Source organism: Bacillus sp. FSL K6-1106 (assembly GCF_038005245.1).
Taxonomy (GTDB): Bacteria; Bacillota; Bacilli; order Bacillales; family Bacillaceae; genus Bacillus; species Bacillus altitudinis.
The window spans coordinates 2,593,330-2,651,000 of record NZ_JBBOSV010000001.1 but is presented as its reverse complement, the minus strand read 5'-3'; the positions used below and the strand labels follow the sequence as shown (position 1 = coordinate 2,651,000).

The 57,671-nt window shown below is 43.7% G+C and carries 44 protein-coding genes, 9 tRNA genes, 6 rRNA genes, 1 pseudogene and 2 other annotated features (2 of these 62 only partly in view); all 60 genes and pseudogenes read right to left on the bottom strand.

Annotated features, from left to right (window positions below; genetic code table 11):
- Positions 1–2,628 carry the 5' portion of a DNA-directed RNA polymerase subunit beta' gene (rpoC, locus tag MHI20_RS13800; RefSeq protein ID WP_007496298.1) on the bottom strand. It extends 972 nt beyond the left edge of the window, so 2,628 of the gene's 3,600 nt are visible here — the first part of the coding sequence; it begins with the start codon at positions 2,626–2,628; the stop codon falls past the left edge of the window.
- 61 nt (positions 2,629–2,689) lie between these two features.
- A complete protein-coding gene (rpoB, locus tag MHI20_RS13795; protein WP_024425866.1) occupies positions 2,690–6,271 on the bottom strand; it encodes a DNA-directed RNA polymerase subunit beta in 3,582 nt (1,193 codons plus the stop codon).
- 255 nt (positions 6,272–6,526) lie between these two features.
- Positions 6,527–7,132, bottom strand: coding sequence for a class I SAM-dependent methyltransferase (locus tag MHI20_RS13790; protein ID WP_340938969.1), 606 nt, complete (start codon positions 7,130–7,132; stop codon positions 6,527–6,529).
- Positions 7,133–7,228: 96 nt separating this feature from the next.
- The gene (gene rplL, locus MHI20_RS13785; protein ID WP_008345418.1) at positions 7,229–7,594 is read right to left on the bottom strand and encodes a 50S ribosomal protein L7/L12; all 366 of its coding nucleotides are present in this window, start codon (positions 7,592–7,594) and stop codon (positions 7,229–7,231) included.
- A gap of 42 nt (positions 7,595–7,636) precedes the next feature.
- Positions 7,637–8,137 carry a 50S ribosomal protein L10 gene (gene rplJ, locus MHI20_RS13780; protein ID WP_003217048.1) on the bottom strand — a complete coding sequence of 167 codons (501 nt, stop codon included), beginning with the start codon at positions 8,135–8,137 and terminating at the stop codon, positions 7,637–7,639.
- A gap of 70 nt (positions 8,138–8,207) precedes the next feature.
- Positions 8,208–8,348 (bottom strand) — a sequence feature (ribosomal protein L10 leader region).
- Between the two features lie 46 nt (positions 8,349–8,394).
- Entirely contained in the window at positions 8,395–9,093 is a 699-nt protein-coding gene (rplA, locus tag MHI20_RS13775; RefSeq protein WP_017359164.1) for a 50S ribosomal protein L1, read from the bottom strand.
- A 99-nt stretch (positions 9,094–9,192) separates the two neighbouring features.
- Positions 9,193–9,618 carry a 50S ribosomal protein L11 gene (gene rplK / locus MHI20_RS13770; protein WP_003216956.1) on the bottom strand — a complete coding sequence of 142 codons (426 nt, stop codon included), beginning with the start codon at positions 9,616–9,618 and terminating at the stop codon, positions 9,193–9,195.
- A 171-nt stretch (positions 9,619–9,789) separates the two neighbouring features.
- On the bottom strand, positions 9,790–10,323 hold the full coding sequence (nusG, locus tag MHI20_RS13765; RefSeq protein ID WP_003217197.1) for a transcription termination/antitermination protein NusG: 534 nt from the start codon (positions 10,321–10,323) through the stop codon (positions 9,790–9,792).
- A 171-nt stretch (positions 10,324–10,494) separates the two neighbouring features.
- The gene (secE, locus tag MHI20_RS13760) at positions 10,495–10,671 is read right to left on the bottom strand and encodes a preprotein translocase subunit SecE (protein WP_008345422.1); all 177 of its coding nucleotides are present in this window, start codon (positions 10,669–10,671) and stop codon (positions 10,495–10,497) included.
- Positions 10,672–10,705: 34 nt separating this feature from the next.
- Positions 10,706–10,855 (bottom strand): 50S ribosomal protein L33, encoded by a 150-nt coding sequence (gene rpmG, locus MHI20_RS13755; protein ID WP_008356502.1) that lies wholly within the window; start codon positions 10,853–10,855, stop codon positions 10,706–10,708.
- Positions 10,856–10,931: 76 nt separating this feature from the next.
- The gene (gene sigH, locus MHI20_RS13750) at positions 10,932–11,588 is read right to left on the bottom strand and encodes an RNA polymerase sporulation sigma factor SigH (protein ID WP_008345424.1); all 657 of its coding nucleotides are present in this window, start codon (positions 11,586–11,588) and stop codon (positions 10,932–10,934) included.
- A 63-nt stretch (positions 11,589–11,651) separates the two neighbouring features.
- A complete protein-coding gene (rae1, locus tag MHI20_RS13745; RefSeq protein ID WP_007496285.1) occupies positions 11,652–12,164 on the bottom strand; it encodes a ribosome-dependent mRNA decay endonuclease Rae1/YacP in 513 nt (170 codons plus the stop codon).
- A 2-nt stretch (positions 12,165–12,166) separates the two neighbouring features.
- Positions 12,167–12,916, bottom strand: a complete 750-nt coding sequence (gene rlmB, locus MHI20_RS13740; protein WP_017359163.1) for a 23S rRNA (guanosine(2251)-2'-O)-methyltransferase RlmB — start codon at positions 12,914–12,916, stop codon at positions 12,167–12,169.
- Positions 12,900–13,331 (bottom strand): Mini-ribonuclease 3, encoded by a 432-nt coding sequence (locus tag MHI20_RS13735; RefSeq protein WP_008345428.1) that lies wholly within the window; start codon positions 13,329–13,331, stop codon positions 12,900–12,902. Before MHI20_RS13735 ends, rlmB begins: the two co-directional genes overlap by 17 nt.
- Positions 13,332–13,334: 3 nt before the next feature.
- The gene (gene cysS, locus MHI20_RS13730) at positions 13,335–14,735 is read right to left on the bottom strand and encodes a cysteine--tRNA ligase (protein ID WP_008345429.1); all 1,401 of its coding nucleotides are present in this window, start codon (positions 14,733–14,735) and stop codon (positions 13,335–13,337) included.
- A complete protein-coding gene (gene cysE / locus MHI20_RS13725; RefSeq protein WP_017366453.1) occupies positions 14,732–15,385 on the bottom strand; it encodes a serine O-acetyltransferase in 654 nt (217 codons plus the stop codon). The genes cysS and cysE overlap by 4 nt, the downstream gene beginning before the upstream one ends.
- Before the next feature lie 81 nt (positions 15,386–15,466).
- Positions 15,467–15,696 (bottom strand) — a binding site (T-box leader).
- Entirely contained in the window at positions 15,697–17,148 is a 1,452-nt protein-coding gene (gene gltX / locus MHI20_RS13720; RefSeq protein WP_039169429.1) for a glutamate--tRNA ligase, read from the bottom strand.
- Positions 17,149–17,242: 94 nt separating this feature from the next.
- Positions 17,243–17,719: a 2-C-methyl-D-erythritol 2,4-cyclodiphosphate synthase gene (gene ispF / locus MHI20_RS13715; RefSeq protein ID WP_007496273.1), complete on the bottom strand. Its 477-nt coding sequence runs from the start codon at positions 17,717–17,719 to the stop codon at positions 17,243–17,245.
- Between the two features lie 3 nt (positions 17,720–17,722).
- Positions 17,723–18,412, bottom strand: coding sequence for a 2-C-methyl-D-erythritol 4-phosphate cytidylyltransferase (gene ispD, locus MHI20_RS13710; RefSeq protein WP_008345432.1), 690 nt, complete (start codon positions 18,410–18,412; stop codon positions 17,723–17,725).
- Positions 18,413–18,425: 13 nt separating this feature from the next.
- Positions 18,426–19,526, bottom strand: coding sequence for a PIN/TRAM domain-containing protein (locus MHI20_RS13705; protein ID WP_047946821.1), 1,101 nt, complete (start codon positions 19,524–19,526; stop codon positions 18,426–18,428).
- Positions 19,527–19,679: 153 nt separating this feature from the next.
- A complete protein-coding gene (gene disA / locus MHI20_RS13700) occupies positions 19,680–20,759 on the bottom strand; it encodes a DNA integrity scanning diadenylate cyclase DisA (protein ID WP_007496267.1) in 1,080 nt (359 codons plus the stop codon).
- Positions 20,760–20,761: 2 nt separating this feature from the next.
- Positions 20,762–22,141 carry a DNA repair protein RadA gene (gene radA, locus MHI20_RS13695; RefSeq protein WP_017359160.1) on the bottom strand — a complete coding sequence of 460 codons (1,380 nt, stop codon included), beginning with the start codon at positions 22,139–22,141 and terminating at the stop codon, positions 20,762–20,764.
- Positions 22,142–22,234: 93 nt separating this feature from the next.
- Positions 22,235–24,670, bottom strand: coding sequence for an ATP-dependent protease ATP-binding subunit ClpC (gene clpC, locus MHI20_RS13690; protein WP_007496263.1), 2,436 nt, complete (start codon positions 24,668–24,670; stop codon positions 22,235–22,237).
- Positions 24,667–25,758: a protein arginine kinase gene (locus MHI20_RS13685; protein ID WP_340938961.1), complete on the bottom strand. Its 1,092-nt coding sequence runs from the start codon at positions 25,756–25,758 to the stop codon at positions 24,667–24,669. Before MHI20_RS13685 ends, clpC begins: the two co-directional genes overlap by 4 nt.
- 4 nt (positions 25,759–25,762) lie before the next feature.
- Positions 25,763–26,320: a UvrB/UvrC motif-containing protein gene (locus tag MHI20_RS13680; protein ID WP_007496258.1), complete on the bottom strand. Its 558-nt coding sequence runs from the start codon at positions 26,318–26,320 to the stop codon at positions 25,763–25,765.
- 14 nt (positions 26,321–26,334) lie between these two features.
- Positions 26,335–26,799, bottom strand: coding sequence for a CtsR family transcriptional regulator (locus MHI20_RS13675; RefSeq protein WP_003217184.1), 465 nt, complete (start codon positions 26,797–26,799; stop codon positions 26,335–26,337).
- A gap of 177 nt (positions 26,800–26,976) precedes the next feature.
- Positions 26,977–27,092, bottom strand: a 5S ribosomal RNA gene (rrf, locus tag MHI20_RS13670).
- A gap of 61 nt (positions 27,093–27,153) precedes the next feature.
- A 23S ribosomal RNA gene (locus MHI20_RS13665) occupies positions 27,154–30,084 on the bottom strand.
- 182 nt (positions 30,085–30,266) lie between these two features.
- Positions 30,267–31,815, bottom strand: a 16S ribosomal RNA gene (locus MHI20_RS13660).
- A 125-nt stretch (positions 31,816–31,940) separates the two neighbouring features.
- A tRNA-Ala gene (locus tag MHI20_RS13655) sits at positions 31,941–32,016 on the bottom strand.
- A gap of 8 nt (positions 32,017–32,024) precedes the next feature.
- Positions 32,025–32,101 (bottom strand) — tRNA-Pro (locus MHI20_RS13650).
- A gap of 7 nt (positions 32,102–32,108) precedes the next feature.
- Positions 32,109–32,185 (bottom strand) — tRNA-Arg (locus MHI20_RS13645).
- Between the two features lie 11 nt (positions 32,186–32,196).
- Positions 32,197–32,282 (bottom strand) — tRNA-Leu (locus MHI20_RS13640).
- A gap of 12 nt (positions 32,283–32,294) precedes the next feature.
- A tRNA-Gly gene (locus MHI20_RS13635) sits at positions 32,295–32,366 on the bottom strand.
- 30 nt (positions 32,367–32,396) lie between these two features.
- Positions 32,397–32,479 (bottom strand) — tRNA-Leu (locus tag MHI20_RS13630).
- Between the two features lie 7 nt (positions 32,480–32,486).
- A tRNA-Lys gene (locus MHI20_RS13625) sits at positions 32,487–32,562 on the bottom strand.
- A gap of 37 nt (positions 32,563–32,599) precedes the next feature.
- Positions 32,600–32,675 (bottom strand) — tRNA-Thr (locus MHI20_RS13620).
- 33 nt (positions 32,676–32,708) lie between these two features.
- Positions 32,709–32,784: transfer RNA gene (locus MHI20_RS13615), tRNA-Val, on the bottom strand.
- Positions 32,785–33,566: 782 nt separating this feature from the next.
- A 5S ribosomal RNA gene (rrf, locus tag MHI20_RS13610) occupies positions 33,567–33,682 on the bottom strand.
- Positions 33,683–33,743: 61 nt separating this feature from the next.
- A 23S ribosomal RNA gene (locus tag MHI20_RS13605) occupies positions 33,744–36,674 on the bottom strand.
- Between the two features lie 182 nt (positions 36,675–36,856).
- Positions 36,857–38,405: ribosomal RNA gene (locus tag MHI20_RS13600) — 16S ribosomal RNA — on the bottom strand.
- The 16S, 23S and 5S rRNA genes sit together here with 9 tRNA genes alongside, the layout of an rRNA operon.
- 341 nt (positions 38,406–38,746) lie before the next feature.
- A complete protein-coding gene (lysS, locus tag MHI20_RS13595; protein ID WP_024719373.1) occupies positions 38,747–40,246 on the bottom strand; it encodes a lysine--tRNA ligase in 1,500 nt (499 codons plus the stop codon).
- 90 nt (positions 40,247–40,336) lie between these two features.
- Positions 40,337–41,338 carry a tRNA dihydrouridine synthase DusB gene (dusB, locus tag MHI20_RS13590; protein ID WP_340938958.1) on the bottom strand — a complete coding sequence of 334 codons (1,002 nt, stop codon included), beginning with the start codon at positions 41,336–41,338 and terminating at the stop codon, positions 40,337–40,339.
- Positions 41,331–41,564 carry a helix-turn-helix domain-containing protein gene (locus MHI20_RS13585; RefSeq protein ID WP_008341798.1) on the bottom strand — a complete coding sequence of 78 codons (234 nt, stop codon included), beginning with the start codon at positions 41,562–41,564 and terminating at the stop codon, positions 41,331–41,333. Before MHI20_RS13585 ends, dusB begins: the two co-directional genes overlap by 8 nt.
- Positions 41,516–42,019, bottom strand: coding sequence for a 2-amino-4-hydroxy-6-hydroxymethyldihydropteridine diphosphokinase (gene folK / locus MHI20_RS13580; protein WP_135009434.1), 504 nt, complete (start codon positions 42,017–42,019; stop codon positions 41,516–41,518). Before folK ends, MHI20_RS13585 begins: the two co-directional genes overlap by 49 nt.
- On the bottom strand, positions 42,016–42,378 hold the full coding sequence (folB, locus tag MHI20_RS13575; RefSeq protein ID WP_024719372.1) for a dihydroneopterin aldolase: 363 nt from the start codon (positions 42,376–42,378) through the stop codon (positions 42,016–42,018). Before folB ends, folK begins: the two co-directional genes overlap by 4 nt.
- A complete protein-coding gene (gene folP / locus MHI20_RS13570) occupies positions 42,371–43,228 on the bottom strand; it encodes a dihydropteroate synthase (RefSeq protein WP_024719371.1) in 858 nt (285 codons plus the stop codon). The genes folB and folP overlap by 8 nt, the downstream gene beginning before the upstream one ends.
- Before the next feature lie 9 nt (positions 43,229–43,237).
- On the bottom strand, positions 43,238–44,086 hold the full coding sequence (gene pabC, locus MHI20_RS13565) for an aminodeoxychorismate lyase (protein ID WP_061417642.1): 849 nt from the start codon (positions 44,084–44,086) through the stop codon (positions 43,238–43,240).
- Positions 44,083–44,676 carry an aminodeoxychorismate/anthranilate synthase component II gene (gene pabA, locus MHI20_RS13560; protein ID WP_008341810.1) on the bottom strand — a complete coding sequence of 198 codons (594 nt, stop codon included), beginning with the start codon at positions 44,674–44,676 and terminating at the stop codon, positions 44,083–44,085. The genes pabC and pabA overlap by 4 nt, the downstream gene beginning before the upstream one ends.
- Positions 44,677–44,689: 13 nt before the next feature.
- Positions 44,690–46,108 carry an anthranilate synthase component I family protein gene (locus MHI20_RS13555; protein WP_048002274.1) on the bottom strand — a complete coding sequence of 473 codons (1,419 nt, stop codon included), beginning with the start codon at positions 46,106–46,108 and terminating at the stop codon, positions 44,690–44,692.
- A gap of 124 nt (positions 46,109–46,232) precedes the next feature.
- Positions 46,233–47,156, bottom strand: coding sequence for a cysteine synthase A (gene cysK / locus MHI20_RS13550; protein WP_144668520.1), 924 nt, complete (start codon positions 47,154–47,156; stop codon positions 46,233–46,235).
- A 77-nt stretch (positions 47,157–47,233) separates the two neighbouring features.
- On the bottom strand, positions 47,234–48,142 hold the full coding sequence (locus MHI20_RS13545; RefSeq protein WP_035391546.1) for a peptidyl-prolyl cis-trans isomerase: 909 nt from the start codon (positions 48,140–48,142) through the stop codon (positions 47,234–47,236).
- A 46-nt stretch (positions 48,143–48,188) separates the two neighbouring features.
- Positions 48,189–49,064, bottom strand: a complete 876-nt coding sequence (gene hslO, locus MHI20_RS13540; RefSeq protein ID WP_007496169.1) for an Hsp33 family molecular chaperone HslO — start codon at positions 49,062–49,064, stop codon at positions 48,189–48,191.
- 15 nt (positions 49,065–49,079) lie between these two features.
- A complete protein-coding gene (locus tag MHI20_RS13535) occupies positions 49,080–49,856 on the bottom strand; it encodes a type III pantothenate kinase (protein ID WP_008341820.1) in 777 nt (258 codons plus the stop codon).
- A 163-nt stretch (positions 49,857–50,019) separates the two neighbouring features.
- A complete protein-coding gene (gene ftsH, locus MHI20_RS13530; protein ID WP_144668522.1) occupies positions 50,020–51,924 on the bottom strand; it encodes an ATP-dependent zinc metalloprotease FtsH in 1,905 nt (634 codons plus the stop codon).
- Positions 51,925–52,019: 95 nt separating this feature from the next.
- Positions 52,020–52,559: a hypoxanthine phosphoribosyltransferase gene (gene hpt, locus MHI20_RS13525; protein ID WP_007496175.1), complete on the bottom strand. Its 540-nt coding sequence runs from the start codon at positions 52,557–52,559 to the stop codon at positions 52,020–52,022.
- Positions 52,556–53,978: pseudogene (tilS, locus tag MHI20_RS13520) on the bottom strand (tRNA lysidine(34) synthetase TilS). The gene hpt and the pseudogene tilS overlap by 4 nt, the downstream one beginning before the upstream one ends.
- 96 nt (positions 53,979–54,074) lie before the next feature.
- Entirely contained in the window at positions 54,075–55,085 is a 1,011-nt protein-coding gene (locus MHI20_RS13515) for a protein kinase domain-containing protein (RefSeq protein WP_340938944.1), read from the bottom strand.
- Positions 55,069–55,803, bottom strand: coding sequence for a vWA domain-containing protein (locus MHI20_RS13510; RefSeq protein WP_008341829.1), 735 nt, complete (start codon positions 55,801–55,803; stop codon positions 55,069–55,071). The genes MHI20_RS13515 and MHI20_RS13510 overlap by 17 nt, the downstream gene beginning before the upstream one ends.
- 76 nt (positions 55,804–55,879) lie before the next feature.
- Positions 55,880–57,671, bottom strand: the 3' portion of a protein-coding gene (gene spoIIE, locus MHI20_RS13505; RefSeq protein WP_024719363.1) for a stage II sporulation protein E. 692 nt of this gene lie beyond the right edge of the window; only the last 1,792 of its 2,484 coding nucleotides appear in the window; the start codon falls outside the window, past its right edge — the gene reads right to left on this strand; its stop codon occupies positions 55,880–55,882.

Genomic DNA, 57,671 nt, shown 5'->3' with positions numbered 1-57,671 from the left:
TACTTCAAGTGCTTTATCTTCATCAATTAGTTCGTTTTCGCCAACAATGACTTCGCCCGTTTCAGGATGAACAATTGGTTTTCTTGCAAAACGTCCGATAAGACGTTCTTCAAGTTTCTCAATAATTTCATTTCCTTCTTTAATGGACTTCGCCAAGATTCCACGGTCTGTACCGCAATCTGTTTCACGGATGATAACATCCTGCGCAACGTCAACGAGACGACGCGTGAGGTAACCAGAGTCAGCTGTTTTAAGAGCTGTATCGGCAAGACCTTTACGCGCTCCGTGAGTGGAAATAAAGTATTCCAATACGGTTAAACCTTCACGGAAACTAGATTTAATCGGAAGTTCAATGATACGTCCAGCCGGGTTGGCCATCAGACCACGCATACCAGCCAGCTGAGTGAAGTTAGATGCGTTACCACGCGCTCCAGAGTCACTCATCATGTAGATAGGGTTGACTTCATCAAGGGACTTCATCAGTTTACCTTGGATGACATCTTTAGAAGAACTCCAGATCGAAATGACTCTCTCGTAACGCTCTTCTTCAGTAATCAAACCACGTCTGAATTGCTTCATGACGTTATCTACTTTTGCTTGCGCTTCTTCGAGGATCTTCTGTTTATCATCTAATACGACGATATCAGACACCCCAACCGTAATACCCGCTTTAGTAGAGTATTTGAAACCAAGATTTTTCATGCGGTCAAGCATTTTAGATGTCTCAGTGATATGGAATCTCTTAAAGATTTCCGCAATGATTTTACCTAAAATACCTTTTTTGAACGGCGCATTGATTTCTTGTTTCTCGATCGCAGCTTTGACATCTTCACCTTTTTCAAGGAAGAAGCGGTCAGGCGTTTTTTCTTCAATATTGCTCTTTGTCGGCTCATTCATGTAAGGGAATGATTCCGGTAAGATTTCGTTAAAGATTAGTTTTCCAACTGTTGTAATCAACAATTTAGAACGCTGTTCATCAGTGAATGTCACATTCTTCAACGAGTTAGCTGCAACAGCTACACGTGTATGAAGATGCACATACCCATTTTGATAAGCTAGAAGGGCTTCGTTCGTATCTTTGAAGACCATACCTTCTCCGATAGCACCTTTACGCTCAAGTGTAAGGTAGTAGTTACCTAGCACCATATCCTGAGATGGCGTAACAACAGGTTTTCCATCTTTCGGGTTCAAAATGTTTTGAGCAGCAAGCATTAAGATACGAGCTTCAGCTTGAGCTTCAGCAGATAATGGTACGTGAACCGCCATTTGGTCACCATCAAAGTCAGCGTTGTAGGCAGTACATACAAGTGGATGCAGACGAATTGCGCGTCCTTCCACAAGTGTAGGTTCAAACGCTTGAATACCAAGTCTGTGAAGAGTTGGTGCACGGTTTAGTAAGACTGGATGCTCACGAATCACTGATTCTAAAACATCCCAAACTTCCGGCTGCACGCGCTCAATCTTACGTTTCGCGCTCTTAATGTTGTGAGCTAATCCTTTTTCAACAAGCTCCTTCATCACGAATGGTTTGAATAGTTCAAGAGCCATTTCTTTCGGAAGTCCACACTGATACATTTTCAAATGTGGTCCAACGACGATAACGGAACGTCCAGAATAGTCAACACGTTTACCAAGCAAGTTTTGACGGAAACGTCCTTGTTTCCCTTTCAGCATGTGAGAAAGAGATTTCAATGGTCTATTTCCTGGTCCTGTTACTGGTCGGCCTCTACGTCCATTATCAATCAAGGCATCGACAGCTTCTTGAAGCATACGCTTCTCGTTCTGAACGATGATGCTTGGCGCGCCAAGATCTAATAAACGTTTCAGACGATTGTTACGGTTGATGACACGACGATAAAGGTCGTTCAAGTCAGAAGTAGCAAAACGTCCACCATCAAGCTGAACCATTGGACGTAATTCTGGTGGAATAACCGGAAGTACATCAAGGATCATCCAAGACGGTTTGTTTCCTGAGTTACGGAAAGCTTCCAACACTTCAAGGCGTTTGATCGCACGTGTACGACGCTGTCCTTGAGCTGTTTTCAGCTCTTCTTTGAGTGTATCTACTTCTTTCACAAGATCGATATCTTGAAGAAGTTTGTTAATTGCTTCTGCACCCATAGCTGCTTGGAAGGTGTTACCGTATTTATCTAAATAAGCACGGAATTCTTTCTCAGAAAGAAGTTGTTTCTTCTCAAGCGGTGTGTTGCCCGGATCAGTCACGACGTAAGAAGCGAAGTAAATCACTTCTTCTAACGCACGTGGTGACATATCTAGAACAAGACCCATACGGCTTGGGATACCTTTGAAATACCAAATGTGGGAAACTGGGGCAGCCAGTTCGATATGCCCCATTCTCTCACGACGGACTTTTGCCCGTGTTACTTCTACACCACAACGGTCACATACAACACCCTTATAACGAACGCGTTTATACTTTCCACAATGACATTCCCAGTCTTTTTGCGGTCCGAAGATACGTTCACAAAAGAGACCATCTTTTTCCGGTTTCAGTGTACGATAGTTAATCGTTTCAGGCTTTTTCACTTCACCAAAAGACCAAGAACGGATTTTATCAGGTGATGCGAGACCGATGTTCATATACTCAAAATTGTTCACATCTAGCAAGGGGCCTACCTCCCTTTTAATCTTCGGGTTATACCCTAGTCACTTGCTCTAATCGTTTCTGCTATTCTTTTGTGACTGCGTCACGTTCAAGATCGACAGGTGCGAGGTCTGCAGCATCTTCGTCATTAGATAACGCTAATCCGTCTGCTTTCTTCGTTTCCTCATCGTCTTCTAAATCTCTCATTTCTATCTCTTCTTCATCGCCAGATAGGATTTTCACATCCATACCTAAACTTTGAAGTTCTTTAATTAATACTTTGAATGATTCAGGGACACCTGGTTCAGGTACGTTATCCCCTTTGACGATGGCTTCGTATGTTTTCACACGACCCACAACGTCATCCGATTTAACTGTTAAGATCTCTTGAAGTGTATATGCTGCACCGTAAGCTTCAAGTGCCCATACTTCCATCTCTCCGAAACGCTGTCCACCAAACTGTGCTTTACCGCCCAGTGGCTGCTGCGTAACAAGTGAGTATGGTCCAGTTGAACGAGCGTGAAGTTTATCGTCAACCATGTGAGCCAGTTTGATCATGTACATGATTCCGACTGATACACGGTTATCGAATGGTTCACCAGTTCGACCGTCATAAAGGACTGTTTTCGCATCACGGGACATACCTGCTTCTTCAAGCGTTTCCCAAACATCTTCCTCACGCGCACCATCAAATACTGGTGACGCAATGTGGATCCCTAAGTAACGTGCAGCCATACCCATATGAAGCTCAAGTACCTGACCGATATTCATACGAGATGGTACCCCTAGAGGGTTTAACATGATATCAATCGGTGTTCCATCTGGAAGATACGGCATATCTTCTTCTGGAAGGATTTTGGAGATAACCCCTTTGTTACCATGTCGTCCGGCCATTTTGTCACCTTCAGAAATTTTACGCTTCTGAACGATGTATACACGGACTAACTGGTTAACACCTGGTGGTAATTCATCTCCATCTTCACGGTTAAAGACTTTGACATCGTGGATGATTCCGCCGCCGCCGTGTGGTACACGTAGAGACGTATCACGTACTTCACGAGCCTTTTCACCGAAGATTGCATGTAATAGACGTTCTTCAGCTGTTAGTTCTGTTACACCTTTAGGCGTTACTTTCCCGACAAGAAGGTCTCCGTCTTTTACTTCTGCACCAATACGGATGATTCCACGCTCGTCAAGGTTGCGTAAAGCATCTTCCCCAACGTTTGGAATATCACGCGTAATTTCTTCTGGTCCAAGCTTTGTATCACGAGCTTCTGATTCATATTCTTCAATATGAATAGAAGTGTAGACGTCATCTTTTACAAGGCGCTCACTCATAATGATCGCATCCTCATAGTTGTAACCGTCCCAAGTCATGAAGCCGACCATGACGTTACGTCCTAGAGCCAATTCACCTTTTTCCATAGAAGGACCGTCTGCAAGGATTTCTCCTTTGACGACTTCATCTCCAACACTTACAATTGGGCGCTGGTTGTAGCAAGTCCCTTGGTTAGAGCGGACAAATTTCAGCAAGCTGTATTTGTCTAGGTTTCCTTTGACTTGTTGTCCGTCAACGTCTTCATAACGGCGAACCCAAATATTCTTCGCTTCAACACGTTCTACAACACCTGGGTAACGACAGATCACAGCAGCACCAGAGTCTTTACCTGATACATACTCCATACCTGTACCAACAATCGGTGATTCCGGCTGCATCAAAGGCACAGCCTGACGTTGCATGTTCGCTCCCATTAGAGCACGGTTAGAGTCATCGTTTTCTAAGAATGGGATACATGCTGTCGCTGCAGAAACAACCTGCTTCGGCGAAACGTCCATGTAGTCAACGCGGTTTCGAGGAACAACGGTGTTTTCCCCTCTGAAACGAGCGATAATGTTATCATCGATAAACGAACCATCATCAGCTAGCTGAGCGTTCGCTTGTGCTACAACGTAGTTATCCTCTTCATCAGCGGTTAAGTAATCGATTCTCGGCGTCACTTTACCTGTTTCAGGATCAACCCGACGGTAAGGTGTTTCGATAAATCCGAAGCGGTTCACTTTCGCAAATGAAGATAGAGAGTTGATCAAACCAATGTTTGGACCCTCTGGTGTTTCAATCGGACACATACGACCATAGTGAGAATAGTGAACGTCACGAACTTCCATTCCTGCACGCTCACGTGTCAAACCACCCGGTCCAAGCGCTGATAGACGACGTTTGTGTGTCAATTCAGCAAGCGGGTTTGTTTGATCCATGAACTGAGAAAGCTGAGAGCTACCAAAGAACTCTTTGATAGAAGCGATCACAGGACGGATGTTGATCAGCTGCTGAGGTGTGATCGTGTTCGTGTCTTGAATCGACATTCTTTCACGAACCACACGCTCCATTCTGCTTAAACCAATACGGAATTGGTTTTGCAGAAGTTCACCTACAGAACGCAGACGACGGTTACCAAGGTGATCGATATCATCTGTGTCACCTACTCCATGAAGCAGGTTAAAGAAGTAACTGATTGAAGCAATGATGTCAGAAGGCGTGATGTTCTTCACAGCTTCCTCTACATATGCATTACCAATCACGTTGATCACTTGCTCGCCTTCTTGATCAGTTGGTGCATAAATCTTGATAGATTGAAGTTCTACTTCATCCTCTACTACGCCACCGTTTGGATAAAGCTTTCTAAATCCGATGCCGTTTTCTAAGTATGGAAGAACTTTATCAAGCACTCTTCTATCTAAAATTTGACCTTTTTCTGCTAGGATTTCACCTGTTTCAGGATCAACTAGCGTTTCAGCCAATTTTTGATTGAATAGTCTATTTTTAATGTGAAGCTTCTTATTAATCTTGTAGCGTCCAACATTTGCTAGGTCATATCTCTTCGGATCAAAGAAGCGAGAGTCTAGCAAGCTTTTCGCATTTTCAACAGTTGGCGGCTCTCCGGGACGAAGACGCTCGTAGATTTCGAGAAGTGCTTTATCAGCATTCTCTGTATTGTCTTTTTCCAACGTGTTGCGTAAGTATTCATTCTCGCCAATGAGGTCAAGAATCTCTTGATCAGAGCTGAAGCCGAGAGCACGCAAAAGAACCGTAACCGGCAACTTACGTGTGCGATCGATGCGTACATAGACTACATCCTTCGCATCAGTTTCGTATTCTAACCATGCGCCACGGTTTGGAATGACAGTCGCAGTAAAACCTTTTTTACCGTTTTTGTCTACTTTACCACTGAAATATACACTTGGAGAACGTACTAACTGAGAAACGATTACACGTTCCGCACCATTAATGATAAAAGTACCTGTGTCTGTCATGATTGGGAAATCACCCATAAACACATCTTGGTCTTTTACTTCTCCAGTTTCTTTGTTAATTAAACGAACTTTTACTCTTAGTGGAGCAGAGTAAGTTACATCACGTTCTTTTGATTCTGCTACAGGATACTTAGGATCCCCTAGGCTGTAATCAATGAATTCAAGAGAAAGGTTACCAGTAAAATCCTCAATTGGGGATATATCTTGAAACATCTCTCTAAGACCCTCATCAAGAAACCACTGATAAGAAGAGGTTTGAATTTCAATGAGATTTGGTAATTCTAACACTTCGCTTATGCGTGCGTAGCTTCTGCGCTGGCGGTGTCGTCCATACTGAACTAGTTGACCTGTCAACTGATTCACCCCTCAAATCATGCGTATTATATGTGTAAAAAGTATTTCTGTCTTTCAAATGTCAGTAAAGAAATACTTTTACAAGACAAAAGAAAAAAGGGTTTCTAAAATAAGAAAACCACATCCAAAAACAAATACCGATTTTATTAGTTTTCCCAAGTATGCATAATTTATACAAAATAGTTGTTTTTTAAGCCTATCAAGCAAAATATACACATTGGCATTTTATAATGTTAACACAGCTAGGAAACTGCGTCAAACTTTTTTAGCTTTGATAATATAGTAGCCCTTTTTTTTCATAACGACCGTCACTTCTCCAAAAAGTTGCTCTAATTTCTCAATCGCAGATGGTCCACCTTGTTTTTTCTGAATAACCACCCACAACTCGCCTTCCGGCAATAAATGATCAGCACTTTTTTCAAAGATCGCATGTACCACTTTCTTCCCTGCCCGTATTGGGGGATTGGTCAGTATAGAGGCAAAAGCAGCTGATGAATGAACATTCGAGAACACATCACTTTGATAGATGCGGACATTATCAATGCGATTATGCTTAGCGTTTTCCTTTGAAAGTTCGACTGCTCTTTCGTTCACATCAATCATATGAATGGTGCGGCCTGTCATTTCGTTTGCTAACGATAAGCCGATCGGTCCATAACCGCAACCGACATCTAAGACGTCGCCATCCAAGTCAGGTTCTTCAAAAGCTTCAATTAAAAGCCTCGAACCATAGTCGACTTCTTTCTTAGAAAACACTCCACTGTCACTTGTAAAAGTAAAGCTACGGTTTCTCAAGGTGAAGTCCCATGTCTGTTTATTGCTTTTCACTGATGGCTTTTCCGTATAATAGTGGTCACTCATGGTGAATGGACCTCCTCTGGATTCAATCGTTTCAGGAGATAAGAAAAGAAAAAGCCCGCCAGTAAAAGCGAGCTTTCCCAAAAGATTAGGCGAAGATTACTTAACTTCTACAGAAGCGCCAACTTCTTCAAGCTTAGCTTTAAGTTCTTCAGCTTCTTCTTTAGCAATACCTTCTTTAAGTGGTTTTGGAGTGTTGTCAACAAGTTCTTTAGCTTCTTTCAAGCCAAGACCAGTGATTTCACGAACCACTTTGATAACTTTGATTTTTTGGTCTCCAGCACCAGCAAGTACTAGATCAAAATCAGTTTTTTCTTCAGCAGCAGCACCGCCACCAGCAGCTACAGCTACAGGAGCAGCAGCAGTTACGCCAAATTCTTCTTCGATTGCTTTTACTAAGTCGTTTAACTCAAGTACAGTTGCTTCTTTAACTGAAGCAATGATTTCTTCGATATTTAAAGCCATTTGTAATTCCTCCATTTTAAGTTTTTTTACGTCAAGTACGCATTAAGCGCCTTGTTCTTCTTTTTGATCTGCAACTGCTTTAGTAGCAAGAGCAAGGTTACGAACTGGAGCTTGAAGAACGCTAAGCAACATAGAAAGTAAGCCTTCGCGAGACGGAAGTTCCGCAAGAGCCTTCACTTCTTCTACAGTCGCTACGTTTCCTTCGATAACACCAGCTTTGATTTCTAAAGCTTCGTGGCTTTTCGCAAATTCGTTGATGATTTTCGCAGGTGCGATAACATCTTCGTTACTGAATGCGATAGCGTTTGGACCTGTTAAGAAATCGTTTAAACCCGTTAGTTCAACTTGTTCAACTGCACGGCGAGTCAAAGTATTTTTGTAAACTTTGAATTCTACGCCAGCATCACGAAGCTGTTTACGAAGTTCAGTCACTTCAGAAACTGAAAGACCGCGGTAATCTACGATTACAGTAGACATACTGTCTTTAAATTTAGAAGTAATTTCATCAACGACAACTTTTTTAGTATCGATTGCATTGCTCATGGTTACACCTCCTGTACAATTCTTTGTGTAACACTTATACCGATCAGGCCATCACGTTCCTAACGAACGGTTCTCCATATAAAAAGCCTCCATTAAGACATGGAGGCTGTATATACAAGCATACGTTAACGTAAGACTGTGACATATACACCTCGGCGGGTTAATTAAGCCATAAGGCCCCTGCTGTCTACGGTATAAATGATTATTCTATTTTACAACATTTTGATATTATCAAAACGATTGTGATAAGTCAAGAATTATTTTGCAGAGAAAGAAGATGGATCCACTTTCACGCCAGGGCCCATAGTAGATGTAACAGAAACGTTTTTCACGTATACACCTTTAGCCGCTGCAGGTTTTGCTTTAAGGATTGTGTCATAGATTGTTGCAAAGTTCTCAACAAGCTTTTCGTCCTCGAAAGAAACCTTTCCGATTGGCGCGTGGATGTTACCAGCTTTATCAACGCGGTATTCTACTTTACCAGCTTTGATTTCATTGATTGCTTTTTCTACTTCGAAAGTTACAGTTCCTGTTTTAGGGTTTGGCATAAGACCTTTTGGTCCAAGTACACGACCGATCTTACCAACTTCACCCATCATGTCAGGTGTCGCAACGATTACATCGAATTCGAACCAGCCTTGTTGGATTTTAGTGATGTAATCAGAATCTCCAACGTAGTCTGCTCCAGCAGCTTCTGCTTCTTTTGCTTTTTCGCCTTTAGCGAACACAAGAACGCGTTGAGTTTTACCAGTTCCGTTAGGAAGTACAACTGCACCGCGGATTTGTTGATCGTTTTTACGAGGGTCTACGCCCAAACGAAAAGCAACTTCTACAGTCGCATCAAATTTCGCTGTATTTGCTTTTTTTGTAAGAGAAACAGCTTCAGCAACATCATACGCTTTTGTACGATCGATCAGCTTAGCAGCTTCTACATACTTTTTACCTTTTTTAGCCATTATAAAAATCCTCCTTATGTGGTTTTAGCGGAATAACCTCCCACGAATAAGGGTTGCGAACTTGTCAAAACCAAACTCGCAACCCAACAAGACAAAAAATTAATCTTCGATGACAATACCCATACTGCGTGCAGTACCTTCAACCATGCGCATAGCTGATTCAACGCTAGCAGCGTTTAAGTCAGGCATTTTTGTTTCCGCGATTTCGCGTACTTTATCACGCTTAACAGTTGCCACTTTATTACGGTTAGGTTCACCAGAACCAGACTCAATACCAGCTGCTTTTTTAAGTAATACTGCAGCAGGTGGAGTTTTAGTAATAAATGTAAATGAACGGTCTTCAAAAACCGAAATTTCAACAGGAATGATAAGACCAGCTTGGTCAGCTGTACGAGCGTTAAACTCCTTACAGAATCCCATGATATTAACACCGGCTTGACCTAGTGCAGGTCCAACTGGTGGAGCTGGGTTAGCTTTTCCAGCAGGAATTTGCAATTTAACAACTTTTACTACTTTTTTAGCCACGAGACACACCTCCTTAAAGTCCGTGATGTGGTAATAGGGGAATCCCCCTCCCACTCAACAACTTCATTCTTTATATGAATGACGAAATAACTAGCTAGCGATCTTGAGCGAACTCAAGACGTACCTTTGCTATATTACCACTTCTATACACTCATTTCAAGCTCTTTTAAATTACAATTTATCGATCTGTGTGAACTCAAGTTCCACAGGAGTTTCTCTACCAAACATATTAACGAATACTTTGACTTTGCTTTTATCATAATCAATCTCTTCGATAGAGCCTGTGAAGTTAGCAAATGGTCCATCGATGACCTTGACTGTTTCTTTTAGTTCAAAGTCGATTTCTGTCTTGCGCTCTTCAAGTCCCATTCTCTTCAGAATGGTTTCCGCTTCGCCAGGTAATAACGCTGTCGGCTTAGAGCCTGATCCAGCTGATCCAACGAATCCTGTCACACCTGGTGTATTACGAACGACATACCAAGAATCGTCAGTCATGACGATTTCTACTAGCACATATCCAGGGAACACTTTCTTTTTCACTACTTTTTTCTTACCGTTTTTAATGTCCGTTTCTTCTTCTTCTGGTACAACAACGCGGAAAATTTTATCCTGCATGCCCATTGATTCAACACGCTTTTCCAAGTTCGCTTTCACTTTGTTCTCATAGCCAGAGTACGTATGCACAACATACCAATTCTTTTCCATTTTCGTTCAGGACTATTTAGTCCTTCCCTCCCCACATTTCGTAATGTCTATTTGACGAATCTCGAGTACCGGTAAATATTTTCAAGCAATTGAAAAAACCCGTAAAACGGGTTTTTTGGCAAGTCATATTATGATCTATTATAGCACGTTCAGCAGACCATTATTCAAGTATTAATGAATTAATTCGATTAATTGTGAGATTCCTATATCAAGAAAAGAGAAAAAGATGGCAAAAAATACGACTGTTAAAATAACAGTGATCGTGTAGCGGACCATTTCGTTTTTCTTTGGCCAGCTGACCTTTTTCATTTCTTTCCCGACACTTTTTAAGAAACTGATAATACGCATGTAAAAGACCTCCACAGATTAAAGAACGCAAATCCTACTTCGTTTCTAAATGTGTTTTATGTGAATTACAAGTCTTGCAATATTTCTTAACTTCTAATCTTTCAGCTGCTGAAGCAACACTTTTCATTGTCGTATAATTGCGGCTTCCGCAGTCTTTACAGGCTAGAGTAATCTTTTTCCTCATATTTACACCTATTTTCTCGACATCATTTCCTTAGTACCTTATCACAGTGTCGAAAAAGCTGTCAATATAGGTTTGATTAGAGACTGATCTCGCGCAGCTCTAAATATTTCTCTAATTTTCTCTTTACTCTTTGGAGTGCGTTATCAATTGATTTCACATGACGGTTTAAATCTTCAGAAATCTCCTGATAGGACCTGCCATCAAGATAAAGCACAAGTACCTTTCTTTCCAGCTCGCTTAGTAATTCACCCATTTTCATTTCAATATCATCAAATTCTTCTTTGCTAATGATTAAATCTTCTGGGTTAAGCGCTTTAGCACCGGAAATGACGTCCAATAATGTTCTGTCCGATTCTTCATCGTATATCGGCTTGTCTAATGATACATAGGAATTTAACGGGATATGTTTTTGGCGAGTAGCTGTTTTAATTGCGGTGATAATTTGGCGGGTAATACATAATTCTGCAAAAGCCTTAAATGAAGTAAGCTTGTCCTCTCTGAAATCGCGGATAGACTTATAAAGTCCGATCATCCCCTCTTGGACAATGTCCTCTCGATCCGCTCCAATCAAGAAATAAGATCTTGCTTTCGCACGTACAAAATTGCGGTATTTCGTTATTAAATAATCTAGCGCATCACTATCTCCGACATGAACCCTTTCAATGACTTGTTCATCTTCCAACTGGCAAAATTGCTCTCTGATGGACTTACCCTTGCTGTTGTTTAGATTCACTTCGATCCCCCCGACCGCACCTAGATAGAAATATTATACAATAATGGTTGAAATATCGTCAAGCTATTCCAAGTTTCCCCGCCGCCATTTTTCAAACGTTTTCAATACATCTTCTGACAATTCAATTTTGGATGCTGGTTTATCAGAAGTAATCTTTTTGACACGTGTTTCAATCTTTCGTTCAATCACTTCTATCTCTCTTAAGAGCTCTCGTGCTGACTTACGAAGTGCACCCTGCCCAAAAATCGCCCATTGTTCTGTATAATCAGAGGTCGCCACATGAATTTGCGTCCGAATGTTATTCAAGTCTTGTGCCAGTTTTTCAATCCGCTCATCAGCCGTTTCATTTTCTCTTGTAAAGATGACCTCTACTCGGTGGTTTGTCCGCTTCTTTTCGATTCCTTTGACCATATGGGCATCGAATACGACAATGACTCGATACCCTGTATATGCTTGATATTCTGCTAAATGTTGAATCAGCACGTCTCTGGCTTCTTCAAAGCTGTTTTCTTTTAAGTGCTGCAAACGAGGCCATGCACCTATCATGTTGTATCCATCGACTAAGAGGATGTCCATCTCTATTCTCCTAACGGATAACGTTTTCGATACACTTCATACATCAATAGACTAGCGGCAACTGATGCATTTAATGAAGTGACCTTCCCGGCCATTGGCAATTTAATCAAGAAATCACATTTTTCCTTAATCAATCGGCCAATTCCTTTTCCTTCACTGCCAATGACAAGAGCGAGAGGCATCGTGCCATCAAATTGTCTGTAGTCCTGCTTCGCAGATGCATCTGTTCCTGCGACCCAGATTCCTCTTTCTTTCATTTCATCAAGAGCTCTGGAAAGATTGGTTACTTTTGCGACCGGGATATGTTCAATGGCTCCAGTAGATGCTTTCGCAACAGTTGTCGTCAAGCCTACCGCTCGTCGTTTTGGAATGACGATTCCATGTGCACCAACAGCATCGGCCGTACGCATGATCGACCCTAAATTGTGCGGATCTTCAATTTCATCTAAGATGATGAAAAATGGTTGTTCATTCCGCTTTTCAGCAATTTGATACAGATCGTCCAATTCTGCATATTCATATGCTGCTACTTGTGCAACGATTCCCTGGTGCTGACCTGTTACCATCTGATCAAGCTTTTTCCTCGGAACATACTGAATGGTGATATTTTGCTTTTTCGCGAGTTCAATGACCTGCTGGGCTTGTCCTTTTACAGTGTTTTCTGCCATCCAGAGCTTGTATAACTCCCGATCTGACTTCAGTGTTTCAATCACTGCATTTTTCCCAATCACATAATCATGTTGCTGACTCATTTGTCTTCCTCCCTGACGTTCCGATTTCAATCGCCTGACTAATCAACTCTTCTAAGCGTTCGTCCTGCTTTTCAATAAATAAATAACCCATGAGCGCTTCAAACGCTGTACTATAACGATACGTTTGAACGTCTGTGTTTTTAGGCACTGTGCCTGATTTTGCATTTCTTCCTCTTTTCAGCACCGCTTCTTCCGCTTCTGTGAAAAAGCCCTTCTGCTGAAGTTCAAATAAAATAGCGGCCTGAGATTTAGCTGAAACGATCTTACTTGCACGTTTATGAAGCTCATTTGGTTTGGTCGCCCCCGTTTGGAGGAGGTGATGCCTCACGTATACTTCAAAAATGGCATCACCCATATAAGCAAGTGCAAGTCCGTTCAACTGTTTTCCGTCTTTCAGCTTTTCAAAATTCAACATGACCTATTCTCCTCTTTTCCAGCGCGTACCTTGAGGAGTGTCCTCCAATACAATATTCATGCTCTTTAACTGGTCACGAATTTGATCAGACAATGCGAAGTCACGATTCCTTCTAGCTTCATTCCGCTTCTCAATTAATGCTTCTACCTCTTCGTCAAGCGTGTGCTTTTCTTCTAGTGAGAAGCCGAGGACGGATGTGATTTCTTGGAACAAACCAATAAATGCCTTGATCACTTCCTCAGAAGTATGATCATTTTCCATATAGTAATTCGCTTGTTTCGCTAGTTCAAATAAAACAGAGATGGCATTTGCCGTATTGAAGTCATCATTCATTTCAGAAATAAATGTCGCACGCTGCTCTTCAATCTTTGTCAACCATTCAGTGTTATCCTCTGTTAAATTGGTACTGCTCTCAAGGCGATGATGTAGATTTGAATAAGATGTTTTGAGTCTGTTAAATGCACTCTTTGTACTTTCCAATAAGTCAATGGAGTAATTGATTGGATGACGATAGTGAACCGACAGCATAAAGAAACGAAGCACATCTGGATCTTGTTCTTTAATAATGTCATGTACGAGCACAAAGTTCCCAAGTGATTTTGACATTTTTTCATTCTCAATATTAATATACCCGTTATGCATCCAATACTTCGCAAAAGGTTTTCCTGTCAAAGCCTCAGATTGAGCGATCTCATTCTCGTGATGAGGGAACGTTAAATCCTGTCCGCCAGCATGAATGTCAATCGTATCGCCTAAATACTTTTTGACCATCGCAGAGCACTCGATGTGCCAGCCTGGACGCCCTTCACCCCACGGACTGTCCCAAGAAATCTCCTGATCCTTTGCGGCCTTCCATAATGCAAAGTCGAGTGCATCCCTTTTCTTTTCACCTACACGAATACGGGCACCTGTCTTTAATTCATCAATCGATTGGTGAGACAGTTTTCCGTAGCCTTCAAATGAGCGTGTGCTGTAATACACGTCACCATCTGCTTCATAGGCGTAGCCTTTTTCAATCAATGTGGCGATAAACGCAATGATATCATCCATATTTTCTGTCACTCGCGGGTGAAGGTCTGCTTTTTTGCAGCCTAATGCACTGACGTCCTCAAAGTATGCTTGGATAAACCGATCAGCAATCGTTGGGACATCCTCGCCTAATTCATTTGCTGCTTTGATGAGTTTATCATCCACATCAGTAAAGTTGGATACGAAATTCACATCATAGCCGCTATATTCTAAATACTTACGTACCGTGTCATATACAATGGCCGGTCTTGCATTCCCGATATGAATGTAGTTATACACGGTTGGTCCGCATACATACATTTTCACCTTTCCTGGTTCAAGTGGGACAAACTCTTCTTTTTTACGTGTCAATGTATTATAAATATTGATTGTCATGATTGTTCTTCCTTTCTGCTCAATGAAGCCAGCTCACGTTTTAGCTTTTCCATTTCTCGCTCCAATTCTTTGAAACGATCAGAAACTGGATCTGGCAAATCTTGATGATTGAGATCACGATTGATTTTCTTTCCATTTTGAACGACCACTCGCCCAGGTATACCTACAACAGTGGAATGGTCTGGTACGTCTTTTAACACAACAGACCCCGCACCAATCTTGGACCCTTTTCCTACGGTAATGGAACCGAGCACCTTAGCACCAGTCGCAATCAAGGCATCGTCCAAAATAGTTGGATGCCGCTTTCCCTTTTCTTTCCCTGTTCCCCCTAATGTCACGCCTTGGAAAACAGTGACGTTATCGCCAATTTCACATGTTTCCCCAATCACGACGCCCATGCCGTGATCAATAAAGAACCGCCGGCCGATGGTTGCTGCTGGGTGAATCTCAACCCCTGTGAAAAACCGGCTGACCTGAGAAATGATCCGCGCAAGAAAATACAGCTTCCGCTTGTAAAATGCATGCGCAACACGATGAGCCCAAATCGCATGAAGCCCTGAATAGGTTAGCACTACTTCAAGATAGCTTCTAGCAGCAGGATCTTGATCAAACACAGTATCAATATCTTCTTTCAGCATTTTGAAAAACACATGCTCCCCCCGTTCTTCCCCATCAATCTCTCTTAGGACTTGCTCTCTTTTTTGGACAAATAAAAAACGCCTCTGCCATATGACAGAGACGTTTTGAAAACGCGGTTCCACTCTGTTTAGAAAGCCCTCATTTCGCAGCCTTCTCAACTTCATCCCATAACGGAGGGTACCGCCCTTGCATACTAACATACGTGTTCCTCAAGGGTCTTGAGGGTGCATTTCCAACGTCTGTCCATAAGTCTCTTTCAGCCGGTGAAGACTCTTTCTGTGATGGACGATAACATTGTACTTCTCCCTCGCAACGATTTTCCTTATATTTGTTTAATGCGGTTTAATACCGTCTCTTTACCTAGTAGTTCAATACTTTGCGGAAGTTCTGGGCCATGCGTTTGTCCAGTGACAGCCACACGAATTGGCATGAATAGTTTCTTACCTTTATGCCCTGTTTCTTTTTGTACCGCTTTAATGGCAGCTTTGATTTCATCAGGTGTGAAAGACTCAAGACGTTCAAGCTGACCTGCAAACGAAGCCATCACTTCTGGTACTTGCTCTTCTGCAAGAACTTCCTTTGCCTCTTGATTATACTCAATTTGTTCCTTAAAGAACAACTCTGTTAACTCAACAATTTCTGCTCCGTAGCTCAATTGCTCGTGGTATAGAGAAATGAGTTTGCGCACCCACGTGTTTTCTTCTTCTGTCAGCTGCTCGCTTACCTTGCCTGCCTTTTGAAGATGTGGAAGTGTAAGTGCCACAACTTGATCAAGATCAAGTGCTTTCACGTATTGGTTATTCACCCATTTTAGTTTATGCATATCAAATAGAGCTGGTGACTTAGAAAGTCGATTGACATCGAAAATATCGATGAACTGCTCTTTTGTAAATAGTTCCTCTTCACCAACTGGAGACCATCCAAGCAGTGCAATGAAGTTAAACAAAGCTTCTGGTAAATAGCCTAAGTTCTTATACTGTTCGATGAACTGGATAATTGATTCATCACGCTTGCTTAATTTCTTGCGGTTCTCGTTTACAATCAGCGTCATATGTCCGAACAGCGGAACATCCCAGCCAAATGCATTGAAGACCATAATTTGTTTAGGTGTATTCGAAATGTGATCCTCACCACGAAGAATGTGAGTCATTTTCATCAAATGATCATCCACCGCTACAGCGAAGTTATACGTTGGCGTACCATCTTTCTTCACAATGACAAAGTCACCGATGCCGTCTGTTTCAAATGAAATCTCGCCTTTGACCATATCGTCAAATTTGATAATTTCTCCTTTAGGCACTCGGAAGCGGATGCTTGGCTCTCTTCCTTCAGCAATCAGCTTGTCCTCTTCTTCTTTTGATAAATGACTGCATTTACCAGAATATCGAGGCATTTCACTGCGGGCAATTTGTGCTTCTCGCTCTTCTTCTAGTTCTTCAGCCGTACAATAGCACTTATACGCCAAGTCTTTCGCTAGTAGCTCGTCATAATATTTTTTGTAAATATCATTACGCTCTGATTGTCTGTAAGGACCGTAGCCGCCATCTTTATCAATGCTCTCGTCCCAATCAATCCCGAGCCATTGCAGGTGGCGAAGCTGGCTTTCTTCTCCGCCTTCTACATTACGCTTTTGATCCGTATCCTCGATTCGAATAATAAATTTGCCGCCTTGGCTGCGTGCGAACAAATAGTTGAAAAGAGCCGTTCTAGCATTCCCAATATGTAAATGACCAGTTGGACTCGGTGCATAACGAACACGCACTTCATTTCCCATGAGTTTAACTTCCTTTCATCTGCATCATGTTGTCTGACACCAATTTTTTATAAACGTATTTTATCATCAAAACCCATTCTCATCAAAACGGATTTTACTTTTTCTGAAGAAGTACGGTTGCTTGAGAGGCAATTCCTTCGCCTCTTCCTGTAAATCCAAGTTTCTCTGTCGTTGTTGCTTTGACATTCACCTGTGTGACATCTGCCTCAAGAGCTTCTGCGATTTTCTCACACATTGGCTGAATGTATGGTGCCATCTTTGGTTTTTGCGCCATGATCGTGCAATCGATATTCACCAGTGTATAGCCTTTTTCTTTTACAAGTGCCCACACGTGTTGAAGTAATTTAAAAGAGTCTGCATCTTTAAACTCCGGATCCGTGTCTGGAAAATGTCTGCCGATATCTCCTTCTGCAATCGCACCTAGGCAGGCATCCGCCACAGTATGAAGCAGTACATCCGCATCTGAATGCCCAAGTAGACCCTTTTCATAAGGGATCGTCACACCGCCAATAATAAGAGGTCTTCCCTCTGTTAATTGATGCACATCAAAACCTTGTCCTATTCTAAACATGTTCTAGTACCCTCTTTCCGCATCCATAATTGCCTTGGCAACCAATAAATCATCCGGTGTTGTCAGTTTAATATTGGTATAGTCTCCTTGGACAATATACACACTCTCACCGTGTAATTGTTCCACAAGACTGGCGTCATCTGTTCCAAGAAAGCCTGTCCGCTCCGCATGTTCATGCGCTTCTTTTAAAATAGAATGACGAAAAGCTTGTGGGGTCTGGACTGCCCACAAGCTCTGACGTTCAATGGTTTGTTCCACTTTGCCTTCTTGAACGCGTTTGATTGTGTCTTTCACTGGTACCGCTACGACTGCGGAGCCTTTTTCAATCGCTGCTTTAACGAGCAAGTCAATCTGTGTATGCTTAATAAAAGGCCTTGCGCCATCATGAACAAGCACGATGTCCGCATCTTGCACAGCCTTCAATCCTTCGTATACACTTTGCTGCCGTTCTTCACCGCCAGTGACAAGTGAAACAGGCGTTTGAAAAGCGTGTACCTTCAGTAGCCTTTCAAAGTCACGACGCTCTTCTTCATTGATCGCTAAGATCATGCGTCTGCATTGAGAATGAGCGTCAAACACCTTCAGTGTGTGGATGATGACCGGCATTCTTTTCAATTCAATAAAAAGTTTATTGCGGCCGGCCTTCATTCGCTTCCCCTGCCCCGCAGCCGGAATAACTACTTCATAATACATGTTCGTTCTCCCTTTAGAGCGCCTTCTCCAGAAGTTTTGGCTTCGCAAAAATCATTCTTCCAGCAGCAGTTTGCAGCACACTCGTGACGAGCACATCAATGTCTTTTCCAATATAATTGCGTCCTTCTTCGACCACAATCATCGTACCGTCATCTAAGTAAGCAACACCTTGGTTATGCTCTTTCCCATCTTTGATGACCTGTACCTTCATTTCTTCCCCAGGCAGTACAACCGGTTTGACTGCATTGGCTAGATCATTGATGTTTAACACTGCTACTTTTTGAAGTTCGCATACTTTATTTAAATTAAAATCATTTGTCACAACAACACCTGAAGTTAACTTAGCGAGTTTCACAAGCTTACTGTCAACCTCTTGAATATCTTCAAAGTCACCTTCGTAAATTTCAACTTTAATATCCAGTTCTTTTTGGATACGATTTAAAATATCAAGACCTCTTCGGCCTCTATTTCTCTTTAATACATCAGAAGAGTCTGCAATATGCTGTAATTCCTCGAGTACAAATTGAGGAATGACCATCACACCTTCTAGGAATCCAGTTTGACAAATATCTGCGATTCTTCCATCAATGATAACACTTGTGTCTAAAATTTTCAGCTTTTTATCTTCTATTTCAGGTTCATCATCAGCTGCTCCTTTTTTCTTTGTGACCTTTGCAGATCGGGAGAACAGCCCCATCATTTCATCCTTCTTCTTAAACCCTACCTGAAATCCAAGGTATCCTAAAAAGAAAGCCAGGAAAATCGGAATAATGGTACCAAAAATATGATATGGGATATTGTTTAGCGGGATCACGTTTACAATAAGATATGCTAGAATAAGTCCAAATACTAAACCGAAACTTCCAGATATAAGATCAGGAAGAGGCGCCTTCAATAGAGAATCCTCGATCCATTTCACCCAATTAACCACATAGCCTGTGCACCATTTACCAATGATAAAGAACACAGCGGCTCCTATTAGTGCTGAAGAGTAAGCATTTGTTATGAAAGGTATGTCCTTCAAATTTAACAGCAGAAATAACTCTGGAATGATAAAAATCCCTACAACTGCACCGAAAATGATAAAAAACGCCTGAACGATTCTTTTTAACATACCTTCACCTCCTTTATTTTTCATCTGTCAATCCACCTTCATCTGACATTGATATATGCTTAAGTTTCCTATCATCATGAACAGAAAACAAAACCATCATTAATATACCCATATTCATCCATTTTTAACCGTATTTAAGAAAAATTTCTCTTTTTATAGCTGACGGTCGATATAATGTTTTTCTTGCAGTCTTTTTAATCCTTTTTTTATCTTTTTCGCTCTTACTTCTCCAATTCCTTCTACTTCATCCAAATCTTGTACATCTGCTTCCATAATTCGATCTAGCACACCAAATGCTTCGACCACGTTTTCAACGATTGGCATAGGCAGTCTAGGGATTTTATGAAGTAATCTGTATCCTCTAGTGTACACATATTCGTCAATATTTGTAGATGCTGGATAGCCAAGTAACTTGTACAAAATGGAGTCATCTAAAAGTTCAAAGCTCGACATATCTTGGAGCTGTTTCAGCAGCACATATGGATCTTTGATCTTTTCTTTCACGTAATCTTTAATAAATAACGCCGCTTCCTGCTCCATATCTGTAATCAGCTCATTGACTTGCAGACGGATCAAGTGTCCTTCTGTCCCAAGCTCTTTGATATACATATTGATTTCATTTTTGATTCTAAGTACCATTTCATAACGATGTAGCACGGATAATACATCACCAAAGGTCACAAGCTCTTCAAATTCTAAGGCGCTTAACGCAGAAATGGCATGATCTAAAATGGTTTTATATTTCTCAAGTGTTTGTATCGCTTGGTTGGCCTTCGTCAAAATAAAACCAATATCTTTCAGCGTATATCGTCGATTCCCTTGGTATAAGGTAATGACGTTCCGACGTTCAGAAATGGCAATGATTAAGCAACCTGTCTGCTTTGCTACACGTTCAGCCGTTCGGTGTCTCATGCCTGTTTCTGATGAATGAATGGTTGCATCCGGCATGAGCTGTGTATTCGCATACAAGATTTTTTGACCAGAGTCACTTAAAATAATCGCCCCATCCATCTTCGCCAATTCATATAAATGTGCTGGGGAGAAAGCAGAATTAATATGAAATCCTCCATCTACCACACTTTTCACTTTATCATTATAACCAACAACAATGAGCCCTCCAGTATTGGCTCTTAGGACGTTTTCAATCCCTGCCCGCAGGGGTGTCCCCGGTGCCACAAACTGGACAATATCTAAGAGATCGACTTCTCTCGCTCCTTTTTTCTCTTTTTCCATTTCTATGATCCCCCTAGTGAAATACGAAGTGCCTCTGCTACATTTTCTACACCGACTAACTCAATCCCTCTCGGTTTTTTCCATCCATCTATATTCGCCTGAGGAATAAACATTCGCTTAAATCCTAGTTTAGCAGCTTCCTGCACACGCTGTTCAATTCTTGATACTCTTCTGACTTCTCCCGTCAGACCCACTTCTCCTATAAAGCAATCTGCTTGATGCGGCGCTGCATCTTTAAAGCTTGATGCAATACTGACGGCAATAGCCAAGTCAATCGCTGGTTCATCAAGTTTCACACCACCTGCGACCTTTAAGTAGGCATCTTGGTTTTGCAGTAGCAGCCCTACCCGTTTTTCTAAAACGGCCATAAGCAATGACACTCGGTTATGATCAAGGCCAGTAGCCATTCTCCGTGGATTCCCAAAGCTCGTCGGTGAAATAAGTGCTTGTATCTCCACTAGAACAGGTCTTGTTCCTTCCATTGAGGCAACAACACACGATCCAGATACACCTGCTGACCGCTCTTCTAAGAAGATTTCTGATGGGTTTAATACCTCTGTGAGCCCTTCCTCTCTCATTTCAAAAATTCCTAATTCATTCGTTGAACCAAAACGGTTTTTCACTGCCCTTAAAATACGAAACGTATGATGACGCTCCCCTTCAAAATAAAGAACTGTATCTACCATATGCTCTAAAAGGCGCGGCCCAGCAATCGAGCCCTCCTTCGTCACGTGACCAACGATAAAAATAGGAATACCATTCGTCTTGGCAATTTTCATCAGCTGGGCAGTGCATTCCCTCACCTGAGAAACAGATCCAGGAGCTGACGTGATATCGCTTTGATAAACGGTTTGAATTGAATCGACCACAACAAAAGCGGGTTTCATCTCTTGTATAGCAGACGTTATATACTCCATATCGGTTTCAGCCAAAACATGTAAAGAGGCACTTTCAATACCGAGACGGTCCGCCCTAAGCTTCGTTTGTTTGATTGATTCCTCACCAGATATGTATAACACATTCTGATTTTGATCTGATAGCTGTGCTGAAACTTGTAATAATAGTGTGGACTTCCCAATCCCAGGATCACCGCCAATAAGAACGAGTGAACCTTTGACAATTCCACTTCCTAATACTCGGTTAAATTCTTCTAAATTCGTTTTAATTCGGGGTTCTTCGGATGTTTCAATTGCAGATATAGGTGAAGGTTTTTGAATGGTTTGAACAGAATGATTAAACGCACTTCGACGATTTGCCGGCTCTTTACGAACGACCTCTTCTGTCATACTGTTCCAAGTGCCGCAGCCGGGACATTTCCCCATCCATTTGGCTGACTCATAACCGCACGATTGGCATATAAATTTTGATTTTGACTTAGCCATAGATTGAAGAATACAACTCCTTATACTGGTCAGAAAATAAGTAAAGGGAGGCATCCAACTTACTGGTATGCCTCACACTTTTTTCTTACTATATTAGTTCGTAGCAGCCGTTGCTTTTACGACAATTTCTCCATCTTCTACATCTAATACGATATGTTGGCCCTTTTCAATATTGCCTTTCAGCAATTCCTCAGAAAGTCGATCCTCGACGTGCTTTTGAATCGCTCTTCTTAACGGACGAGCACCATACTCAAGGTCTACGCCTTCGTCGGCAATCTTGGCTTTTGCTGCTTCCGTCAATTCAATTGAAAGGTCCTGCTCTTTTAGTCGTTTTGTCAATTGATCAGACATGAGAGACACAATCTCTTTTAGATGTTTCTTTTCGAGTGAGTGGAAGACAATAATTTCATCAATACGGTTGATGAACTCCGGTCTAAACGCACGTTTCAGCTCACCCATTACTTTGCCTTTCATATCTTTGTAATTTTGACTTTCATCCTGCACGTTAAAGCCAACATATTTATTGCGCTTCAGCTCACTAGCTCCAACGTTTGAAGTCATAATCAAAATCGTATTTCTAAAGTCAACAGTACGACCTTTAGAATCAGTGAGACGACCATCTTCTAACACTTGAAGTAAGATGTTAAACACATCAGGGTGCGCCTTTTCAATCTCATCTAGAAGCACGACAGAATACGGCTTTCTTCTCACTTTTTCAGTCAGCTGACCGCCCTCATCATAGCCCACATAGCCTGGAGGTGATCCAACAAGTCTTGAAGTCGAGTGTTTTTCCATGTACTCAGACATATCAATACGAATCATCGCTTCTTCATCACCGAAGATAGACTCGGCGAGTGCTCTTGCAAGCTCAGTCTTACCAACACCTGTTGGCCCTAAGAAAATAAAGGAGCCAATCGGACGTTTCGGATCTTTTAGTCCAGCACGGGCACGTCTTACAGCTTTTGCAACAGCAACAACTGCTTCATCCTGTCCAATGACGCGAGAGTGGAGCAATTGTTCCATGTTTAGAAGCTTATCTGTTTCTGTTTGAGCAATTTTTGAAACAGGTACTCCCGTCCAGCTAGAAACAACCATTGCGATATCATCCACAGAAACCTCTGAATTCTCTTGTCCCTGCTTTTCTTTCCAAGATTTCTTCGTCACTTCTACCTTTTCACGCAAACGTTGCTCCGTATCACGAAGAGAAGCGGCTTTTTCAAATTCTTGACTTTGAACAGCTGCATCCTTTTCCTTGCGTACTTCATCCAGCTTTTGCTCAAGTTCCTTTAGATTAGGCGGTGTTGTGAAAGAACGTAAGCGAACTTTTGAACCCGCCTCATCAATTAAGTCGATCGCCTTATCTGGAAGGAAACGATCAGAGATATAACGATCAGAAAGCTTTACCGCCGCCTCAATGGCTTCATCTGTAATAGACACACGGTGATGTGCTTCATAACGGTCTCTAAGCCCTCTTAAAATTTGAATACTTTCATCGACAGATGGCTGGTCCACTTGAATTGGCTGGAATCGACGTTCAAGTGCAGCATCTTTTTCAATATATTTACGGTACTCATCTAACGTTGTTGCCCCGATACATTGAAGCTCACCACGTGCTAAAGATGGTTTTAGAATATTAGAGGCATCAATCGCACCCTCTGCTCCACCTGCACCAATCAGTGTATGAAGTTCATCAATGAAGAGAATGATATTTCCAGCCTGACGGATTTCGTCCATGACTTTTTTCAAACGATCCTCGAATTCACCACGATATTTCGTTCCCGCTACAACGGTTCCCATATCAAGTGTCATGACTCGTTTATCACGCAGAATTTCAGGCACTTCGTTGTGAATAATTTGCTGTGCGAGACCTTCTGCGATCGCTGTTTTACCAACACCAGGCTCTCCAATCAAGACAGGGTTATTCTTTGTTCTTCTACTTAGGACCTCAATGACACGCTGAATTTCTTTGCTGCGGCCAATCACAGGGTCCAAGCTGTCCTCTTTCGCAATAGCCGTTAAGTCTCTTGCCAAGCTATCTAAAGTTGGTGTATTGGCATTGCTATTAGATCCTGCCGCAGATGCACCCGTTTCATTGCTGCCTAGAAGCTGCAATACTTGCTGGCGTGCTTTATTTAAGCTCACTCCGAGGTTATTTAAGACACGGGCAGCTACACCCTCTCCCTCACGAATAAGACCTAAAAGAATATGTTCTGTCCCTACATAGGAATGACCAAGCTTTCTCGCTTCATCCATAGAAAGCTCCGTAACCTTCTTCGCTCTAGGTGTGTAATGAGGAATAGCTTGAGACACCTCTTGCCCTCTTCCAATCAAGCTCTCGACTTCTTTTTGGATTTTATCTGAAACAAGGCCCAGTGCTTCTAATGCTTTTGCGGCGATGCCCTCACCTTCACGTACAAGACCAAGTAAAATATGCTCTGTACCGATGTTCTTATGGCCTAGGCGAATGGCTTCTTCTTGTGCAAGTGCTAATACCTTTTGAGCTCTTTCAGTGAATCTTCCAAACATCATATCGTTTCATCCTCCTGTCCATTCCTATGCATTTCTAAGCGCAGCCTTTCTCTGATAATTGCTGCTCGTTTTATATCTCTTTCATTTGGTTCCAAGGCTCCTCCTGAATATTGCTGAAGGAAGCCAGGCTGTGTCAAAATCATGAGTTCATTCAGTATATTACTTGAAAGCCCCTTAATGATACCTAAATCAATTCCAAGTCGCACATCTGACAAACACTTAGCCGTTTCCTTAGATTCAATCATGCGACAATTAGCCAAAATCCCCAAGGAACGGTACACTCTGTCTTCAAGTTCAATTTTAGACGTCTGATATAATGCCTTACGTGCAGATCGCTCTTGTTCAATGAGCTGCGCCGTCACACTATTCAAGTCATCTACAATATCTTCTTCTGATTGACCCAGTGTCATTTGATTTGAAATTTGAAAGATGTTCCCTATTGCTTCGCTACCCTCACCATAAATTCCTCTGACCACAAGACCTAATTGATTAATTGCAGGAATAATGCGATTCATTTGTCTTGTCAGGGCTAATGCTGGTAAGTGCATCATGACTGAAGCCCTAATACCTGTACCTACATTGGTCGGACAGCTCGTTAAGTATCCTCGCTTTTCTGAAAACGCATAATCCACTTGCTCTTCAATCCAGTCATCTATTTGGTTAGCTGCTTTTAGTGCATTAGCCAGCTGAAATCCTGGGAACAAGCATTGAATACGAATATGGTCTTCCTCATTCAGCATGACACTGATTTCTTCATTTTCTGAAAGCAAACAGCCGCCAAATCTTGATTCTGCTAAATTGGGACTAATCAAATGCTTTTCAACAAGTACCCTTTTAGCCAAAGGCTGCGTTTCATTCATTCGAATCAGAACAAAGTTTCCAATTTCCTCCACTTCCTGGCTCGCAAACTTTTGCTCGAATTGCTGAAGAACAGCTTCAGCCTCCTCTTGAGAAAACTGAGTTGGGAAACGAACATGCTCTAGATTGCGTGCCAGTCGAATACGACTGCTTAGAACAATGTCACTTTCTGGTCCTTTCTGTTTCATCCATTGACTTAATGCGTCTTGAATAAAATGCTGGAGCGACATGTCGTTAATCTCCCTCCCTCTGCTGAGATTGCTCATGCTCTAATGCACGAATTTGATCTCGAACTTCCGCTGCTTTTTCAAACTCTTCCTGTTCAATCAGCTGCTTCAGTTCTTGCTGCATTAACTCAAGTTTCCGGCGAACATGCAGACTGCCAGCAATCCGTTTAGGGACTTTTCCATTATGGACTGTATTTCCACTATGGACTTTCCTTAAAACAGGATTTAAATACTGATCAAAGGTTCGATAACATTCTGCACAGCCAAAACGGCCTGTTTTCCTGAATTGCTGAAAAGTTAAGCCACACTTAGGACATTGATCCACTTCTCTTGCCTCTTGAAAAATAGATGATCCTTTATTCGCACTTGTGGTAAAGCTAGGATCAATATTCAATAAGCCTGATAATAAGTTGTGAATCGAGAAACCTTGGTTTCCACTCATAGCATATGAATCACTGTTTTCTTTTGCACATTGTTCACATATGTGCATTTCTTGTTTTTCTCCATTTATTACTTTCGTAAAGTGAAAAGTGGCTGGTCTCTCATTGCATTCTTGACAAATCAATCTTTTCACCCGCTTTACTTTAATTTCAAAGCATTTAACATCGCTTTCATCATCCGAGCTCTCAGTTCATCTCGTTCAGGTAAATCAATGTGTAAAACAGAACGGTCCATGACACTAATCATCATCTTTGCTTCTCTTTCGGATAAAATGTTGTTCTCAACAAGACGCATAATGATATGATCAGATGCAGCCTGTGATAAACGATGATATATTTGGGAAATAATGTTGTTCAATAAATCGACTTCATCATTCATTTTGACTTTAATGATACGGATATAGCCACCGCCGCCACGCTTACTTTCGACGATATAACCTCTTTCGCTCGTAAAGCGTGTATTGATAACATAGTTAATTTGTGAAGGTACGCATTGAAACTTATCTGCAATTTCATTGCGTTTAATTTCTAATATTTCTCGACCATTCTGATCCAAGACTTCCTTCAAATACTGCTCGATGATATCAGAAATATTTTGTGCCACTCCGCCTCCTCCTCCATTGACTTTGACTATATTTGACTTTAATCTTACTATAAATTTTTTCGATCGATTTTTCAAGATAATCGCTCAACTAACAATATTATTTCCACATTTATCTGGTGCCAAACGTCCCAAAAACACAAAAAAGACCAGTTCCGATTGGAACTGATCTTTTGAAAAGCTTGGCGGCGTCCTACTCTCACAGGGGGAAACCCCCAACTACCATCGGCGCTGAAGAGCTTAACTTCCGTGTTCGGTATGGGAACGGGTGTGACCTCTTCGCTATCGCCACCAAACCTGATGGAGAGAATGTTCTCTCAAAACTAGATAACAATGTTCATTTTTCACATTAGAATATAGGTTAAGTCCTCGATCTATTAGTATCTGTCAGCTCCACGTGTCACCACGCTTCCACCTCAGACCTATCAACCTGATCATCTTTCAGGGATCTTACTTCCTTGCGGAATGGGAAATCTCATCTTGAGGGGGGCTTCATGCTTAGATGCTTTCAGCACTTATCCCGTCCGCACATAGCTACCCAGCGATGCCCTTGGCAGAACAACTGGTACACCAGCGGTGCGTCCATCCCGGTCCTCTCGTACTAAGGACAGCTCCTCTCAAATTTCCTGCGCCCGCGACGGATAGGGACCGAACTGTCTCACGACGTTCTGAACCCAGCTCGCGTACCGCTTTAATGGGCGAACAGCCCAACCCTTGGGACCGACTACAGCCCCAGGATGCGATGAGCCGACATCGAGGTGCCAAACCTCCCCGTCGATGTGGACTCTTGGGGGAGATAAGCCTGTTATCCCCGGGGTAGCTTTTATCCGTTGAGCGATGGCCCTTCCATGCGGAACCACCGGATCACTAAGCCCGACTTTCGTCCCTGCTCGACTTGTAGGTCTCGCAGTCAAGCTCCCTTGTGCCTTTACACTCTGCGAATGATTTCCAACCATTCTGAGGGAACCTTTGGGCGCCTCCGTTACATTTTAGGAGGCGACCGCCCCAGTCAAACTGCCCACCTGACACTGTCTCCCTGCCCGATAAGGGCAGCGGGTTAGAAGGTCAATACAGCCAGGGTAGTATCCCACCGATGCCTCCACCGAAGCTAGCGCTCCGGTTTCCAAGGCTCCTACCTATCCTGTACAAGCTGTACCAACATTCAATATCAGGCTGCAGTAAAGCTCCACGGGGTCTTTCCGTCCTGTCGCGGGTAACCTGCATCTTCACAGGTACTATAATTTCACCGAGTCTCTCGTTGAGACAGTGCCCAGATCGTTGCGCCTTTCGTGCGGGTCGGAACTTACCCGACAAGGAATTTCGCTACCTTAGGACCGTTATAGTTACGGCCGCCGTTTACTGGGGCTTCAATTCGCACCTTCGCTTACGCTAAGCGCTCCTCTTAACCTTCCAGCACCGGGCAGGCGTCAGCCCCTATACTTCGCCTTACGGCTTCGCAGAGACCTGTGTTTTTGCTAAACAGTCGCCTGGGCCTATTCACTGCGGCTTCTCGGGGCTTTAACACCCTAAGAAGCACCCCTTCTCCCGAAGTTACGGGGTCATTTTGCCGAGTTCCTTAACGAGAGTTCTCTCGATCACCTTAGGATTCTCTCCTCGCCTACCTGTGTCGGTTTGCGGTACGGGCACCTCTCACCTCGCTAGAGGCTTTTCTTGGCAGTGTGGAATCAGGAACTTCGCTACTAAATTTCGCTCGCCATCACAGCTCAGCCTTCACGGGAAACGGATTTGCCTATTTCCCAGCCTAACTGCTTGGACGCGGATATCCAATACCGCGCTTACCCTATCCTCCTGCGTCCCCCCATTGCTCAAATGGTGAGGAGGTGGTACAGGAATATCAACCTGTTGTCCATCGCCTACGCCTTTCGGCCTCGGCTTAGGTCCCGACTAACCCTGAGCGGACGAGCCTTCCTCAGGAAACCTTAGGCATTCGGTGGACGGGATTCTCACCCGTCTTTCGCTACTCATACCGGCATTCTCACTTCTAAGCGCTCCACCAGTCCTTCCGGTCTGACTTCACTGCACTTAGAACGCTCTCCTACCACTGTTCGTAAGAACAGTCCGCAGCTTCGGTGATACGTTTAGCCCCGGTACATTTTCGGCGCAGAGTCACTCGACCAGTGAGCTATTACGCACTCTTTAAATGGTGGCTGCTTCTAAGCCAACATCCTGGTTGTCTAAGCAACTCCACATCCTTTTCCACTTAACGTATACTTTGGGACCTTAGCTGGCGGTCTGGGCTGTTTCCCTTTCGACTACGGATCTTATCACTCGCAGTCTGACTCCCAAGGATAAGTCATCGGCATTCGGAGTTTGACTGAATTCGGTAACCCGGTAGGGGCCCCTAGTCCAATCAGTGCTCTACCTCCGAGACTCTTACCTTGAGGCTAGCCCTAAAGCTATTTCGGAGAGAACCAGCTATCTCCAGGTTCGATTGGCATTTCACCCCTACCCACACCTCATCCCCGCACTTTTCAACGTGCGTGGGTTCGGGCCTCCATTCAGTGTTACCTGAACTTCACCCTGGACATGGGTAGATCACCTGGTTTCGGGTCTACGACCACGTACTCATGCGCCCTATTCAGACTCGCTTTCGCTGCGGCTCCGCATCTTCTGCTTAACCTTGCACGGGATCGTAACTCGCCGGTTCATTCTACAAAAGGCACGCCATCACCCGTTAACGGGCTCTGACTACTTGTAGGCACACGGTTTCAGGATCTATTTCACTCCCCTTCCGGGGTGCTTTTCACCTTTCCCTCACGGTACTGGTTCACTATCGGTCACTAGGGAGTATTTAGCCTTGGGAGATGGTCCTCCCGGATTCCGACGGAATTTCACGTGTTCCGCCGTACTCAGGATCCACTCTGGAGAGAACAACATTTCAGTTACAGGGCTGTTACCTTCTTTGGCGGGCCTTTCCAGACCTCTTCGCTTATATCGTTCCTTTGTAACTCCGTATAGAGTGTCCTACAACCCCAAGAGGCAAGCCTCTTGGTTTGGGCTGTTCCCGTTTCGCTCGCCGCTACTCAGGGAATCGCATTTGCTTTCTCTTCCTCCGGGTACTTAGATGTTTCAGTTCCCCGGGTATGCCTTCTCATACTCTATGTATTCAAGTATGGATACTACTCCATTACGAGCAGTGGGTTTCCCCATTCGGAAATCTCCGGATCAAAGCTTGCTTACAGCTCCCCGAAGCATATCGGTGTTCGTCCCGTCCTTCATCGGCTCCTAGTGCCAAGGCATCCACCGTGCGCCCTTTCTAACTTAACCATTTCTTACTTTAGAAAGAATCACTATGTGTGATGAACTTTGCATTGCATTCAATGTGAATGTATTACTTATTGTTATCTAGTTTTCAAAGAACAATCCTGTCTCGCTAGAGACATGTTTGAAGGAATGATCCTTCAAAACTAAACAAGACGAAAAACGTACGCTGCTCCATATATCCTTAGAAAGGAGGTGATCCAGCCGCACCTTCCGATACGGCTACCTTGTTACGACTTCACCCCAATCATCTGCCCCACCTTCGGCGGCTGGCTCCATAAAGGTTACCTCACCGACTTCGGGTGTTGCAAACTCTCGTGGTGTGACGGGCGGTGTGTACAAGGCCCGGGAACGTATTCACCGCGGCATGCTGATCCGCGATTACTAGCGATTCCAGCTTCACGCAGTCGAGTTGCAGACTGCGATCCGAACTGAGAACAGATTTGTGGGATTGGCTAAACCTTGCGGTCTCGCAGCCCTTTGTTCTGTCCATTGTAGCACGTGTGTAGCCCAGGTCATAAGGGGCATGATGATTTGACGTCATCCCCACCTTCCTCCGGTTTGTCACCGGCAGTCACCTTAGAGTGCCCAACTGAATGCTGGCAACTAAGATCAAGGGTTGCGCTCGTTGCGGGACTTAACCCAACATCTCACGACACGAGCTGACGACAACCATGCACCACCTGTCACTCTGTCCCCGAAGGGAAAGCCCTATCTCTAGGGTTGTCAGAGGATGTCAAGACCTGGTAAGGTTCTTCGCGTTGCTTCGAATTAAACCACATGCTCCACCGCTTGTGCGGGCCCCCGTCAATTCCTTTGAGTTTCAGTCTTGCGACCGTACTCCCCAGGCGGAGTGCTTAATGCGTTAGCTGCAGCACTAAGGGGCGGAAACCCCCTAACACTTAGCACTCATCGTTTACGGCGTGGACTACCAGGGTATCTAATCCTGTTCGCTCCCCACGCTTTCGCTCCTCAGCGTCAGTTACAGACCAGAGAGTCGCCTTCGCCACTGGTGTTCCTCCACATCTCTACGCATTTCACCGCTACACGTGGAATTCCACTCTCCTCTTCTGCACTCAAGTTTCCCAGTTTCCAATGACCCTCCCCGGTTGAGCCGGGGGCTTTCACATCAGACTTAAGAAACCGCCTGCGAGCCCTTTACGCCCAATAATTCCGGACAACGCTTGCCACCTACGTATTACCGCGGCTGCTGGCACGTAGTTAGCCGTGGCTTTCTGGTTAGGTACCGTCAAGGTGCAAGCAGTTACTCTTGCACTTGTTCTTCCCTAACAACAGAGCTTTACGATCCGAAAACCTTCATCACTCACGCGGCGTTGCTCCGTCAGACTTTCGTCCATTGCGGAAGATTCCCTACTGCTGCCTCCCGTAGGAGTCTGGGCCGTGTCTCAGTCCCAGTGTGGCCGATCACCCTCTCAGGTCGGCTACGCATCGTCGCCTTGGTGAGCCGTTACCTCACCAACTAGCTAATGCGCCGCGGGTCCATCTGTAAGTGACAGCCGAAACCGTCTTTCATCCTTGAACCATGCGGTTCAAGGAACTATCCGGTATTAGCTCCGGTTTCCCGGAGTTATCCCAGTCTTACAGGCAGGTTACCCACGTGTTACTCACCCGTCCGCCGCTAACATCCGGGAGCAAGCTCCCTTCTGTCCGCTCGACTTGCATGTATTAGGCACGCCGCCAGCGTTCGTCCTGAGCCAGGATCAAACTCTCCGAAAAAGTACAAAACCGAAGTTTTGCTTTTCGCCAGTTTGACTGACTACCTATGATGTATCATAGGATTTTTTTATAAAAACTCGAATTAACAGGTACGTTTTGTCTTGTTTAGTTTTCAAAGATCATATTGGTGGAGCCTAGCGGGATCGAACCGCTGACCTCCTGCGTGCAAGGCAGGCGCTCTCCCAGCTGAGCTAAGGCCCCATAAAAGATGGTCGGGAAGACAGGATTCGAACCTGCGACCCCTTGGTCCCAAACCAAGTGCTCTACCAAGCTGAGCTACTTCCCGATCTTAATGGCGCGCCCGAGAGGAGTCGAACCCCTAACCTTTTGATCCGTAGTCAAACGCTCTATCCAATTGAGCTACGGGCGCTTATTTTATAATGCCGAGGGCCGGACTTGAACCGGCACGGTAGTCACCTACCGCAGGATTTTAAGTCCTGTGTGTCTGCCAATTCCACCACCCCGGCGTGGATGGTATAAGCGGAAGACGGGATTCGAACCCGCGACCCCCACCTTGGCAAGGTGGTGTTCTACCACTGAACTACTTCCGCATTACAGGATTTCTTTATGTTGTTTGGCAATGCGGGTGAAGGGACTTGAACCCCCACGTCATAAAGACACTAGATCCTAAGTCTAGCGCGTCTGCCAATTCCGCCACACCCGCATGAAAATGGTGAGCCATGAAGGACTCGAACCTTCGACCCTCTGATTAAAAGTCAGATGCTCTACCAACTGAGCTAATGGCTCGCTTTTAAAGCGACTTGTCTATCTTACCATATGAAAGTGGTGCCGGCAAGAGGACTTGAACCCCCAACCTACTGATTACAAGTCAGTTGCTCTACCAGTTGAGCTACACCGGCTTTATCTATCCTAACATTATGTAAGAATAAATATGGTGGAGGATGACGGGCTCGAACCGCCGACCCTCTGCTTGTAAGGCAGATGCTCTCCCAGCTGAGCTAATCCTCCATATTATGTCGTTTCGAATGTCTCTCGATCTGACAAATAGTATTATATAACGATAAGATATTGTTTGTAAAGACTTTTTTAAAATAATTTTTGAATTTATTTTAAAGCTATTTTTTCACATCTTTTCGTTAAGGCACCTAAAGAATTTTACCACTTGTCTCTTCATTTTAAAAGTCTTTTTTTCATTTTTTTATGTTTTTTTGTTAAAAAGGGCATTAATAGCGCTTTTTCAATGTAAAAACAGCTCTTTTAAAGCTGAAAAATGTTTGTTTCATTCCTTAAATCCTCAGATAGCGTGCATATAGAAACGAATTTTTTTATTATTTTATTTTTCCGAGAAACCATTTTGTATATTTGCTTTATATTAAATTGATCCTGGTCATTTTCCAAAAATTCGTCTCAATGTTCCCTTGCCTCATCAAACATTGTGGTGCTTAACTCAAATCTTCCTCCCCTCTCTCATTAGCAAACCAAGATGCCCTTTGCTCTCTTATGTAGGTTTCAATGATCTAGCAGCAAGCGCAGTTCACTACATATGGTTGCCAGAAGAGAAGATCCTTTTTAGACATGTTTACTCTTTCGATGTTGACTCTTAGCAAGATGAGCGAGCGACGAGATTGGATGATAAGAATTTTATAGAATGTCTAGAATTCCAGTGAAGGGGATGAAATGAATGAGTTATTGAGAATGTAGTAAAAGACCACTATTTTCAATATAAATAGATATATCATTTATTAAAACACAAAAAAGACCAATTCCGACTGGAACTGATCTTTTGAAAAGCTTGGCGGCGTCCTACTCTCACAGGGGGAAACCCCCAACTACCATCGGCGCTGAAGAGCTTAACTTCCGTGTTCGGTATGGGAACGGGTGTGACCTCTTCGCTATCGCCACCAAACCTGATGGAGAGAATGTTCTCTCAAAACTAGATAACAATGTTCATTTTTCACATTAGAATATAGGTTAAGTCCTCGATCTATTAGTATCTGTCAGCTCCACGTGTCACCACGCTTCCACCTCAGACCTATCAACCTGATCATCTTTCAGGGATCTTACTTCCTTGCGGAATGGGAAATCTCATCTTGAGGGGGGCTTCATGCTTAGATGCTTTCAGCACTTATCCCGTCCGCACATAGCTACCCAGCGATGCCCTTGGCAGAACAACTGGTACACCAGCGGTGCGTCCATCCCGGTCCTCTCGTACTAAGGACAGCTCCTCTCAAATTTCCTGCGCCCGCGACGGATAGGGACCGAACTGTCTCACGACGTTCTGAACCCAGCTCGCGTACCGCTTTAATGGGCGAACAGCCCAACCCTTGGGACCGACTACAGCCCCAGGATGCGATGAGCCGACATCGAGGTGCCAAACCTCCCCGTCGATGTGGACTCTTGGGGGAGATAAGCCTGTTATCCCCGGGGTAGCTTTTATCCGTTGAGCGATGGCCCTTCCATGCGGAACCACCGGATCACTAAGCCCGACTTTCGTCCCTGCTCGACTTGTAGGTCTCGCAGTCAAGCTCCCTTGTGCCTTTACACTCTGCGAATGATTTCCAACCATTCTGAGGGAACCTTTGGGCGCCTCCGTTACATTTTAGGAGGCGACCGCCCCAGTCAAACTGCCCACCTGACACTGTCTCCCTGCCCGATAAGGGCAGCGGGTTAGAAGGTCAATACAGCCAGGGTAGTATCCCACCGATGCCTCCACCGAAGCTAGCGCTCCGGTTTCCAAGGCTCCTACCTATCCTGTACAAGCTGTACCAACATTCAATATCAGGCTGCAGTAAAGCTCCACGGGGTCTTTCCGTCCTGTCGCGGGTAACCTGCATCTTCACAGGTACTATAATTTCACCGAGTCTCTCGTTGAGACAGTGCCCAGATCGTTGCGCCTTTCGTGCGGGTCGGAACTTACCCGACAAGGAATTTCGCTACCTTAGGACCGTTATAGTTACGGCCGCCGTTTACTGGGGCTTCAATTCGCACCTTCGCTTACGCTAAGCGCTCCTCTTAACCTTCCAGCACCGGGCAGGCGTCAGCCCCTATACTTCGCCTTACGGCTTCGCAGAGACCTGTGTTTTTGCTAAACAGTCGCCTGGGCCTATTCACTGCGGCTTCTCGGGGCTTTAACACCCTAAGAAGCACCCCTTCTCCCGAAGTTACGGGGTCATTTTGCCGAGTTCCTTAACGAGAGTTCTCTCGATCACCTTAGGATTCTCTCCTCGCCTACCTGTGTCGGTTTGCGGTACGGGCACCTCTCACCTCGCTAGAGGCTTTTCTTGGCAGTGTGGAATCAGGAACTTCGCTACTAAATTTCGCTCGCCATCACAGCTCAGCCTTCACGGGAAACGGATTTGCCTATTTCCCAGCCTAACTGCTTGGACGCGGATATCCAATACCGCGCTTACCCTATCCTCCTGCGTCCCCCCATTGCTCAAATGGTGAGGAGGTGGTACAGGAATATCAACCTGTTGTCCATCGCCTACGCCTTTCGGCCTCGGCTTAGGTCCCGACTAACCCTGAGCGGACGAGCCTTCCTCAGGAAACCTTAGGCATTCGGTGGACGGGATTCTCACCCGTCTTTCGCTACTCATACCGGCATTCTCACTTCTAAGCGCTCCACCAGTCCTTCCGGTCTGACTTCACTGCACTTAGAACGCTCTCCTACCACTGTTCGTAAGAACAGTCCGCAGCTTCGGTGATACGTTTAGCCCCGGTACATTTTCGGCGCAGAGTCACTCGACCAGTGAGCTATTACGCACTCTTTAAATGGTGGCTGCTTCTAAGCCAACATCCTGGTTGTCTAAGCAACTCCACATCCTTTTCCACTTAACGTATACTTTGGGACCTTAGCTGGCGGTCTGGGCTGTTTCCCTTTCGACTACGGATCTTATCACTCGCAGTCTGACTCCCAAGGATAAGTCATCGGCATTCGGAGTTTGACTGAATTCGGTAACCCGGTAGGGGCCCCTAGTCCAATCAGTGCTCTACCTCCGAGACTCTTACCTTGAGGCTAGCCCTAAAGCTATTTCGGAGAGAACCAGCTATCTCCAGGTTCGATTGGCATTTCACCCCTACCCACACCTCATCCCCGCACTTTTCAACGTGCGTGGGTTCGGGCCTCCATTCAGTGTTACCTGAACTTCACCCTGGACATGGGTAGATCACCTGGTTTCGGGTCTACGACCACGTACTCATGCGCCCTATTCAGACTCGCTTTCGCTGCGGCTCCGCATCTTCTGCTTAACCTTGCACGGGATCGTAACTCGCCGGTTCATTCTACAAAAGGCACGCCATCACCCGTTAACGGGCTCTGACTACTTGTAGGCACACGGTTTCAGGATCTATTTCACTCCCCTTCCGGGGTGCTTTTCACCTTTCCCTCACGGTACTGGTTCACTATCGGTCACTAGGGAGTATTTAGCCTTGGGAGATGGTCCTCCCGGATTCCGACGGAATTTCACGTGTTCCGCCGTACTCAGGATCCACTCTGGAGAGAACAACATTTCAGTTACAGGGCTGTTACCTTCTTTGGCGGGCCTTTCCAGACCTCTTCGCTTATATCGTTCCTTTGTAACTCCGTATAGAGTGTCCTACAACCCCAAGAGGCAAGCCTCTTGGTTTGGGCTGTTCCCGTTTCGCTCGCCGCTACTCAGGGAATCGCATTTGCTTTCTCTTCCTCCGGGTACTTAGATGTTTCAGTTCCCCGGGTATGCCTTCTCATACTCTATGTATTCAAGTATGGATACTACTCCATTACGAGCAGTGGGTTTCCCCATTCGGAAATCTCCGGATCAAAGCTTGCTTACAGCTCCCCGAAGCATATCGGTGTTCGTCCCGTCCTTCATCGGCTCCTAGTGCCAAGGCATCCACCGTGCGCCCTTTCTAACTTAACCATTTCTTACTTTAGAAAGAATCACTATGTGTGATGAACTTTGCATTGCATTCAATGTGAATGTATTACTTATTGTTATCTAGTTTTCAAAGAACAATCCTGTCTCGCTAGAGACATGTTTGAAGGAATGATCCTTCAAAACTAAACAAGACGAAAAACGTACGCTGCTCCATATATCCTTAGAAAGGAGGTGATCCAGCCGCACCTTCCGATACGGCTACCTTGTTACGACTTCACCCCAATCATCTGCCCCACCTTCGGCGGCTGGCTCCATAAAGGTTACCTCACCGACTTCGGGTGTTGCAAACTCTCGTGGTGTGACGGGCGGTGTGTACAAGGCCCGGGAACGTATTCACCGCGGCATGCTGATCCGCGATTACTAGCGATTCCAGCTTCACGCAGTCGAGTTGCAGACTGCGATCCGAACTGAGAACAGATTTGTGGGATTGGCTAAACCTTGCGGTCTCGCAGCCCTTTGTTCTGTCCATTGTAGCACGTGTGTAGCCCAGGTCATAAGGGGCATGATGATTTGACGTCATCCCCACCTTCCTCCGGTTTGTCACCGGCAGTCACCTTAGAGTGCCCAACTGAATGCTGGCAACTAAGATCAAGGGTTGCGCTCGTTGCGGGACTTAACCCAACATCTCACGACACGAGCTGACGACAACCATGCACCACCTGTCACTCTGTCCCCGAAGGGAAAGCCCTATCTCTAGGGTTGTCAGAGGATGTCAAGACCTGGTAAGGTTCTTCGCGTTGCTTCGAATTAAACCACATGCTCCACCGCTTGTGCGGGCCCCCGTCAATTCCTTTGAGTTTCAGTCTTGCGACCGTACTCCCCAGGCGGAGTGCTTAATGCGTTAGCTGCAGCACTAAGGGGCGGAAACCCCCTAACACTTAGCACTCATCGTTTACGGCGTGGACTACCAGGGTATCTAATCCTGTTCGCTCCCCACGCTTTCGCTCCTCAGCGTCAGTTACAGACCAGAGAGTCGCCTTCGCCACTGGTGTTCCTCCACATCTCTACGCATTTCACCGCTACACGTGGAATTCCACTCTCCTCTTCTGCACTCAAGTTTCCCAGTTTCCAATGACCCTCCCCGGTTGAGCCGGGGGCTTTCACATCAGACTTAAGAAACCGCCTGCGAGCCCTTTACGCCCAATAATTCCGGACAACGCTTGCCACCTACGTATTACCGCGGCTGCTGGCACGTAGTTAGCCGTGGCTTTCTGGTTAGGTACCGTCAAGGTGCAAGCAGTTACTCTTGCACTTGTTCTTCCCTAACAACAGAGCTTTACGATCCGAAAACCTTCATCACTCACGCGGCGTTGCTCCGTCAGACTTTCGTCCATTGCGGAAGATTCCCTACTGCTGCCTCCCGTAGGAGTCTGGGCCGTGTCTCAGTCCCAGTGTGGCCGATCACCCTCTCAGGTCGGCTACGCATCGTCGCCTTGGTGAGCCGTTACCTCACCAACTAGCTAATGCGCCGCGGGTCCATCTGTAAGTGACAGCCGAAACCGTCTTTCATCCTTGAACCATGCGGTTCAAGGAACTATCCGGTATTAGCTCCGGTTTCCCGGAGTTATCCCAGTCTTACAGGCAGGTTACCCACGTGTTACTCACCCGTCCGCCGCTAACATCCGGGAGCAAGCTCCCTTCTGTCCGCTCGACTTGCATGTATTAGGCACGCCGCCAGCGTTCGTCCTGAGCCAGGATCAAACTCTCCGAAAAAGTACAAAACCGAAGTTTTGCTTTTCGCCAGTTTGACTGACTACCTATGATGTATCATAGGATTTTTTATAAAAACTCGAATTAACAGGTACGTTTTGTCTTGTTTAGTTTTCAAAGATCATCTTCGTTATCGCTCGTAAGCGACTTTAATATCTTAACATTTCGCTTTAGTTGAAGTCAAGAACTTTTTTCATTTTCTTTTTTCAACCTCGTTGCTGTTTTGCGGCAACGAATAATAATATACCATCTGGATTCTTTTCTTGCAATAGTTTTTTTGAAAAAAATTTCATTTTATGAAAAATAAAAAGCGCCACAGATCAAATGGCGCTTTTGTTGATGTATTAACGGTTTCTCATTTGCGGGAAAAGCAGTACATCTCTGATTGATGGAGAATTTGTTAGCAGCATGATTAATCGGTCGATACCGATTCCTAGTCCGCCTGTTGGCGGCATGCCATATTCTAATGCTTCAACAAAATCGTCATCCATGAGATGCGCTTCGTCATTTCCTTCTTCGCGTTCTTTTAATTGAGCTTCAAAGCGTTCTCTTTGGTCGATTGGATCATTCAGTTCGGTGAATGCATTTGCATGCTCACGACGCACGATGAATAGCTCAAAGCGGTCCGTGAAGCGCGGGTCTTCAGGATTTTTCTTAGCTAATGGAGAAATCTCAACTGGGTGCCCGTAAATAAAAGTAGGCTGAACCAGTGTTTCTTCTACTTTTTGCTCGAAGAACTCATTGATAATATGACCTACTGTCATGTTTTTTGTGATTTCAACATCGTGATCAGCAGCATGCTGTTTTGCTTCTTCTACAGACATCTCCTGCCAGAAGTCTACACCTGTTGCTTCTTTGACTGCTTCAACCATATGGAGTCTCTTCCATTCAGGTTTTAGATCAATTTGATCTTCTCCATATTGAATCGTTGTTGTTCCTAGTACCTCTTGGGCAATATGAGCAATCAAGTTTTCCGTTAGGTTCATGATGTCTTTATAGTCTGCATATGCTTCATACAGCTCAATCATAGTAAATTCCGGATTATGACGAGTTGAGACTCCTTCATTACGGAATACGCGGCCAATCTCGTATACTTTCTCTAGACCACCGACAATTAGACGTTTTAAATGCAACTCGATCGCAATACGCATATAAAGCGGCATATCAAGTGCATTGTGATGAGTAATGAAAGGACGAGCTGATGCACCACCAGGGATGCTATGCATTGTTGGTGTTTCAACTTCTAGGTATCCTTTTGAATCTAAGTATCTTCTCATTGATTGAATGATTTTGCTTCGCATGATGAACGTCTGCTTACTTTCTGGATTGACAATCAAGTCAAGGTAACGCTGACGATAGCGTTGTTCTACATCTTTTAGTCCGTGATATTTATCAGGAAGCGGGCGAAGTGCTTTTGTAAGAACCTCAAAGCTAGTCGCTTTAATTGAAAGTTCTCCTACATTCGTTTTAAATACGGTTCCCGTCACACCGATAATATCGCCTAGGTCCGAGCTTTTGAATAATTCGTAAGCTTCTTCTCCTACACTATCTTTACGTACATAGATTTGAATTTGTCCTTCTAAGTCTTGAATGTGTGCAAAGCCAGCTTTCCCTTTTCCGCGTTTTGTCATCATACGGCCAGCAATTGTTACTTGAGCTGCTTTTTCTTCTAAGTCTTCTTTTGAAAACTCGTCATATTCAGCAATAATTTGTGCGGATTGATGAGAACGGTCATATCGTTCACCGAATGGATCGATACCCTCTTCTCTCATTTTATTCATTTTGTCACGTCTTACTTGGAATTGATCATTTAATTCTTCGTTATTAAGCCCTTCATTACTCATTTATATCACTCCAATAATGTATTTTGCAGAGAAAAGCAGAAAAACTGCCAGTACGTGCACTAGCAGTGAGCTACAAAAAGAAAGATAGTCTTATCCTACTTTTATTCTTTGAAGCTCTTTTGCCTCGGCTTCGATCGTAAAGTCATCTAGAACTTTTACAAGCTCCGCTCTCGTTTCACTTTGATTGATTTGGTTTCTTACATCTGCATTGCCTCGGACACCTTTTAAGTACCATGCTGCATGTTTTCTCATTTCTCTGACAGCCACATGCTCACCTTTCAGGTCTATGAGTCTGTCTAAGTGAAGTTTGCACACAGACATTTTCTCACGCACATTAGGCTCTTCTTTTAGTTCACCCGTTTCTAAATAATGAACCGTCCGGTAAATCATCCACGGGTTTCCTAGTGCGGCTCTTCCGATCATGACAGCATCTGCACCCGTTTCATCAAGCATACGTTTTGCATCTTGAGGGGTTTTGACATCTCCATTGCCGATGACTGGAATGGAAACAGATTGTTCGACCTCTTTTATAATATCCCAATTCGCTGTTCCTTCGTACATCTGCACACGTGTCCGTCCGTGAAGCGCAACCGCTTGTCCACCTGCTCGTTCAACAGCACGGGCATTGTCGATAGCGAAGATATGGTCTTCGTCCCAGCCCATTCTCATTTTCACAGTAACAGGTTTATCTACAGCTTCTACGACTGCGGATACCATTTCGTAAATCTTGTTTGGATCAAGCAGCCATTTCGCTCCTGCGTCACATTTCGTGATCTTTGGTACAGGACATCCCATATTAATATCAATAATGTCCGCCGTTGTATTCTGGTCTACAAACTTGGCCGCTTCTACGAGCGTGTCCTTTTCTCCCCCAAATATCTGAAGGCTCAACGGTTTTTCACGTTCATCAATGTACAGCATGCCCATCGTTCTGGCATTATTAATCAAGATCGCTTTGTCACTGACCATTTCAGCGCAGACTAAGCCCGCTCCAAACTCTTTCACCGTGAGTCTGAAAGCAGAGTTACACACACCAGCCATTGGTGCGAGCACTACTTTGTTTTTAATTTCGATATCTCCGATTTTAAACATCATGTCCCCTCCTTTCTTCTTCAAGTATTGGTGAAAGTTCTTCCACCGTTATATTTAAAGCATCTGCTATTTGACCAACCATTTGGTTTGTTGGTAATCGATTGCCTCGCTCAATTTCCCCTAAGACAGAGACAGAGATGCCCAGTCTTTTGGCGAACCCTTCCTGAGTATACCCTTTTAGCTTTCGGTATGCACGAATTCTTCTACCCCACATGTCTTTTTCCATATGCTTACACCTTCTTGGTCTGTTACGGCGTTTATCTGGGCTTCGCCGATTTCTGGGCAAATCTCACTCATCGGAACAAGAACGAATAAACGTTCGTACATTCTAGGATGCGGCACTACAAGTTGTTCTGTTTCAATATTTTCACGATTATAAAGTAAAATGTCAAGGTCAGCTGTCCGTGGACCCCACCTCACTTCTCTTGTTCTGCCTAACTCCTGCTCAATTTTCTGAGTCAGTGATAGAAGTTCTTCAGGACGAAGCGAGGTGGAAATCTTCACAGCCATGTTCAAGAAGTCATCCTGATTCTCGTAGCCTACAGGTGTTGTCTCATATATAGATGAAATGGATTCAACTTGAACACCTGGATGTTCGTGAAGTTTTTTGACAGCTTCTTTTAAATAGGTTTCCTTTTTACCTATGTTTGACCCTAAAGCGATATATGCTGTATTGTTCATGCGCGTGATCTCGTCATTTCAATGGCAACGGACTGATAGTGTCCTGGAATTGGCGGATCTGGTTTGATTACTTTTACTGTACATTCTTGAACTGTCGGAAAGTCCTTTAACACTTGGTTTGCAATTCTTTCTGTCAGCGTTTCAACGAGGTTCACTGGGTCCCCTTCTACAATATTTTTGCAGATGTTGTAGAGCTCAGCATAGTTGATGGTCTCATTTAGGTCATCCGTTTGTCCTGCCTTACTTAAATCAAGTGAAGCTGTTAGGTCCACACGAAAGCGCTGGCCTAGTTTATTCTCTTCTGCAAATACACCGTGATAGCCGTAAAATTCCATTCCGTTTACATATACTTTATCGATGATAAGCGCCTCCTTTATTCAGCATGGCATCCATCATTTTTGCCATTCTTGCGATTTCTTTTACATCGTGCACTCGGACCATCGCGCTGCCCTTTTGAATCCCAAGACAGACCGTTGCACCCGTTCCTTCAGTACGTTCTTCAGGCGGCAGGTCTAAAACTGCACCGATGAATCGTTTGCGGGATGTTGCTAGAAGCAGCGGATACCCTAGGTGGCAAAAATGTTCAAGTTCATTCATGACCATGAGGTTGTCAGTTTTATTTTTCGCAAATCCTACACCAGGGTCTAATATAATCATGTCATCACGGACACCCGCTTGTTTTACAATTTGAACACTTTCTTTCAGATCTGCAATCATATCTGAAATCAGATGGGTGTAATTCCGCTCTGGTCGATTGTGCATTAAGATGATTGGCACGTTGTGCTTCGCTGCCACATGCGCCATTTGAGGATCAGCTTTCGCCCCCCATACATCATTAATGATTGAGGCTCCCGCTTTCACTGCCTCATCTGCGACATGGGCTTTATACGTATCAATAGAAATAGGTATGTCCAATTCTTTTGTGATCTTCTCAATGACAGGAATGACCCTTGAAAGCTCCTCTTGCTCTGAGACAAGTGCCGCCCCCGGCCGAGTCGATTCACCGCCAATATCAATAATATGCGCCCCATCTTCTATGAGCTGCGTTGCATGAGCCAGCGCTTTATCAATTTGATTGAATTTTCCTCCATCTGAAAAAGAGTCCGGTGTGACATTTAAAATGCCCATGACCAATGTCTTTTCTTCATAACTAAGGGTATGGTGCTTGGCTTGTATGATTTTAGGCTGTTTTATCAATTGTTGTGTCATTGTGTCCACCTACTCTTTATGTTCTAGACGTTCTTTTGTATATTCTGTTCTCAGCTTGGTCGAAATCGTTCGGTTGTGGTTTTGCAGGACGGTGTCTCCGATATTTTTAAAAGGCACAATTCCCTGAACCGAATTGGTCATCCACGCCTCATCAGCTGAGAGCAAGTGTGAGAGTGGATATCTTCCTTCTATTAGTGGGATCCCCGAAGCTTGCAGCGTTTCGATACAATATCGACGGGTAACCCCGTTTAAAATGCCGGTATCAAGTGAAGGTGTATAGATCACATCTTTTTTTCGCCAAAATAGATTTGACGTAATTCCTTCTGCCACATCGTCTTCTTTTGTTAAAAAGATCCCTTCTACCGACGGATCGTTCCCTACTTCTCTTTTCGCCAGCAGGTTGTTCATGTAATGATGCGACTTGAGCCGTCTTGGACCTTCTGGTGTGTTTCTTCTTGTATCAAGAATGATTCCCTGTTTTTCATCTACTATTGATTCAGGCCGGAAGGGGGAGATCATCACAAAAACAACAGGCTCCTCATAAGGGTCTGCAGAAAATCCATTACCTCTGCCCGCAGAAACATTGAAGCGGATCCTCGCATGACCGTCCGTTATTTGGTTTTGATTGAATAATGTATGAATGATGTCGAGTACAAATGGTTTCTCTATTGTGGATTCGATGCAAAGGTCACGCAATGATTGATTGAGCCTTTCAAGATGCCAGTCTAACAAGAAGACTTGTCCTGCTAGAGAGGTAAATGTTTCGAATACACCGATGCCATATAGAAAACCATGATCAAAAGGAGAAAGAGTCGCGTCTTTCTCCTCTATATACTGACCGTTCAGGTAAATGATCATGCGTTTACTTCATTCCCCTTTTTACGATAGGTTTCAATGAAATTTCTGAGCATTTCTTTACCAAAGGACGTCATAATCGATTCTGGATGGAATTGAACACTTTCAATCGGAAGTTCTTTATGGCGAATGGCCATGAGTTCGCCTTCCTTTGTGCTCGCTGTTCTGACAAAGCACTCCGGTAGCGTCTCGTCTTTAACAATTAATGAATGATATCTCGTTGCGACGAGCGGATTTTGGAGTCCCGTGAAGACACCTTTGCCGTCATGTTCAATCTCTGATGTTTTCCCATGCATTAACCGCTCCGCACGAATGACATCTCCACCAAATACTTGTGCAATGGATTGATGACCTAGACAGACACCGAAGATCGGAATCTTCCCAGCAAAATGTTTAATCGCTTCCATACTAATTCCTGCTTCATCCGGACTGCAAGGTCCTGGAGAAATCATCAGAAAGTCTGGCTTGAGCTCTTCGATTTCTTGAATAGTGACTTGATCGTTTCGTTTTACAATCAGTTCTTCCCCAAGCTCACCTAAATACTGGACCAGGTTGTACGTAAATGAATCGTAATTATCAATCATTAATATCATACTCTGCTCACCTCTAACTCAAAATAGTCTCTTCTTTGCTCAACTGTAATGCTTTTTTCACTGCATAGGCTTTTTTAATCGATTCTTTGTATTCGTGCTTTGGTACAGAATCGATGACAATGCCTGCACCTGACTGCATGAAGGCTCTGCCCCCTGTACAATAAGCCGTACGAATAACGATATTAAAATGCATATCTTGATTGAATCCAAACCAGCCTATAGATCCAGTATAAAGCCCACGCCTTGTCGGCTCAAGCTCTTCTATGATTTCCATTGTTCTCACTTTTGGCGCACCTGTAATTGTGCCGCCTGGGAATACAGCTCTCATGACATCTACTGCATCACAATCATCACGCAGCTCCCCTTGGACATTTGATACAATGTGCATCACGTGTGAATATTTCTCAATGGCCATAAACTCGTTCACCTTGACTGAGCCATAAGTAGACACTCGTCCAAGATCATTCCGCTCAAGATCAACGAGCATTACATGTTCTGCGCGTTCTTTTTCATCTTCAATGAGTTCTTTTGCCAGCGCTTGATCTTCCGCATCATCCTTGCCTCTTGATCTTGTGCCAGCGATCGGTCTTGTTTCGAGCTGAATGCCTTTTTTCTTAATAAGCAGCTCTGGAGATCCACAGACAATTTGGAAATCTGGCGTGTGCAGATATGACATATATGGAGATGGATTCACGTGACGTAATGTTTTGTATAAATGATATGGGTGGGTATGAAGCTGTTCATCTTGTCTAATGGATAGGTTCACTTGGAACACGTCACCGCTGGCGATATATTGTTTAATCGTTTCTACAGCTTCCCCGAAAGCTTCTTCAGTAAAAGGTGCAGCAGGTACACATTCCGAAGAAGACACATTGACAGGTGAATGTGCTGATTCTTCTGATGTGCTTGTCCAGCTTTGCTTTAATTCTTCGAGTCTTTGATGAACTTCACTGACAGGTTCGTCTCCTTCTGTATGAGTCATCAGCCAGAGGACGTCTTTATTATGATCAAAGACAGCGACATCATTGAATACGAGGAAATACAAATCAGGCGTCTTCAAATCATCGATGGACAGCATTTTAAAATGCTCGATATATCTTGCGTAATCATAGCTTAAAAATCCAATCGCTCCACCTTGGAAGTCAGGGTATTCGTCGTTCGTTTCGGTTTGTAGGGTTTGAAACCAATCAGCAAACGCTCTAAAAGGATCTCCCTCTTTGAACAACACCTCATTCTGATAATGGATGGTGGTCATCCCGTCCTTCCCTTTCGCTTTAGCGATCGGATGAATGCCGGCAATACTGTATTCTCCGCCACGTGCACTTTCAAGAAGGACGTGATGTGATTCATGAGCCGTTAATTGTTCGTATCGTTTCAAGAATGCATCTTTCGTAAAAGGAATTTTGATGCCCATCGGCCTACGTTGTGTCATGTTATCATCCTTTTTCATTTTCATTAATCTTATTGTAATGCAATCCAACTTATTTAGAAAATAGTATTTGCTTTCCATCTTCAGAATTCATAAAAAAAACCCAGCAAATGCTGGGGTGTATTGTTTAATCAAATTGATAAAGCGGCGTACTAAGGTAACGTTCACCGTTACTTGGAATAATCGCTAGAACCTTTTTCCCTTTACCAAGCTTCTTCGCTGTTTGAAGCGCTGCATAAATGGCTGCTCCTGAAGATATACCACCAAGGATTCCTTCTTCTTTCGCTGCCTTTCTTGCAAGTTCAAATGCATCTTCGTTTTTCACTTGGATAATGCCGTCATATACTTCTGTGTTCAAGATAGATGGAACAAAGCCTGCTCCGATGCCTTGAATTTTATGCGGACCTGGTTTCCCGCCTGATAGTACAGGAGAATCTGTTGGTTCTACCGCATAAAGCTGAATAGATGGAATGGCTTCTTTCAGGACTTCACCAGCACCTGTAATCGTACCACCCGTACCAACTCCTGCAATAAATGCATCAAGGTCGCCGTCAAACTGTTCAAGAATCTCTTTCCCTGTTGTGCGGCGGTGAATCTCAGCGTTGGCTTCATTGCTGAACTGCTGAGGCATGAAGTATCCGTGCTCTTCTGCTAATTCTTCTGCTTTTTTGATGGCACCTTTCATTCCTTCTGCACCTGGTGTTAAGACAAGCTCTGCACCGTAAGCGCGTAAAAGGTTGCGGCGCTCCTGACTCATTGTTTCCGGCATAACTAAAATCGCATTGATTCCTTTTGCAGCCGCGACCATCGCAAGACCGATTCCTGTGTTTCCACTTGTAGGCTCAATGAGTGTGTCGCCAGCTTTTAATGTACCTTTTGCTTCAGCATCTTCGATCATCGCTAACGCAATACGATCTTTTACACTGCTGCCTGGGTTCATATATTCAAGTTTCAAGTAGACATCCGCACTGTCTTCATCTACTAAACGGTTTAATTTAACGACTGGTGTATTTCCTATTAGTTCAAAAACTGAATTTGCAATACGAGCCATCACTAACACCTCTATCTCCGAGTAATTTTATTGTATTAATATTAAATTATCAATTTCGAAAAATTTTGTCAATGCTTTTAGTCCTGCTCTCCATCGTAAAACCATGTGACTTTTGCTTCTTTCCACAGGGTTTTGACATTCGCCTTTTCACCCAGATCTTCCATGGCGATCTGCCTTTTGATCTGATCTTTGACTTCTTCATAAGAGAAGGAGCGGCCATTTAATTTTTCTTTTAATTGTATGATAGCATAACCATTTTTGATCTCGATCGGCTCTTTCGTCCATTCATCTGGCTTAAGCTTTTGGGCTTCTTGTATGTATAGGGCTGGAATGCTTTCTTGCTCTTCTGTGACAAATCCAAGATCTCCGCCGTAAGGAGAGGTATATCGATCGGTGGATCGTTCAGCTGCTACAGCTTCGAAACTAGATCCGCCCTTTAAATCTTTTAATACACTTTGTGCCTCGTCTTTTGTTTTCACAACAATGTGGCGAATTCGGTATGAGTCATCATATTGATACAAGTCTTTGTTTTTTTCATAAAAGGATTTGGCTTCTTTTTCAGAAACGACCGCATCTCTCGTTAGAAGCTGTTCTAATAAAATTTGATAACGAATCTGCTCTTTCCATTCCTTTTCACTTGTATGACCGTCTTCGTAGAAATTATTAGATACCGCTTTCAGCATCAGCAGCTCACGATTGATCTCTTTTGAAGATACCTCCAGCTTGTTTTCTTTCGCAAGCTGATTGACTACCTTCTGATTAATCATTTGTTCAAGTGTTGCCTTTCCGTAGCGGTCTTCCATTTTCTTTAACCATTCTTGACGTGTGACTTTCTCTTTCCCAATAGAAGCAATTTCTTCACCGCTCTTCCCATTTGAAGAAGCCTGCGACATTTGTGACTTTGTTAATACATATGCAATGACAACGGCATTAATCATGAGCAGAACGAGGATAAATGTCCATACCACTCTTGCTTTCAGTCTCATCTTTCGTCTCCTTTCCATTCTAAAAAGAAAACCCGCTGCTTAGAGCTTAGCGGGTTATTTCTTCACGTAGCTCTTCTAGCTCTTCTTTTGTAAATACATACGTTTCGTTACAAAAATGGCATTGAGCTTCTGCTTGTCCGTCTTGTTCAATCATATCCTCAATTTCGGCTTTCCCTAGGCTGATAATACCGTTGGCAAACCGTTCTTTTGAGCAGTTACAAGAAAATTCGACAGGTACAGTTTCTAAAATTTGAGGTTTTTCACCGAGCACTTCTTCTAAAATTTCTTCAGGAGTCATCCCTTTTTCAATCAGTTTAGAGATCGGTTCAATGGTTGATAATCTCTTTTCGAGTCTTTCGATGACTGCATCTTCTGTTCCAGGCAGCAATTGAATGATGAAACCGCCTGCTGCAAGGATCGAGTTGTCTGGATTGACAAGAACACCCACACCTACAGAGGATGGCACTTGTTCAGAGGAGACCAGGTAATAAGTAAAGTCATCTCCAATTTCACCTGAGACAATTTCCGTTTGCCCTGTAAAGTGGTCTTTCAGTCCGATATCTTTGACAACACTTAACGTTCCAGATGTTCCAACAGCACGTCTAACGTCCAGCTTCCCATGTTCATTTAAATCAAAGTGAACTTGTGGGTTTGAGACATATCCGCGCACCTGACCTTTTGCGTTTCCATCTGCAATGATGGCTCCGATCGGCCCACCGCCTTCAATTTTGACAGTTAATTTATTCTCGCCTTTCAGCATGGCTCCCATCATGACAGTCGCTGTCATGGTTCTGCCGATTGCAGCTGAAGCGGTTGGCCACGTATGGTGTCTTCTCTGCGCTTCGTTGATTGTATCTGTTGTGTTCGCAGCATACGCACGGACTTTCCCGTCATATGCTAACGCTTTAACTAAATAATCCATTTTGATTAAACCCTCCTATAATACACCGACACGATTGCGTTCATAAATTAATTGAAGTCCTTTTAATGTGAGGAACGGATCGACAATATCAATACAGTCTGATTCATTTCCAATCAATGTAGACAAACCACCTGTTGCAATGACTTTCGGTGTTTGTTTGGCTTGTTGCTTCATCCGTTTCACTATGCCCTCGACTTGACCAACATATCCATAAAGGATGCCGGATTGCATCGCACTGATGGTATTTTTTCCAACAATGTGATCTGGACGGACAATTTCAATTCTCGGCAGTTTTGCCGCTCTTGTATATAAAGCCTCTGTTGAGATGGTAATACCAGGTGCAATCGCCCCACCCATGTATTGTTTTTGTTCATTGATATAGCAGTAGGTTGTGGCTGTTCCAAAGTCTACCACAATGAGAGGCGCCCCATACAGGTGAATGGCCGCCACTGCGTTCACAATTCGATCAGCACCGACTTCCTTTGGATTATCACACATAATGTTTAATCCAGTCTTCATGCCAGGCCCAACGATTTGAGGAGTAATGTGAAAATACTTTTCGCACATTCTTTCCAGAGCAAACATCATTGGCGGGACAACAGAAGAAATGATAATCCCTTCTATCTGGTCAAACATCAGCCCTACATAGTCAAATAAGGATCGGATTGCCATACCAAATTCATCTTCTGTTTTATGACGGCTTGTTTCAATCCGCCAATGGTAGTTCAAATCGCCATTATGATAAACACCTAAAACGGTATTTGTGTTTCCTACATCTATCACGAGTAACAACTTCATCACCACTTTGAATAGTGTCTCAAAAAGAGCATTTTTCGACTTTCTATCATACCATACACGAATTGAGTTCCATTTGTAAACAATTCGAAACCGATCCATTCATGAATCGAAATAAAAAAAGCTGCCGGTGAGCCCGACAGCTTTTTATAGAAGGAGATTAGATCTCCTCGTCTTCTTCTTTTTTCTTGATGTTCACTTTCACATCATCGTTTTTCTCTTCGTCATCTGCGTATACACGCTCTGGAAGCTCTCCAGTTTCGTAAAGAGATTTAATTTGTTCAGCATCTAATGTTTCCACTTCTAGAAGAGCTTGTGCGATGATTTCTAGCTTATCTTTATTCTCAGTGAGAATTTGTTTCGCACGTTCGTAGCTTTCTTTGATGAAGCGCTGAACTTCTTGGTCAATTTCATAAGCGATCGCTTCACTATAATTCGGCTCGTTGTTAAAATCACGGCCAAGGAATACTTGACCTCCTTGTGCTTGACCGAATTGAAGTGGACCAAGTTTATCAGACATACCGAATTCTGTCACCATTCTTCTTGCAATACCTGTTGCACGCTGGAAGTCGTTGTGTGCGCCTGTACTTACTTCACCAAACGTAATTTCCTCTGCAACACGGCCGCCGAGCAAGCCGACGATTTTATCAAGAAGCTCTGGCTTCGTTTGGAAATAACGGTCTTCTCTTGGAAGCATGACCGCATATCCGCCTGCCTGACCACGAGGAACGATCGTTACTTTATGCACCATATCCGCTTCGTCTAGGATAAGCCCAATGACGGTATGGCCTGCTTCATGGTACGCCACGATATTACGTTCTTTCTTCGAAATGACACGGCTTTTCTTAGCCGGTCCAGCAATGACACGGTCAGTTGCTTCGTCGATATCACGCATATCAATTTTCTTTTTGTTTTGACGGGCAGCAACAAGTGCTGCTTCGTTTAGTAAGTTCTCAAGATCTGCCCCAGAGAACCCTGGTGTTCTGCTTGCAATGGCTTTCAAGTTGACTGTATCATCAAGCGGTTTGTTTTTCGCATGAACCTTCAGTACTTCTTCACGACCAATGACATCTGGGCGGTCAACCGTAATTTGACGGTCAAAACGTCCCGGACGTAGCAATGCAGGATCTAGGATATCTGCACGGTTCGTTGCAGCAATGATGATAATCCCTTCGTTGGCACTAAAACCATCCATTTCAACAAGAAGCTGGTTAAGCGTTTGTTCACGCTCATCATGACCACCGCCAAGACCTGCTCCACGCTGACGACCCACTGCATCAATCTCATCAATAAAGATTAAGCAAGGTGCATTCTTTTTCGCATTTTCAAACAAATCACGTACACGTGATGCACCGACACCGACGAACATCTCGACGAAGTCAGAACCACTGATGCTGAAGAAAGGAACGCCTGCTTCTCCTGCAGATGCTCTCGCAAGCAATGTTTTACCTGTACCTGGAGGTCCTACTAGTAAAACCCCTTTAGGGATTCTTGCGCCAAGCTCCGCAAATTTACGTGGATCTTTTAAGAATTCAACCACTTCTACGAGCTCTTGTTTTTCTTCATCCGCACCGGCAACATCTTTAAATTTCACACGTTTCTTCTCTTCTGTGTAAAGCTTTGCCTTACTCTTACCAAAGTTCATGACACGGCTTCCACCGCCTTGAGCTTGGTTCAATAAGAAGAAGAACAGGATAAAGATGATGATGAATGGAATGATGGTTGTCAGAACTTGCAGCCATCCATTTGTTTCAGGTGCTGGTTCTACTTTTACATCTGTATTCTTCAGTGCACTGTAAATCTGGTCAACACCTTGACCATCTGGAACATGGGTAATGAAGTATTCATCTTTCTTCGCGCCATCTAATTGACCACGAATTTCATAAACCCCTCTTACAGGCTGGATGGAGATACTCTCCACTTTTCCCGCACTTAAATTTTGCGAAAATTTGCTGTAAGACATGTTCTCAGGCTTTTGATTAGGGGATCCTAACCAACTGACAACCCCTATCACAAGTAATAAAATAAGTATATAAAAAATCGTATTACGAAAAACCCGATTCATTCCTTACCTCCTCCCACAGTAAGCACAACTATGTTCAATAGTATCATAGAAAATCATTCCAACACAACCAATAACCTCATGTAAACGTGTGCTCATTAGCCTTCGTAAACAGATGGTTTTAACACTCCAATATACGGGAGGTTTCGGTAACGTTCGGCAAAATCCAATCCATAGCCAACAACAAATGCATCTGGTACTTCAAACCCAACATAATCTGCTTTGATGTCTGCTTTGCGGCCGCTTGGTTTATCAAGCAATGTCACAATTTTAATGGAGTTTGCTTTACGGTATCGGAAAAGCTCTACCAGATAACTCAAAGTTAACCCACTGTCGATGATATCTTCCATAATTAGAATATCTCTTCCTTCAACAGAAGTATCTAGATCTTTGATGATCTTCACTTCTCCAGAAGATACGGTAGACTTTCCGTAGCTAGATACATCCATAAAATCAAGCTCTAAATATGTATCAATGTGTTTGATCAGGTCTGCCATGAATGGAAGAGCCCCTTTCAAAACACCAATAGCCAGGGGAAATTTACCATCATAATCGCTGGTTAATGTTGCACCCAGTTCCTTCACTTTTAGCTGGATCTCTTCTTCTGAGATCAAAATCTTTTCAATATCTTGTTTCATGCTTTTGCTTGCCCCCTACAAATTTTCGTGCTGTCTATATTGTAATACAATGAGATCGCTGTTTGTCATATCAATTTCTTCAAAAACGGATTTTTTCAGACCTGGGATCCAGATGATTTGATGATCCGAGTCAGTGACGATCGGCCAGCTGTCTCTTTCTGCAAGAGGCACTTTTTTATCAATAAATATATCTTTCACCTTTTTTGATCCATTCATCCCTTTAAGTTTGATTCGATCACCGTTTTTTCGTGAGCGAATGATCAAAGGAAGACGAACATGGTTTTTTTGAAGCAAGAAAAAATGGTTTCCGTTCCGTGCATCCTTCGGAACATGATTTGATACCAAGATAGACTGTCCATTCGGGAGAAAAAGTTCCTCGCCAAACTCACCTTTTAAATGATGAGTATATGACTGATCTATGACAAGCGATCGTTCAAAGGTAAACATACAGTGATCATAAGATTTGACAGCTTGTAAACCTTTTGGCAAATCTAATGATCCAGACGGTTGATCAGTATGAGATAACCAGTCCAAAGTCCCTAGAATATGCTGGTTTGAAAACGCTGATTGAGTGTTTTCATAAAGATAGTTTAATATTAGTTGAATGCCTCTTCTTTGTAAAGGCAAAGGCAGGTCAAGCAAAGGCTTCGTTTTGATCTCAATTTGCTTAGGCGTTTGATTCGTAATGACTTGATGCATTTGATCCTTTGTTAATGCCTGCAAGTACTGCTCATCCTCAGTCAGCATGTCACTTACAAACTGAAAGCTTTCATGCACATGAGGTGCCTCTTCTTTTAACACGGGAAGAACGTGTCTTCTGATCCGGTTTCTCAAGTAGTCATCGGTGTGATTGCTTTGATCAATGACATAAGGAACTTGTTCTTTTTCGCAAGCAGTGAGTACATCATCCTTAGAATATCCAATCAGCGGACGAATCAGCCACCCTTCTTGAAAAGGGCGCTTAGCTTGCATACCTGCGAGTCCTATTCCAACAGTCCCTCTTGTCAGCCTCATCACCATTGTTTCTACTTGATCGTCTCCATGATGTGCAAGTGCTATAAATTGAGCGTTGTACTGTTCCATCAATTGACGAAAGAAAGCATATCTGCACTCTCTTGCAGCTGCCTGTTTGTTTAAGCGGTTTTCTTTTGCATATTGGGTGACCTGTATACGAGCCGATTCAAAAAGGATCTCATGCTCTTTACAGTACGCTTCAACAAATGCCAAATCAGCAAAGGATTCTTCTCCTCTGAACATGTGATCTACATGGGCTGCAATCAGCTGAAAGGAACCTTTTCGACGTTTGTTTAGTTCATGCAGCAAGAGCATAGAATCTGGTCCGCCAGAAACCCCGACAATGACTGTCGTATTTTCAAGGAAAACATCATGTTTTTTCAAAAAAGATTCAATTCTATTCACAACTTCCTCCTCACAAAGAGCAGGTAATTTAAAGATATACATATCCTATCACTTTCATTAGCTCCAAGCAAAGAAGAAGCCTGCTTTTTTACAGCTCTATAATAGGAATAAAACCACATAGGCACAGTAAAGAGCGAGCACACTGCATAAGATGAGAATGGTTTCAAAAAGACCGCCTGATTTTTTGCGTACTGATGTTCTTTTCGCAGCAGCAGCTCTTGATCGTGAAGGTGCGGCCTGTTGATGTTGGGGAACAGCTGGCTTTTGCCTATTTTGCTGTGATGGCTTCTTTTGTCGTGATTTTCTTGAAGCAAGCAATTGTCCTTCTTTCAACATCGCGCTTTTCATGTCTGCCGCTGATTGATATTTGCCTTGGAGAGCCGCTTTTAACACCCTCTCATATCGCTTTAATAAAGGATGTCCTTCAATCGCTCGATAAAGCTGCTTTTCTGGTTCTGCCCCTTTTTTAAATTCTTTTTTATAGGCACAGTTCACCATGACCATACTTAAGGCAAATAGATCATAAGAAGGTTCTGCTTTTCTTGTACCGAAGCCCCAGTAGCCGCGGTCAAAAAACTCGGTGTATTCCTTAATCGCCCTTCCTGCCTTCGTTGTTCCTCCAACATCAATACATCGAATCGTAGCTGGGGGGCCTGAAACGATGAGATTATCAGGCTTCAAGTCACCGAAGATCCAGCCTTCCTTATGTAAGTGAGCAAGGTTAGATAACAGTTGAATCATGAGAACGACGATCCATTCATCGCCTTTTTGCTTCACAAATTCAAGCAGCAATGGCCCTCTGACATACTCCATGACATAAAACGACCGTTTCTCTGACATTCCAGGATAAAGAGCATCATCCATATCATAAAAAGAAGGCCCCATGGTTTTCACAGGAGCCTTTGAAAAGGATTTTAATACATTGACTTCAGATGCAATGAGCATACTGTCATCACTCACTTTAAGGGCCACTTGTCCCTTTGGCGATTCGGCCAGATAAACCACACCGTTCGCCCCTTTTCCCAGCTCTTTTACAATGCGGTAATGTTGATGATGCCACTTTCCCTTTATCATTGTACCTAATGGGATGTTAGAAGCCGAATTCATCATGTTCTTCCTTCGCTTCAAGCAGCCCTTTTCGTGAACGAACTGATTTGAAATGCTGGAGTGCTTCTCGAATTGCTGGTCCTGTCGGTGTAATTCCTCCTGTTGTCAGCTTCGGGAAAATCGATGATAACGAATCGAACCGTGGCGTCCAGTTCAACACAATTTCTGCATCTGAGTTTTTCCCGGGAAATACACACATCCCAAACTGATTTTCACCAATTCTCGAATTTAGACTAATAGAGAGATCGATGAGTGCTTCTTTGACCGTTGGCAACTTAGGTTTCATACTTGCACTCGTATCCACAAGCACAAGCACTTGAAGATGAACAGTCTCACCGAGCTCGTCCACAACCTCCATCACTTCTCCACGCTTATCTGGGGGAAGTTCTTCAATTTCAGTATCTTTGCCAAGAATTTGCTGCAATTCTTTATTCACAACACCTTGTAACGTTTGCGTCATCGCCTTTTTTGTAACCATTTGTACGGTTTGAGACAATTGCTGAACGTAGACAACCTGATGAATGCCTCCGCCTGCTAGAGCAATCCCCTCTACTTCTTTCATCGCTTCATGATCGTGTCTGTTCTCTTCCATAATGCCAATGACATTGACTGTGATCCCTTGCTCCTTTGCCAATGCGGCAATCGCAAGTGGGTCTTCCCCATGATTTGAGCAGCCATCTGTAATCAGTAAGATTTGGTTTACGTGACCTTTTCGCATCTTCATTCCTCCTGGGATTGTAACTGAATGCTTATATCCCCATCATCGCCAGAAGAAATTCATATTATACGATATTTCAAGAAATCTCTTGTTTCTGGAGATAGAATGTACCTGTCGGAATGGATGCCCATTTTGGTGTATTGTGGTCGAGCCTAATGACGACAACCGTCATATCGTCATCGATTTGACCTGCTCTTGTGCGAATGACCTCCTCCATTAATAAATCAGCAATCTCTTGCGGATCTTCTGTTTTAAAGCTCTTCATTTTTCGTTTGACCCACAAATCATGATTTTCGATATGCTTTGGTCCTTCAAAGATACCGTCGCTCATCATGATAAGGAGATCTCCTGCCTTCATCTGTTCACTCACCACTTCTACTTCGAATTCATCAATAATGCCAATAGGCAAGTTGCTGGCCTGTACCTTCATCACTTGATCACCACGTTTAATAAAACTTGGGGTGGAGCCAATCTTGAGGAACTTACAGCTCGCATCCTGTAAATCAATGATGGATAAGTCTAATGTGGAATAGACTTCATCTGTTGTCCGTAAAGATAAAATGCTATTAATCGTTTTAATCGCTACTTTTTCATCAATACCAGACGCCAAGATTTTTTCTAACAGCTTGATCGTTTCATTGCTTTCAAAATGGGCTCTTGCTCCATTTCCCATCCCATCACTAATAGCTGCGGCATATTTACCTGCACCCAGCTCCATCATGCTGTAGCTGTCTCCAGATACTAATCCTCCGCCTTTCGCTGCATGTGCTACACCTGTAGACACTCGATACGATTTTGCAGAACCGAATACAACATGACAATAACCTGTTGGATGCTCCGCACACTGCTCTGCTTTGACTAAAACTTGTTCTTCTAAAATATCCGAGAGCATTGGAGCAATGATTTTTTCGCATTCCCCATGACCTTGGCAATAGGGAATTCTCATCTCTATATCAACATTTCCCTGTTCTAAGCTATAAATTTCAACTTGCTGAATTTCAATTCCAAAGTTCTGAAGTGCTTCTATCATCTGCTCTTCCTGAATAAAATGCTGCTCTCTTTCTCGTTTTATTTCCCGGGAAAAATCCTCCATGACTTGTGAGACACCCATCAGTTGTTCGGCGACAAGGCGCCTGCTGTCTTGGACCTTTTTCTTTAAGGTCTGATTTGCTTTATAGTAAGCTATCTCCTCTTCAATCAATTCTTCTACATGCTTTGATTTTGAGCAGTGCTGACTGAATTTCTTTTTCAACTTCCGGTTATGCTCGTACGTTTTTTCATCAGATTCATGCATAACTTGTTTCATGAGTTCATAGGTTGTATCAAAGTTCTGCACCCAGCATTTATTTTTCTTATAGCACGTTTGACAGGAACGTTCTGTGATCGTACTTAAAAAAAGATCTACATCCTCTTCCTGCTTCTTCTCCTCAGGAATGGATTCGTAAAATGTCGCAAAACTCTCAGACAGCGCATGAAATACATTAGAGAATTGATCTACCTTTTTTGCTGTCACGTCTCGTACTTTTCTGGCATATTGCTGCTGTTCCTGTACATGCTCTACCGTACCAGGAATATATTTTGCCACCTTGGACGTTACTGACTGTGGCGTGAGCAAAAACAGTGCAACTGCGATGAGTGATTCATATAGCGTGGTCATCAGCCCTGCTGACCCTTCACCGTAGAGGGAGATTAGTAAAGAACCCACAATCAAGCCGATGGCGGCTCCTGCTTTTTTCCCCTCTTTTAGTAATCCGCCTAATAAGCCCGAAAAGGCAAGCAGACTCATCTGATAAAGGTTGCCGATGTTGGCGAGACCAAGAATTAATCCAGTTACAACACCCACTGTACAACCAATACTCGCTCCTCCA

Bases quoted from the DNA above. Each gene is read 5' to 3' on its own strand.
- MHI20_RS13790 (WP_340938969.1), bottom strand. From the start codon at position 7,132: ATGAGTGACCACTATTATACGGAAAAGCCATCAGTGAAAAGCAATAAA.
- rplL (WP_008345418.1), bottom strand. From the start codon at position 7,594: ATGGCTTTAAATATCGAAGAAATCATTGCTTCAGTTAAAGAAGCAACT.
- rplJ (WP_003217048.1), bottom strand. From the start codon at position 8,137: ATGAGCAATGCAATCGATACTAAAAAAGTTGTCGTTGATGAAATTACT.
- rplA (WP_017359164.1), bottom strand. From the start codon at position 9,093: ATGGCTAAAAAAGGTAAAAAGTATGTAGAAGCTGCTAAGCTGATCGAT.
- nusG (WP_003217197.1), bottom strand. From the start codon at position 10,323: ATGGAAAAGAATTGGTATGTTGTGCATACGTACTCTGGCTATGAGAAC.
- secE (WP_008345422.1), bottom strand. From the start codon at position 10,671: ATGCGTATTATCAGTTTCTTAAAAAGTGTCGGGAAAGAAATGAAAAAG.
- rpmG (WP_008356502.1), bottom strand. From the start codon at position 10,855: ATGAGGAAAAAGATTACTCTAGCCTGTAAAGACTGCGGAAGCCGCAAT.
- rae1 (WP_007496285.1), bottom strand. From the start codon at position 12,164: ATGGACATCCTCTTAGTCGATGGATACAACATGATAGGTGCATGGCCT.
- rlmB (WP_017359163.1), bottom strand. From the start codon at position 12,916: ATGAGTCAGCAACATGATTATGTGATTGGGAAAAATGCAGTGATTGAA.
- MHI20_RS13735 (WP_008345428.1), bottom strand. From the start codon at position 13,331: ATGTTGAATTTTGAAAAGCTGAAAGACGGAAAACAGTTGAACGGACTT.
- cysS (WP_008345429.1), bottom strand. From the start codon at position 14,735: ATGACAATCAATATTTATAATACATTGACACGTAAAAAAGAAGAGTTT.
- gltX (WP_039169429.1), bottom strand. From the start codon at position 17,148: ATGGGAAATGAAGTGCGTGTTCGTTATGCACCGAGTCCAACTGGTCAT.
- ispF (WP_007496273.1), bottom strand. From the start codon at position 17,719: ATGTTTAGAATAGGACAAGGTTTTGATGTGCATCAATTAACAGAGGGA.
- ispD (WP_008345432.1), bottom strand. From the start codon at position 18,412: ATGTATTATGAAGTAGTTATTCCGGCTGCGGGGCAGGGGAAGCGAATG.
- MHI20_RS13705 (WP_047946821.1), bottom strand. From the start codon at position 19,526: ATGTTAAAAAGAATCGTTCAGGCGTTTTTTATCATTTTCGGTGCAGTT.
- disA (WP_007496267.1), bottom strand. From the start codon at position 20,759: ATGGAAAAAGAGAAAAAAGGAGCGAGAGAAGTCGATCTCTTAGATATT.
- radA (WP_017359160.1), bottom strand. From the start codon at position 22,141: ATGGCTAAGTCAAAATCAAAATTTATATGCCAATCGTGCGGTTATGAG.
- clpC (WP_007496263.1), bottom strand. From the start codon at position 24,670: ATGATGTTTGGAAGATTCACTGAAAGAGCTCAAAAGGTATTAGCACTT.
- MHI20_RS13685 (WP_340938961.1), bottom strand. From the start codon at position 25,758: ATGTCGCTCCAGCATTTTATTCAAGACGCATTAAGTCAATGGATGAAA.
- lysS (WP_024719373.1), bottom strand. From the start codon at position 40,246: ATGAGTAATGAAGGGCTTAATAACGAAGAATTAAATGATCAATTCCAA.
- dusB (WP_340938958.1), bottom strand. From the start codon at position 41,338: ATGTTTAAAATCGGAGATATCGAAATTAAAAACAAAGTAGTGCTCGCA.
- MHI20_RS13585 (WP_008341798.1), bottom strand. From the start codon at position 41,564: ATGGAAAAAGACATGTGGGGTAGAAGAATTCGTGCATACCGAAAGCTA.
- folK (WP_135009434.1), bottom strand. From the start codon at position 42,019: ATGAACAATACAGCATATATCGCTTTAGGGTCAAACATAGGTAAAAAG.
- folP (WP_024719371.1), bottom strand. From the start codon at position 43,228: ATGACACAACAATTGATAAAACAGCCTAAAATCATACAAGCCAAGCAC.
- pabC (WP_061417642.1), bottom strand. From the start codon at position 44,086: ATGATCATTTACCTGAACGGTCAGTATATAGAGGAGAAAGACGCGACT.
- pabA (WP_008341810.1), bottom strand. From the start codon at position 44,676: ATGATATTAATGATTGATAATTACGATTCATTTACGTACAACCTGGTC.
- MHI20_RS13555 (WP_048002274.1), bottom strand. From the start codon at position 46,108: ATGACACAACGTAGGCCGATGGGCATCAAAATTCCTTTTACGAAAGAT.
- cysK (WP_144668520.1), bottom strand. From the start codon at position 47,156: ATGGCTCGTATTGCAAATTCAGTTTTTGAACTAATAGGAAATACACCA.
- MHI20_RS13545 (WP_035391546.1), bottom strand. From the start codon at position 48,142: ATGAGACTGAAAGCAAGAGTGGTATGGACATTTATCCTCGTTCTGCTC.
- hslO (WP_007496169.1), bottom strand. From the start codon at position 49,064: ATGGATTATTTAGTTAAAGCGTTAGCATATGACGGGAAAGTCCGTGCG.
- ftsH (WP_144668522.1), bottom strand. From the start codon at position 51,924: ATGAATCGGGTTTTTCGTAATACGATTTTTTATATACTTATTTTATTA.
- hpt (WP_007496175.1), bottom strand. From the start codon at position 52,559: ATGAAACAAGATATTGAAAAGATTTTGATCTCAGAAGAAGAGATCCAG.
- MHI20_RS13515 (WP_340938944.1), bottom strand. From the start codon at position 55,085: ATGAATTCGGCTTCTAACATCCCATTAGGTACAATGATAAAGGGAAAG.
- MHI20_RS13510 (WP_008341829.1), bottom strand. From the start codon at position 55,803: ATGCGAAAAGGTCACGTAAACCAAATCTTACTGATTACAGATGGCTGC.